Here is a 57671-nt window from a genome sequence, read left to right as displayed (position 1 = left end):
GGTTCCTGCAGCTCCAATACCTGTCCATACAGCATAAGCCGTTCCCATGGGAATGGTCTTGATAGCTGCATTGAGGAGGTAAAAGCTGCTACAAATGCTTATAAAAAATAGAATAGACCATTTCAGGTTTGTGAAATTATTGGACAATTTTAAAGAGGTAGTGAAAGCTACTTCAAAGATTCCCGCTAGAATTAGTATTAACCAAGCCATAACTTTTTGTTTTCGCAAAAGTAGACTTTAAGTACCAGGGTTCTTTTTACATAGGTTAAATAAGGGAATTTAATATTGGCTTCTAATTCTACTTAGAGATACTTGGCTTATCCCGAGATAGGAAGCAATATTTCCAAGTGAAATGCGGTGTAATATTTCAGGGTGCCTTTGTAGGAGTTCTTCATACCTACTTGTAGCAGACTTTGTTTGGAAATCGAGCAGTCGTTTTTCGGTTTTGATCAGTTCAATTTCAGTTAGTTTCCTGGACCAATTGGCTATCTCCAAATTGGTTTTATATAGGATTTCAAGGTCATCGTTGGAAATTTTCCAAAGTAGGGATTTTTCCAAGGTGCTGATATTTTCATACCCTGGCTGTTTGGATATTTTACTATTATAAGAGAAGAGAAAATCACCTTCGAATCCAAACCAAAAATTAATATCCTTTCCATCATGGTTGAGATGGGCCTTGGCACAGCCCTCAAGTATGAAATAGCTGAAATTCTCTATTTTTCCCTGATGGATTATGGTTTCATTTTTGGTTTTTTCCACCATTGTTCCTTTGGACAATAGCAGCTCAATGGACTCATTAGAAAGTTGTTGATTCAGTTGGAGTATTTTTTCTATCCCAATCATTAAAAATTCTTTAGACTTAAGCTATGAACGGCTGCTAATCCAGCTGTTTCTGTTCTCAATCTACTATGCCCGAGGCTACAAGCTTGGAAGTGGTTTTCAAAGGCCTGATTAATTTCTTCCTCAGAGAAGTCTCCTTCAGGACCTATGAGAACTATATAAGACCGCTTGCGTTCTGCTAAATTGAATAAATGGTTTTGGTTATTTTCATCTACATAGGCGATGAATTTTTGACCATCAAAATTTTGTGTTGCTTTTATAAATTCAGAATAAGTCCTTAGGGGGTTGATTATAGGTAATCTGGTGTTAAGGCTTTGCTTACAGGCAGAGATCATTTTTTTCTCCAGTCTATCAGCTTTAAGGAAACTTCTTTCAGAATGGGCAGTCTTCAAAAGGCTGAGCTCATGGAAGCCAATTTCAGTTATCTTTTCAAGCATCCATTCAATGCGATCTGCATTTTTGGTTGGAGCAATGGCCAAATGAATATGATATGGGGAAAGGGGAGTGCACTCCTTTTCAATAATGCTTAGGCTTGTTTTCTTGGGGCTGATTTCGGTGATTTTACAAGTATATAAATTGCCCAGACCATCTGTGATGTGTATTTCATCACCGACAGATTTTCTCAATACCTTGGTCAGGTGTTTTGATTCTTCGGGTGCTAAAATAATGGGGCTATCTGGCTGAATATCCTTTTGGAAAAATAACTGCATGCTTCGGCTCTTTATATGCAAAAATAGAAACTTGGGTGGATTTTATATGGACAATAACCAAAAAAGCACAAATCATACGATCTGTGCTTTTTTAAACCTTAATTAACCTTTATATAATTACTTAACCTTTTGAAAGTTCCATGTTTACAGGCTTTCCTTTGATGGTGTTGCTCTTCATTACGTTGATTACGTGAGCAGCATCCTTAGAAGGAACATCTACGAATGAGAAGCTATCAAAGATATCGATCCCTCCGATTTGTCTACCTGGTATACCAGTTTCTCCGGCGATAGCACCAACGATATCATTTGGTCTGATCCTGTCTTTCTTGCCTAGGTTTAGGAAAAGTCTTGACATATTGGCTTCTCTTTTTCCTTTTTCACGAGTACCGCCTCTTCTAGCACCTCTTTCAGAACGCTCAAAACGGTCTCTTCCGCCTCTTCTTCCGCCTTTGTCAAAACGATCCCTTCCTCTTCCTCTTTCGCCTCTTTCTCGATCTCTGCTTAGGTTTAGATCGAAGTTCATGTCAGAAAGCTCTTCAATTGACTTACCGAACTTCAATTTCACTAATGCAAGTGCAATTTCATCCATGGTAAGACCTTCAGCTAATAATTGACCTAAAGTAGCTTCAAAGACTTGATTGTCCTCTTCCTTAGAAATGGCTTCAGACACCTCTTTTACCAATTGATCCTTTTTCTGATCGATCATTTCAGATACAGAAGGAGGAGTCATTTTGGTCAGACTTGTTTTGATATATCTTTCAAGATCTTTCAATCTGAAAATGTCTTTCCTTCCTGTGATGAAAGAAATGGCCATTCCAGAACGACCTGCTCTACCAGTTCTACCGATTCTGTGTACGTAATATTCTTCGTCCAATGGAAGGTCATAGTTGAAAACAACTTCCACATTGTCTACATCAATACCTCTGGCAGCAACATCAGTAGCTACAAGCACTGAGCAATGTCCCTTACGGAACTTGTTCATTACTTTGTCCCTTTGAGCTTGGGAAAGGTCACCGTGAAGTGCCTCAGCCATAATGCCATTAGCGATCAAGCCTTCAGTTACTTCGTCAGTTACCCTTTTGGTGTTACAGAATACTACACCTAAGTTAAACTGGTGGATATTGATCAATCTAGTGATCAATTCCATTTTAAGGTTAGGTTTAACCTCGTAGTATACCTGAGAAATATTTTCTACAGTAAGTTCCTTTTTAAGGATCTTAACGATTTCAGGATTGGTTTGGAATTTTTTGGTCAAGTCCATAATTGGCTTGGCCATAGTCGCTGAGAAGAAGATAGTCTGACGATCTTCAGGCATTTGACTCAATACCATTTCGATATCTTCTCTAAAGCCCATGTCAAGCATTTCATCCGCCTCATCCAAAACGATGGTTTTTACTGTTTCCAGTTTGATATTACCACGTTTCATATGGTCCATCACTCTACCTGGAGTACCCACGATGATTTGTACACCTTTTTTCAAGGTTCTGATCTGACGATCAATGGACTCTCCACCATAGATAGCAGTGCTATAAATTCCTTTTTTGTGTTTGGCAAGTTTGCTGATTTCTCCTTCTACCTGAACGGCTAGTTCTCTGGTAGGGCATAGGATCAATGCTTGTGGCTTATTGCTTGATGCATCAATCATATCTACGATAGGAATACCAAATGAGGCAGTCTTACCGGTACCTGTCTGTGCTTGGCCGATTACATCACGACCTTCCAGCATAAGTGGAATTGATTGAGCTTGAATTTCGGAAGGTTGGGTATAGCCCATATCTTCCACTGCCTGAAGAATTTCTGCTGAAATTCCCAGGTTCGAAAATAATAATTCGTTTTCCATGAAATTTACCTTACTCCTGTGCCCTGATTTCCTTTAATACATCCCAAAAGCGACCGAGTAAGGAAACTCACGACTCAGAAAAGTTCTGATTAATTGAGCTGCAAAAGTAGGAGGAATATTTCGATAAAGCAAATATATTATGAATATTTGTAAAATAAATCTAAAAATAATCCCCTTTTACTAAAGATATATTTGGTGTGGAGGCCTAATATTGGGTTAAATTTTGAATAAATTTTAATCAATATGTTTTGACAAAAGAAAAGCGGAACACTTTCGTATTCCGCTTTCCTCAACAATAAGTATGATCAAATATTATTATCTGTCATTCATAGACACATAAGGTCTTTCATTGGCTCCGGTGTAAACCTGTCTTGGTCTTCCGATTGGCTCGCCATTTTCTCTCATTTCTTTCCATTGTGCTATCCAACCTGGAAGTCTACCTAGTGCAAACATTACTGTAAACATATCAGTAGGGATGCCTAAGGCTCTATAGATGATACCAGAATAGAAATCTACATTTGGATAAAGCTTTCTGTCTACAAAGTATTGGTCTTTAAGTGCAGCAGCTTCTAGTTCTTTGGCAATTTCTAGTACAGGATCATTAACTCCTAGTTTAGACAATACATCATCAGCAGCTTTTTTGATGATTTTTGCTCTTGGGTCGAAGTTCTTATAAACCCTATGTCCAAAGCCCATCAACCTGAATGGATCATTCTTGTCTTTAGCTTTTTCCAAGTATTTCTTAGAATCACCACCATCAGCCTTGATAGCTTCTAACATTTCAATCACTGATTGGTTAGCTCCACCATGTAGTGGTCCCCAAAGGGCGTTGATACCTGCAGAGATTGAAGCGTAGATACTTGCTTGAGAAGATCCAACAATTCTTACAGTTGAAGTAGAACAGTTTTGCTCGTGGTCAGCATGTAGAATAAGTAGTTTGTCCAATGCGTTGGCGATGACAGGATCTACCTCAAACTTTTCAGATGGGAGCGAAAACATCATTTTCATAAAGTTCGCACAGTAATCCAGGCTATTATCTGGGTAATTTACTGGGTGTCCCATTTTGTTTTTATAAGACCATGCCGCGAAAGTTGGCATTTTTGCCATCAAACGGATGATGCTTAAATTGATTTCTTCTTTGGTTCTGTTCGGATCCAATGAAGTAGGGTAGAAGGCTGTCAATGAGCAGATCAAAGATGATAAAACCCCCATAGGGTGAGCTACAGATGGAAAGCCATCCAGCATCTTCTTGATATCCTCATGTACTAAGGTGTGGGTAGTGATTTCTTTTGAGAATTGTTCGTATTCAGTCTGTGTCGGTAGCTCGCCGTAAATTAAAAGATAAGAAACTTCTAAAAAGTTGGAGTTTTCGGCCAAATCTTCAATATTATAACCTCTGTACCTTAAGATACCTTTTTCTCCGTCCAAGAAGGTGATGGCACTTTTGGTAGATCCTGTATTTTTGAAACCAGGATCTAGGGTGATCAATCCTGACTGGCCCCTTAACTTGGCAATCTCTATTGCCTTTTCATTTTCAGTACCTTCTGTAACGGGTAATTCATACTCTTTACCGTCGAAGGATAACTTAGCTATTTCAGACATAAATTTTACGTTTATCTATTTATGGTTTTGTTCTTATGACAAATCGCTTTTGGCGGCCTTAAGTTAATAAAAACAAGGCTTATTATCATAATGAACGGTATTATTTACATTATTTATAATTAAGTATAATTACTTAATTATTTACTACGTGTTTATATTGCGCTGATTTTGCGCAATATAAAATTAAACTCCAGAATAAATCCGAATGTTTCAGTTGAAAAAAAAACAAATGTTAAAATAAAATCCCAGTTATAGGGATTTGAAATTAATTGAAATAAAAATAGTCCGCTTCGGCGGACTATTTAATTATTTGCAAAAGTGCTCAAATACTTCAACAAGGTGCTCACCTATAATTTGGGCATTTCTCCCTTCAATATGGTGTCTTTCTATAAAGTGAACCAATTCACCGTCTTTAAACAAAGCCATAGCTGGTGAAGAAGGAGGATAAGGCAGACACATTTCTCTCACCTTATTAACTGCTTCTGTATCATTTCCAGCAAATACGGTAGCCAAGTTACTTGGTTTGGCGGTAGATTTGTCCAGGGCATATACCACACCAGGTCTGGCGGCGCCTGCAGCACATCCACACACGGAATTAACAACAATGAATGTTGTGCCTTTGTGGTCCTTAAGGTGATTTTCTACGTCTTCTGCAGTTTTGAATTCTTGAAAACCTACTTCAGTTAACTCAGCACGCATAGGTGCTACTAATTCTTCTGGGTACATATATTAAGTATTTAAATTATTCTTATAAAAAGCCAAGCTCCAATTTGGCCGCTTCCGACATCATGTCTTGGGAGTAGGGTGGATCAAAGGTCAGTTCCACCTCAACATCGTTGATGCCTTGGATCTGCTGTATTCTGTCCTTGATTTCAGAAGGAATGGATTCTGCAGAAGGACAATTTGGCGAGGTTAAGGTCATCAATACATAGACATTGTTTACAGGATATACGCTGATTTCATAGATCAATCCCAATTCGTATACATCCACAGGTATTTCTGGGTCGTAAACCAATTTAATGGCTTGTACAACCTTGTCTCTTAAATCAGGAACATTTACCTTTTCTTGGTCCGTTTTAGTTTCTTCAGCCATAGAGCTAAACGTTTAATTTTGATTGATATGCCAATGCATAAAGTTTCATCTGCTTGATCATGGCCGCTAAGCCATTGGATCTTTGTGACCCAAGGATATTGCCCATGCCTATTTTTTCAATGAAATACAGATCAGCATCGATAATTTCTTTTGGGCTTCTTTCCGAAAGGACCCTAATCAAAAGACTGATCAAGCCCTTCGTGATATCTGTATTGGAGTCAGCCTTGAAAATTACTTTTCCGCTTTTTTCCTCAGTGGTAAGCCATACTTTTGATTGACAGCCTTTGATTAGATTTTCATCCAATCTCGCCTCTTCTGGGTAATTTGACAATTTATTTCCCAATTCCATAATATAAAATATAGTGGATTCCCTGTCTCCCTCAAGTATAGTGAATTCGTCTATTATTTCTTCCTGAACTTGCTTTATATCAGTCATTTATTCTTTAGTTTGGCGATTTTGCTTACGCTTTCTACCAGTCTGTCTACCTCTTCTTTGGTGTTATAAACAGAAAATGAAGCCCTAACAGTTCCCTCAAGATTAAATCGGTTCATCAATGGCTGTGTGCAGTGATGTCCTGTCCTTACGGCTATGCCTGAAGCATCCAGCATCATGCCTACATCAAAGGGATGCATACCATTAATTAAAAAGGATAAAACACTCACTTTTTTTGTTGCAGTGCCTACGGGGATGAATCCTTTTATGCTTGCAAGTTTTTCTGCAGCATAGGCAAGTAGGCTTTCTTCGTGTGCTCTAATATTAGCTTTGCCAAGCTCATTGACAAATTCAATGGCCTTTTGGAATGCTATCACATCTGCAATATTAGGCGTTCCTGCTTCAAATTTAAAAGGGATCTCGTTATAGGTAGTTTTCTCAAAAGTAACCTCCTTGATCATTTCCCCACCTCCTTGGTAAGGTGGCATGGCTTCCAGCATCTCCCTTTTGCCATATAATACCCCCAAGCCCGTAGGACCATAAATCTTATGGGCAGACATAACAAAGAAATCACAGTCCAAGGTCTGTACATCGATGTCAAGGTGGGCAGATGATTGAGCTCCGTCTATCAGTACCTTGGCTCCAACCTGATGGGCTTTAGAAATTATTTCCTCAATAGGGTTGATCGTCCCCAAAGCATTGGAGGCATGAACTATAGAAACCAGTTTTGTCTTTTCGGTGAGCAGTTTGTAAAACTCATCCATTAGGATTTCTCCTTTGTCATTGATTGGGATGATTTTTAAAATTGCTCCTTTTTCCTCACAGAGCATTTGCCACGGTACTATATTGGAGTGGTGTTCCAAGTTGGAAATGATGATTTCATCTCCCTCTTTAATGAATTTTCTGCCAAATGTTGAGGCCACTAGGTTAATGCCCTCAGTGGTACCTTTGGTAAAAATAATTTCCTCTTCTTCCTTTGCATTCAAGAAGGCGCGTACTGCTGCACGGGTTTTTTCATAGGTCCTGGTGGCCCTATCCGCTAAGGTATGCGCTCCTCTATGGATATTGGAGTTGTCATGGGTATAATAAGAAGACAATGCCTCCAGTACCACCTTTGGTTTTTGGGTAGTGGCGGCATTGTCTAAATAAATAAGGGGCTTTCCATTGACCTCTTGGTCGAGTACCGGAAATTGCCCCCGGATATTTTGGATGTCCAAAGTCATGAAAGGTATTTTATAAATTCCCTAATCGTTCTTGAACAAGAGAAATACAATATTCCTTGAAAGCTTCGATTTTAATATGGTCTAAAATTTCTCCAGCGAAGGCATAAAGCAAAAGGCCTCTGGCTTCTTCTTTTCCAATCCCTCTGGCCTGAAGGTAGAAAAGTGCTTCATCGTCCAGTTGGCCGGTAGTACAGCCATGTGAGCATTTTACATCATCAGCCCAGATTTCCAACTGTGGTTTGGTGTTGATGATAGCATCATCTGAAAGTAAGATATTGTTGTTTTGCTGGAAGGCATTGGTTTTTTGAGCATCCTGCCTTACAAAAATCTTACCGTTGAATACTCCACGAGATTTGTCTCCAAGAATGCCTTTATAAAGCTCATTGGAATCCGAGTGTGGCATGGTGTGGTCCACATTGGTATGGTTATCTACATGGCTATTGCCATCCAATAGATAAAGTCCATACATATTTCCTTCACATCCACTGTCCAGCAAGTTTAAGCTCAGGTTGTTCCTGATCATATCTCCCTGAAGTGAAAGGGTGAAAGCTGAGAAGGTAGCATCTCTATGGATGTCTGTCACAAAGTTATTTACTTCAATGGCAGCCTTGCTTTCATTTTGGATCTTATAGTAGTGCAAGTGGCTATTGTCACTTACTTTTACTTCCGTTACAGAATTCAAGAAGTAAGCAGCTTCATCCAGGCTGATGATCTTTTCAATAAAAGTAGCCTCAGTGTTTGCCTCAGCATCAATAAAGACTCTTGGGCTGATCACCTGACCTTCATTGGCCTGGTTGAAGTAAAGTACTTGGAAAGGCTTTTCAACAACTTTTCCTTTGGCAATATGAATATAAGTGCCTTGCTCAAAAGAGGCAGTGTTCAAAGCTGCAAAAGGGTCTTTTTCAACCTTGGCAATCGTGCCAATTTTTTGTACCTCCTCAGAACTTAGATCTGAAAAGCTCTTGAGGGTAAAATTCTCTTCAGAAAATGAAGAAAGCTCTAGGTCCAATTGCCCGTTATTGAATACCAACAAATGGGCATCCAAGTCCGCGATCAATTCAGCTTTTACTTGCTCAGCATTTAAGTTTGCTTTTGAAGCAGCTCCGAAGTTGGAGATGTTTGATTCCAGCTTTTTGCTTAAATGGGTAAATTTATATTCCTCTGCTTTTTGAGCTGGAAGTCCTTCATTCTTTAAGAAATCGATTCCTTTTTGCTGTAAGTCCACCAAGTTTTCAGCCTTAGTTGATTGGGCAGCTTCCAGGAAAGATTCCGTGATTTTATTTTTGGTTAGTGTAGTCATCAATTAAGAAATAAGAGGTTTGGCGATGGGACAATGAGATTAGACAGAAGCTCCGTCTACATCTTCTTTGATCCAGTCATATCCTTTTTCTTCTAGATCCAATGCCAATTCTTTGGAGCCGGATTTTACTATTCTTCCCTTGTACAATACGTGTACAAAATCAGGAACAATATAATCCAATAAACGCTGGTAGTGCGTCACTACGATGGTAGCATTGTCTGGTGACTTCAGTTGGTTTACACCATTAGAAACAATCCTCAATGCATCGATGTCCAAACCTGAATCCGTTTCATCTAAGATAGAAAGGGTAGGCTCAAGCATGGCCATTTGGAAAATTTCGTTTCTTTTCTTTTCACCACCAGAGAAACCTTCATTGAGCGCTCTGCTCATCAACTTTTGGTCGATCTCCACCAATTTCATTTTTTCCTTCATCAAAGAAAGAAACTTAACTGCATCGAGTTGTTCTTGGCCTCGGTATTCCCTTACTTGGTTTACAGCGGTTCTAAGGAAATTAGTTGTGCTCACACCCGGAATTTCCACTGGGTACTGGAATGCCAAGAATACACCTTCTCTGGCCCTGTCTTCTGGACTTAGATCCAACAGGTCCTTGCCATTGAAAGTAACTTCTCCTTCAGTCACCTCATATTCTTCTCTTCCCGCCAAAACAGAAGCCAAAGTAGATTTACCAGATCCGTTAGGGCCCATGATGGCATGTACCTCTCCTGGTTTGATTTCTAAATTGATTCCTTTAAGAATGGGAGTACCTTCAATTGATGCGTGTAAATTTTTTATCGATAACATGATATGAACTATTTCTTATTTCAGTATTCGGTAATAATTGGGTAGGGGAGATCGTTACAAAATCCATTACCTTAATTATTAAAGATTTATTAATGAGGATTATCCTACACTGCCTTCTAATGTAAGGGCAAGTAGTTTTTGGGCTTCTACCGCAAATTCCATCGGAAGTTGGTTCAATACTTCTTTTGCATAACCATTGACGATCAAAGCTACTGCATCTTCAGTATCTATACCCCTTTGGTTACAATAGAAGATTTGGTCTTCTCCAATCTTGGAGGTAGTTGCCTCATGTTCTACTTTGGCAGAAGGATTTTGGATATCTATATAGGGGAAAGTATGTGCACCACATCTATCGCCCATTAACAAGGAATCACACTGAGAGAAATTTCTTGCATTTTGTGCTCTTTTCATCACTTGCACCTGACCTCTGTAGGAGTTTTGTGATTTTCCTGCAGAGATTCCTTTGGATACAATTCTTGATTTGGTGTTCTTACCGATGTGGATCATCTTGGTACCTGTATCGGCTTGCTGATAGTTATTGGTTACCGCGACAGAATAGAATTCTCCTACGGAATTGTCTCCTTTTAAGATACAAGAAGGGTATTTCCATGTCACTGCAGAGCCGGTTTCTACTTGAGTCCATGATATCTTGGAATTGTCTCCGGCACATATGCCTCTTTTAGTCACGAAGTTGTAAATACCGCCCTTTCCTTCTTTATCACCTGGGAACCAGTTTTGTACAGTAGAGTACTTCACTTCGGCATCTTTGGCAGCATAGATTTCTACTACTGCAGCGTGAAGCTGGTTTTCATCCCTTTGAGGAGCCGTACATCCTTCCAAATAAGAGACGTATGATTCGTCTTCAGCGACGATTAGTGTTCTTTCAAACTGCCCAGTGTTCGCTGCATTGATACGGAAATAGGTACTTAATTCCATTGGACATCTTACTCCTTTGGGGATATAACAGAAAGAGCCATCCGAGAATACTGCGGAGTTCAGTGCCGCATAATAATTATCAGTCATTGGGACTACAGATCCCAAATATTTTTTAACCAATTCAGGGTGTTCTTTAACGGCTTCACTGAATGAACAGAAAATAATGCCCAATTTACTTAAGGTATCTTTAAAAGTTGTTCCCACAGAAACAGAGTCCAATACTGCGTCTACTGCAATGCCTTGTAGTTTCTTTTGCTCATTTAAGCTGATACCTAATCTTTCATAAATCTGAAGTAATTCAGGGTCTACCTCATCAAGACTTTTAGGTTTGGATTTTTGCTTAGGAGCAGAGTAGTATATCAAAGATTGAAAATCAACCTTTGGGTAATGTACATTGGCCCACTCTGGTTCTACCATAGACTGCCATGTCCTGAAAGCTTTAAGCCTCCATTCCAACAGCCATTTAGGTTCTTCCTTTTTAGCGGAAATCCAATGGATAATTTCTTCATTTAAACCTGCTGGTGCTTCATCAGCTTCAAAATCAACCGACCAGCCATGTTCATATTCTTTTGAGGTGAATTCCTCTAAAATTTGATTGTCTTTGCTCATAAATCGAGTTATTTAGACTAATTACATTTTGTAGCGCAAAGATATAACATTAATCTAAATTTTTATGTTCAGACTGGAGTAAAATTCTAGAAATTATATAAAAAAATGCCTTTTAAAATATTGTTTTACAGTTGTTTAATGAACCAAAAGTGCTTTGGTGACACTTTTGGTTTTGTTGGTATAGTAATAATTATTTTTGGAATATTAATATTAGTTATTTATTTGGATTTAATCCAAATAACTAGTGTTCCGATGAGATTATTTGACATCCTGCTCAAATAATTGGATTGGCCTGTTAATGCTTTCTTCCAGTACGATGAGGGTTTCGGTTCTGTCTATGCCGTCCACTTTTTGAATTTTGTTCAGTACGTCTCTTAGGTGGTTGGTGTCTTTACAGATGATTTTTGCAAAAATGCTATAATTCCCTGTGGTATAATAAGCATTGATAACCTCCGAAATTTCCTTGAGCTTTTCGATTACATTGTCGTATAAAGAGCTCTTTTCCAAATAAATCCCCAAATAAGCAGAGATATCATAACCCAATTTCGAAAAATCAATGTTGAGGGTAGCGCTTTTGACGATGCCCATGTCTTCCAGCTTCCGCATTCTCACATGGACAGTGCCTGAAGATACATATACCTTCTTTGCGATCTCAGTATATGGAGTTTTAGCATCTTCATTGAGTAATGAGATGATCTTCAAATCAACATTGTCAATATCTAAATTTTTATCCATTATTTATTTATTTGGTTATTGTTATTTAAATAAAGATGCATTTTAATTGTTGAATTGTCAAAATTTCAGCTAACATTTTTTTTGATTTGCAAAATAATGAAAAATGTATTTACTTTGGGATTACATTGTGAATGGAAAGGAAAATTTGGTGTTTAATCCTTTGATTTAAAATAATTTTTGGTTTAAAACAGAATTTTATTCTTTTGCAATGGTTTTGAAATTGAAACTTTTAATCTCTAAAGTTATATTTGGGTTTATATTCTGAAAAGGGTCTTGCCATTGGCAGGGCTTTTTTGTTTTATTTCCTTTCGAATCTTAAGTTATTATTGAATAGGGATCAGTCCTAAAAGTTGGGTGCAAGCAATAATTCTGGGGGTGAATAATTTCAAACTTATTTTTGTCTACCCTTGCCAGATTAAGTGTAGTTTAAGTCACAGACCTGCCTAAACGGTCAATTTCGTAAAAGGAACCACAGTATTATAAATAAATATCCGCGTTCATCTTTATCCATCTATGCTTAATAAATAGCGCATATCAAAGCTAAAATAGACTGTTTTCTCCAGCTTTTCGGCTTGGTCCAACCTTGCCCCAAACTAATACCAAAGTAATACCAAAGCTGGGGCAAAGCTATATCAAAGCTGGGGTAAAGCTGGGTTTAGCCCTCTTTTTTGTTCATAAACTTGCTTTCTGGCCCAGCTTTGCAAGCTGGATCCATAAATAAACGGCATTTAATAAATAGCACATATCAAAACTAAAATAGACTGTTTTTCTCCGGATTTTCGGCTTGGTCCTTGAATAGCCCATACTGAGGTTTAAATTTTTTTAAAAAATTATTTTTAGACTGTTTATAATTTAATCTAACCACTTGACCAGGTTTTTTTGTTGAAAATGGGAGGATATTTATAATTTGACAGCTAGCATTTAATTTATAATGAATATTAACCCATCCAGCCATATGACGAAAAGGATTACAATTGTTTTTTTATTATTTGTTCTGGCTATTTCGGCCCTTGCGCAACAAAAAAGACCGCTTACCCATGATGATTATGATCAATGGGAGGCAATATCTTCAACCAAAATCACCACCAATGGCCTTTGGGTTGGATATGAAGTCAATCCCCAAGAAGGGGATGGTAGGATTGAAGTTGTATCCCATGATGATCCCAGCCTGGTAATAAAGGTGCCAAGGGGGACAGACTTTAATTTTTCAAATGATGGTAATTGGGCAATAGGGAAGATTAAGGCTGAAAGTGATACTGTCAGGTTTTTAAAATTAAGGGGAAAGGGTTCCAAGGAGTTTCCCAAAGACAGCCTTTTTATATTGCATCTAGAGACATCAGCTTTGGAAAAATTTCCTGAAATAAAGTCTTATCAGCTTCCAAGAAAGAAAGCAGGCTGGATGGCCATACATTTTTATCCAGAGAAGGATATAAAGGATAGTATAGCAAGTGATTCAACTGAGCAGGTTAAAAAACAAAAAAAGCTCAAAACGGATGGAACCAAGTTAGTGGTGAGGAATTTTGATGGGAGTATTGTGTATGAATTTGACCGGGTGGACAGATATGGTTTTTCTGAAGAAGGAAATTTGCTGTATATGGTAAATGCAAAGCAGGACACACTTAATAATGCAGGAATTTCCCTTCTTAATCTAGAAAGTGGAAGAGAAATAGTGGTCGACTCTGGTAAAACAAAATATGCAAATGTGGCCTTTTCCAAAGATTTGAAAAAATTTGCTTTTATAGCCTCAAGTGATTCAGCCAAGGCTGAGAAACCTTATTTTCAGCTATTCCTTTTTGATATAAAAAAAGGAACTAAACAAGAGATTGTAAATAAGGATACGAAGGGGATATTGTCCGAGAGTAGGATTGCGGAAAACGGTCGGCTTCAATTTTCGGATAATAGCGAAAGACTTTTTTTCAGCTTAAGAGAGGATTACAAAGCGTATGCCTATGAGGAAGATACCACCATCTTGGATGAAGAAAGGGTTGCTTTGGATATTTGGTCTTGGGGGGATAAAGATATTCAACCAATGCAGTTAAAAAATAAGTCAAAGGAGGAGAGTAAGGCCTACTTAGCAGTTTATGAACTGAAATCTGCCAAAATGCTACAGTTGGCGGATAGAAGGTTGGATAACATTAATTTAGATAGTAAAGCAAAACAGGACAAGGCTATTATAACTGATGACCATCCATATCGAATCAATTACAGTTGGGATATACAGATAGGGAGGGATATTTATCTTGTGGATATTAAAACGGGCACAAGAAAATTAATTGTTGAAAATGCTAGTGGCTATCCTTCTTTGTCACCAGAGGGTAAATATGTTAACTGGTATAGTTACAGGGATAGCGCTTGGTTGGCTTATGATATTGCCGAAAACAAACTGATTAACCTTACAGATGGGGTTCAAGGAGAATTTTATGATCAATTACACGATAGTCCAAGTATGCCCGGCAGTTATGGTACTGCAGGATGGTTGGAGAATGATGAAGCGGTAATTGTTTATGATCAGTATGATATTTGGAAAATAGATCCAAAATCAAAGCAATCTCCAGTATGTTTGACAAAGGGACTGGGGAAAAGAAACAATATTGTTTTCAGAAGAGAAGCATTGGATCATGAAAAGGAATACATTGATCCTAAAGCTCCATTTGTGTTATCTGCCTTTAATGATATCAACAAAAGAAGTGGCTACTTTTTGGGAGACATTAAGGGAAATGAAGAGCCTGAGGAGTTGATTTATTCCGATCACAGTTATTTTGGTCTGGACAAAGCAAAAAATACTGATGATATAATTCTGAGAAGGTCTACATTTCAGGAATATCCAGATGTCTATGCCAGCAATTTGGACAGGTTTGATTTAGTGCAACTTTCAGATGCCAATCCCCAGCAGGAAAATATCAAATGGGGTACAGTTGAATTGACGGAGTATATGACCTTAAAAGGAGATTCTTTGCAAGGCTTGATTTATAAACCGGAAAATTTTGATACTAATAAGCAGTACCCGATGATGGTTTATTTCTATGAAAGGAGGTCAAATAGCTTACACAATTATATTGCGCCTGCTCCAAGTGCCTCGATTATCAATATATCCTATTTTGTTAGTAATGGATATGTGGTTTTTGTTCCAGATATTAAATACGAAATTGGTTTGCCTGGTCCAAGCGCTTATGATTGTGTGGTGCCAGGGGTGCAGTCGGTCATCGCCAAGGGGTACGTGGATCCAGAAAATATAGCCATTCAAGGCCAAAGTTGGGGCGGATATCAAGTAGCTTATTTGATTACACAAACAGATATGTTTAAGGCGGCCGGGGCTGGAGCACCGGTAGCCAATATGACTTCTGCCTATGGTGGGATTCGCTGGGGATCAGGAATGAGCCGGATGTTCCAGTATGAGCAGACCCAGTCCAGGATAGGAGGGACCCTTTGGGAAAAGCCCATGCATTATGTAGAGAATTCCCCATTATTCTACGCAGATAGGGTTAAAACTCCTGTGTTGATCATGCACAATGATGCAGATGGTGCGGTTCCCTGGTACCAGGGGATTGAGTTTTTTATGTCTTTAAAGCGAAATAGAACTCCTGCTTGGCTATTGGTATATAATGGTGAGGACCATAATCTCAGGAAGAGGAAAAATAGAAAGGACCTATCTATAAGGCTGTCTCAATTTTTTGATCATTATCTAAAAGGCGCTCCAGCTCCGCTATGGATGACGGAAGGAATTCCAGCGGTAGAAAAGGGGAAAACTTTAAAATATGAACTGTCAGAATCAGAATAACAAAAGGGAGGTTCAAACCTCCCTTTTGTTATTAGTAAGTATTGTCTTATGAAAGGATTACTTTACTTTTTCCAAGTCGCTTAATACATTCATTTGATTGATCACAGCAGCTTCAAGACCATCAATTGTACTTAAGTCTCTATCCCAAAGGTCAATATTGCTAAGGGCTTGGTGAGCAACATGCTCGGTGTCATCAGATTGCCAGATCTGCTCAAAGAAACTTATTATTTCTTCATTGTCATTTACTGGGGTGCTTTCTGCATTAAATGTCCCCTTATAAAATAAGAGCAAGGCGGAAAGAGAATGTATCAAGTTTTGGGGAAGCTCCCCTTTACGATGGATATATTCCAAAAGGGAAGGGAGGACCCTAACCTTAAATTTAGAAATAGAATTTAATGCAATTGAACTTAGTAGGTGTTTTACATATGGATTTTTGAAACGATCCATTACATCTTGTGCAAACTGTTTGAGTTCTGCTTCCGGAAGGTCTAAGGTAGGAATGATCTCATTCTGGATGGTGTCAATAAGGAATTTCCCAACTTTAGGGTCTTCCACGGATTCTCTCACCGTTCTAAGGCCGTGTAAATAAGCCACAGGAACTAAAGAGGTATGGGCACCATTTAGTATTCGCACTTTTCTGGTTCTGTAGGGGCTTTGGTCTTTTACAAAAAGTACCTCTAAACCTGCCTGGTCTGCGGGGAAATCTCTTTTTACGGCATCAGGACCTTGTATGACCCATAGATGGAAAGGTTCTGTTTTTACGACCAAGTTGTCTTCAAATCCGATAGCATTTTGAATGTCTTTAATGGTTTCTTTTGGGAATCCAGGGACAATTCTATCCACTAAGGTATTGGAGAAAGTATTGCTTTCATTTAGCCAATCAATAAAGCCATTGGGAAGTTGCCAAAGTGAAGCATATTGGAGTATGATTTCCTTAAGTTTTTCCCCGTTTTTATCAATCAATTCACATGGAATAATATGCAGTCCCCTTTCTTTGTTCCCATGAAATACTTCAAATCTATGATATAATAGCGCTGTCAATTTTCCTGGAAAGGAATCTGAAATTTGATCTTTTTGATCATCATTCGGATTGAATGAAATTCCTGCCTCGGTGGTATTGGAGATGATGAATTTCAGGTCGGGATTTTCCGCCAATTTCAAATAGCTTTGGTAATCTTCATATGGATTCAATACTCCCCTTACGCAATCGATCAGACGAGTCACTTCTTGGGCAGTTCCGTTTTGGATACCACTTAATTGCACATGATAAAGGCCATCCTGTTTGTTGATCAGCTCACCCATACCATTTGGGATTGGCTGGATAATTTGAACATCTCCATTGAAATCGGTTTTTTCATTCATGATGTCTATTATCCAGTCCACAAAGCCTCTTAAAAAGTTACCTTCACCAAATTGTAGGACTTTAATGGGCCTTTCGGAAATATTAGGGGAATTTTGTCTATTGAGTGTTTTCATGGTTGATGAGCGTTTCTATTGTTCGAATTGAAAGTAATTTTTGGCATTGTAGTAACAGATATCGCTTACTATCTTACCTAGCCATTTTTCGTCTGCTGGAAGTTCTCCATTAGCTACATCATTTCCTATAAGGTTACACAATGTACGTCGGAAATACTCATGACGTGGGAAGGATAGAAAACTTCTGGAATCGGTTAGCATTCCTACAAAACAACTTAAGAGCCCCATATTGGATAAAGCATTCATTTGTTTTTCCATGCCATCTTTCTGATCCAAGAACCACCATCCGGATCCAAATTGGACTTTTCCTTTGACAGAGCCATCATTGAAATTGCCAATCATGGTAGCCATGACTTCATTGTCAGCAGGGTTAAGGTTATAGAGTATGGTCTTGGCCAATTGGTCGGTGCTGTCCAAAAGGTTTAAGAAACTGGCAATGGCTTCAGCTTGGGAGAAATCCCCAATGGAGTCAAACCCGGTATCTGGACCAAGTATGCTCATCATTCTATCATTTGTATTCCTTAACGCCCCTAAATGAAATTGCTGGGTCCATCCTTTAGCATGATACATTTTGCTCAGGTGCAGTAGGGTTTCAAATTTGAAGTAATTGACTTCTTCTTGAGTTAATGATTGTCCAGATTGAAGCTTTTTAAATAGTTTACCCGTATCATGTTGTCCTAATTTGAAGAAATATAATTGTTCCAATCCATGATCTGAAAGACGGCCTCCATGCTGATGGAAATAGGCAATTCTGTTTTCCAAAGCATCTAGTAGGTCGCTGTAATTTATTATTTCAATATTACTTGCATCGGCTAATTTTTGGATGTAGGCTAAATATTCGTTATGATTTTCAACAGCATAGGCTTTATCTGGCCTAAATGCAGGGAAAAGTTGGGGTTTTACACCTTCTTTTTTGGCTTTAACGTGAAATTCAAGACTGTCAATAGGGTCATCTGTAGAGCAGACTGTTTCTACATTCATTTTTTCTAGAAGCCCCTGAACTTTGTAAGAAGGACTCTGAAGTAGGGCAGAGGCCTTGTCATAGATGCTGTTAGCAGAGTCTAAAGTCAATAGCGTGTCGATATCAAAGTACCTTTTGAGTTCAAGGTGTGTCCAATGATAAAGCGGGTTTCTAAGTGTATATGGGACAGTTTCTGCCCATTTCTGGAATTTTTCCCGGTCAGTGGTTGCTTTCCCCGTAATAAAATTCTCATTTACCCCTAAAGTTCTCATAGCTCTCCATTTATAATGGTCTCCAGCCAGCCAGATTTCTGTTAAATTTTTGAACTGTCTATTTTCAGCAATGTCTTTAGGGGAAAGATGACAATGGTAATCGATGATAGGTAAACCCTTTGCGTGATCATGGTAAAGAATTCGTGCAAAGTCACTTTGCAGCAAAAAATCCTCATCAAGGAATTTCTTATTGCTATCGCGCAATCGATTGCTCACTTCGTCCAACATTTTTTATTCGTTTATTTAACTATAATGATTTTACTTATAATGGCTTATTTTATTTTCCTGGTGGAGGAACCTCGTACGATCAGCTCTGGTTTGAGTACCGTTTTTTGGGGGACAAATTTTTTGGGGTCAGCTTTAAGTAGCTCAAAGAATAACTCTGCAGCTACATTTCCCATCGGAATACTCACTTGATCGACTGTAGTCAATGAAGGGGTGGTAAATGATGTAAACGGTTCATTACCAAAACCAGCAATGCCCACTTCTTCTGGCACACTTATGCCCTTGTCTTTGAGGATTTGTAAAGCGCCCATGGCGGCATAGTCACTGGAGGAAAAAATGGCATCAAATTCTATTCCCTCATCCAACATCTTTAATGTGCTTTGTTGCCCATCTTCAAGCTGCATATTACTTTCAATGATCAAGTTTTGATCAAAGGGGAGTCCATTGTCTTTAAGGGCATCTGTATATCCCCTGAGCCTTTCACTATAAATGTTTATTTTCCTGGGATTGGTGAAGTGGGCAATTTTTGTATAACCGTTATCAATCAAATGCTCGACAGATTTATAAGCGCCTATATAGTCATCAATTACTACTTGGTTTACCTCTACCTCTTCGGTTATCCTGTCAAACAAAACAAGGGGAATGCCTTTTTCTACCACCCTTTCCAAGTGCTCAAAATTATCTGTGTTTTTTCCTATTGACATGATGATGCCATCTACGCGTGCACTTAGCAATGCATCTACCGTTTGTGTTTCCTTTTCGAAATTTTCGTAGGATTGGCTAATGATTACTTTATAATTGAGCTGGTTGGCTATTTCTTCTATCCCTCTGACCACGGATGAAAAGAAATTTCTATTGGCCGTAGGGACTATGATTCCAATTAATTTGCTTTTACCGTTTCTTAAGGCAGCTGCTATATTATTGGGCTGGTAATTTACTTCCCTGGCGGCTTTTTGAACAAGCTTTTTGGTGGAATCGCTGATTCTAGGGTGATTGTTTAAAGCCCTAGAGACTGTGCTTGCAGTTATCCCCAATTTTGAAGCTATATCATGGATGGTCGCTTTTTTTCTTTTGTTCATCGCTTTAGTCAGGTTGCCAAAAACTCAAATGTACTACTTAACTTTAACTTAAGTCATATAAATTTTATTGACTGTCCACTCAAAGCTTTTTGGCATTATATAATAATGGGTAATGGTATTATCTTACATCAATACCAATTTATAGATGTAATCGTTTGCGCAATATAGTTTATTTATTTCTCCTAAGTCAAGAAAAATAAATAATATTTTTTTATTGTTATTGGATAGATTTTAAGTATAAAGGCTTTGTATTAGTCCTTAAATCGACTTATTTATGATTATTTTATCGATTTTTTAGGATAAAATTTTAAAGTGTCATAAAAAATAATTAACTATGCAATCGATTGCTCATTGTAATGTACAAATGGAGTAATCATCCTTTTGATAGGTGAGTGTTTTCACTTTCAGAGGGATAATTAAGAATATTATATAATTAGTTTAGGGTTAATGATACGAAATGTCTCCTTCGCTTGAAGGAGATATTTCTGTTTGATTTGAAACCTGGGCTTCTTATAAATAGTCAATTAAAATCCCAAATAACATGAATACATCCAATGATATTAAAAAGGTTCTTGCAGCATTTTTTGGACAAATTCATTTGAATTTCATTTTTTCAGAGGTCGTTTTGTTTCCCATAACAATTAGAAACGACTAAGGTGTTGGATTTAAGTAATTTTCGTATAAGACCTTGTAGTTAATAATTTTAGAAAAATAACCTTTGCGCTATGTGTATGACCCAAAAACCAGTTGTTACGAAAAAAATATTTCTTGCACTATCGCTTATAGTGGGATTATTTTCTTGTCAATCAAAAACCGTAGAAGAAAATAGTGGTGAGGCCAAGAGTACAGGAAATGAAGAGAATACACAAGTGTATTCTACTTGGATGGCTGATTCAGAAATTAAAAGAAACCCCAAGGGGTGGACATTGGACTTCAACGAAAAACCAAAGTGGGAATACACTCATGGTCTTATCATGACAGCTATGGAGCAGGTTTATGAAAAGACTGGTGAGGAAAGATTTTTGGATTATATCATGAACTTTGCAGATTTCATGATCAATGATCAAGGTGAAATCAAAACCTATAAAAAGTCAGATTTTAATATTGACAGGGTAAACGGAGGGAAATTTTTGATTGGACTCTACGAAGAAACAGGTAAAGAGAAGTATCAACTAGCAGTAGAGGAATTAAGGGATCAGATGAGAAATCACCCTAGAAATTCTGAGGGAGGTTTTTGGCACAAAAAAGTATACCCCCATCAAATGTGGTTGGATGGGTTATATATGGGATCTCCATTTTTGGCAAGATATGCTGCGGAATTTGATGAACCTGAGCTTTTTGATGATGTCGCCAATCAAATTTACGTTATGGATAAATATGGTTACAGTGAAGAAACTGGCCTTTACCATCATGCATGGGATGAGAGCAAGCAGCAGAAGTGGGCTGATCCAGAAACAGGCCTTTCCAAAAACTATTGGGGTAGAAGTATTGGTTGGTTTAGCATGGCCGTGGTGGATGTTTTGGACTATTTGCCTGAAAATCATCCTAAGCGAAATATGATTATTGATGTAGCTAAGAAAATAGCTGCAGGAATTGTGAAATACCAAGATGAAACGGGTGTTTGGTACCAAGTTGTGGACCAAGGTGGTCGTGAAGGAAACTATTTGGAATCTTCATGTTCAAGTATGTTTGCTTATTTCCTACTTAAGGGATCTTCCAAGGGGTATTTGGATAAAAAATATAAAGATGCTGGAATAAATGCCTATAATGGTTTGATAAAAGAATTTATTCGCGAAGATGAGGATGGAGGGATAAGCATCACCAATGTTTGCGGTGTTGCCGGATTGGGGGGGAACCCTTATAGAGATGGTTCTTATGAATATTATATTAATGAACCGATAAGGATTAATGACCCCAAGGGAGTAGGCCCATTCATCCTTGCTTCTTTGCAGTATGAACTGATCAAATAACCCGACTTATGAAGATTTTATTTAATGTATGTTTCCTGATTTCCATGATATTCAGTCATAGGGTAAGTGCTCAGGATTTTGACATTGTGGTAGCCAAAGATGGTTCTGGTGATTTTAAAACCATTCAAGAAGCATTTAACAGTATTCCGGATTTTAGAAAAAATATTACAAGGATTCATTTAAAACCAGGCGTTTATAAGGAGAAGTTGACATTGGCAGCAACTAAAACCAATGTACATCTTATAGGGGATAATGTTGAAGAAACAGTGGTTACCTATGATGATTTTGCCTCAAAGAAAAACAGTTTCGGAGAAGAATTGGGGACTACAGGTTCATCCAGTTTTTTTGTTTTTGGAGATAATTTTTATGCCAAGAACATCACTTTTGAAAATTCTTCAGGTCCTGTAGGGCAGGCTGTGGCAGTAAGGGTGGATGGTGATAAAGTTTTTTTTGAAAATTGCAGGTTTCTAGGTTTTCAGGACACCTTGTACGCTCATGGAGAAGATAGCCGCCAATACTATAAGAATTGTTATATAGAAGGTACGACGGATTTCATTTTTGGATGGTCCACAGCGGTGTTTGAAGACTGCGAAATATATTCCAAAGAGGGAGGGCACTATATAACAGCAGCATCAACAGATAAAAAGAGCTTACATGGTTTTGTGTTTATTAACTGCAAACTTACAGGTGATGCTCCAGCGCAAAGTGTTTACCTAGGCAGGCCTTGGCGAGAGTATGCCCAAACTGTATTTATCAACTGCGAACTAGGAGCTCATATCAAAGCAGAAGGTTGGCATAATTGGGACAAACCAGCGGCGGAAGAAAACTGCTTCTATGCTGAATACAAGTCGGTCGGGCCAGGAGCGGCACCTGATGAAAGGGTGTTATGGTCATGGCAGCTCACGCCTGATATAGGAGAGGCTTACACTGTGCTTAATATTCTCAGTGGAGACGATAAATGGAATCCTTTGGATGTCATTGAGTAAAACCAAGAATATATCATCCAATAATAACCTTAACCCCAAAATAATGAACTTCAGTAAATTCTTCTTAAACATTCTATTGTTGACTTTTTGGTTTTCTTTTTCGGCTAAATCCCAAGATGTTAAAATATCAGATGTTTGGGTAGCCGATCAAGGTGATGGTACTTTTATTAATCCAGTTTTACATGCTGACTATTCCGATCCAGACCTTTGTAAGGTAGGAGATGATTTTTATATGACAGCTTCCAGCTTTAATGCAAGTCCTGGCTTGCCAATATTACACTCAAAGGATTTGGTAAACTGGAATTTAGTAGGCTATGCTTTGGATAGATTGCCACCATTTGATCACTTCAGTATGCCGCAGCATGGTAATGGCGTTTGGGCGCCTGCCATAAGGTTTCATGATGGCGAGTATTATATCTATTGGGGAGATCCGGATTTTGGGATTTATATGGTGAAAACCAAAGACCCAGCAGGAGATTGGGAAGAACCAGTTTTGGTAGAAGCAGGAAAAGGATTGATAGACCCTTGTCCTTTATGGGATGAAGATGGGAAAGCTTATTTGTCCCATGCTTTTGCTGGAAGTAGAGCAGGTATAAAAAGTGTGCTTGTCGTAAAACCACTTAGTCCAGATGGGACCAAAACAATAGGACCAGGGAAATTGGTTTTTGATGGTCATGAAAACCATCCAACCGTGGAAGGGACAAAATTCTATAAGCGAAACGGATACTATTATATTTTTGCCCCTGCCGGTGGTGTTTCTACGGGTTGGCAATTGATCCTACGCTCCAAAAATCCTTATGGCCCCTATGAGGAGCATATTGCCTTGGCCCAGGGAAATACGGAAATCAATGGGCCTCATCAAGGAGGTTGGGTTGAATTGGAGAATGGGGAAAATTGGTTCTTGCATTTCCAAGATAAAGAGGCTTATGGTCGAATCGTACATATGCAACCTATGTTTTGGGAAAATGATTGGCCTACAATGGGTGAAGACCTTGATGGAGATGGTACTGGCCAACCCGTAATGCAATATAAAAAACCAGATATAGGGAGGTCATATCCATTGGCGACACCAGCAGATACTGATGAATTTGATGGCAATGATTTAGGATTGCAATGGCAATGGCATGCTAATCCCAAAGCTACTTGGGCATATGTCAATCCTTCAAAAGGATATTTAAGATTGTACACAGATCAGGTTCCAGAAGACGCCAAGAACCTATGGGATGTGCCCAATCTTTTGCTTCAGAAATTCCCGGCAGAAAGTTTTACGACTACAACAAAATTGACTTTTTACCCTAACGAAAAGCTGATAAATGAAAAAACCGGATTACTGGTGATGGGGATGAGTTATGCTTATCTCGCATTGGAAAGTCAAGAAGATGGTCTTTACCTAAAGTATGTGGAATGTGAAGACGCCGAACATGGTAAACCAGAAAAGGAAACAGTGATTAAGAAGCTTTCAGGCAAGTCCATTCAACTTAGAGTTGAAGTAAAGGAAGGGGCCATTTGCCAATTCAGCTATAGTGAAAACGGAAAGAGGTTTGTTGAAATCAATGAGGAGTTTACAGCAGTTCCCGGCAAATGGATTGGGGCCAAAGTAGGCTTGTTTGCAGTGAGAGATACCAAAATCAATGATTCAGGTTATGCCGATGTTGACTGGTTTAGATTTACAAAATAATATACCCAATGAAAAACACCTATTATATAGCCTTAATGGTAATTACCTGTTTAGTTAGCACTTTACAGGTTAAAGCACAAAAAATCGCAGGTATCGACCCGAGTATATATGAGGGAGTTGAGTTTGATATGCCAAAAGTCAAATTGCCTTCTTTTCCAGACAAGACAGTGAATATAGTAGACTTTGGGGCAAAAGGTGATGGCATGTTTAAAAACACAGCAGCTTTTAGGCAAGCCATTCAAGCGCTTAGTCAAGAAGGCGGTGGGAAATTGCTTGTACCCAGAGGAATTTGGTTAACTGGTCCGATCACCTTAAAAAGCCATATTAACCTTCACTTGGAAGAAGGGGCTTTGCTTTTGTTTAGCAGTGATTTTGATGATTATGACTTGATCGAAACAAGTTTTGAGGGCTTAAATACAGTGAGGTGTGAGTCCCCAATTAATGCCTTAGGAGCCGAAAATATAGCGATTACCGGTGCTGGAGTAATTGATGGAAACGGAGATGCTTGGCGTCCAGTCAAGAAAGGAAAAATGACGGATAGACAATGGAAAGCCCTGAACAAATCTGGTGGGGTGCTATCGGAAGATGGTAAAATCTGGTTTCCAAGTGAATCTTCCAAAAAGGGGTATATGAGCAGCACCAACTTCAATGTCCCAGATTTAATATCACAGGATGAATTGAAATCGGTAAAAGATTTCCTTAGACCAGTAATGGTGAGTTTGGTCAAGTGTAAGCAGGTGCTGTTGGATGGTCCTACCTTCCAGAATTCGCCTGCTTGGAATATACATCCTTTAATGTGTGAAGATTTGGTGATAAGAAACCTCAGCGTTAGGAATCCTTGGTATAGTCAAAACGGTGATGGGCTTGATTTGGAGAGTTGTAAAAACACCTTGATCTATAATAATACTTTTGATGTAGGTGATGATGCCATTTGTTTCAAATCTGGGAAAGACAAAGATGGTAGGGATAGAGGTATCCCAACCGAGAATGCTATTGTAAAAAACAATACAGTTTATCATGCGCATGGCGGTTTTGTGGTAGGAAGTGAGATGTCAGGTGGGGTCAGAAATGTTCATGTTTCCAAATGTACTTTTATCGGTACAGATGTGGGGTTGAGGTTTAAAAGCACCCGAGGTAGGGGCGGAGTAGTTGAAAATATTTTTATATCAGACATTGATATGATCAATATTCCTACAGAAGCCATAAGGTTTAATATGTTTTATGGTGGGAATTCTCCGATTCTGGAAGAAGATCAAGATGCCTCAGACGAAGCTCGGGACGAGACTTTGGTGTCCGTGACAGAAGAGACGCCTGCTTTCAGAAATATATTTATGAAGAATATCACGGCAACTGGTACAGGTAAGGCGGGCTTTTTTATGGGGCTGCCAGAAAAAAGTTTAGAGAATGTCCATCTAGCGCATGCTTTGCTAGAAGCTAAGCAGGGGATCACAGTGATCGATACGAATGGTTTGACATTGACTGATGTCAAAGTAATCGCTGAAAAAACCGCCGCCCTGACAATCTATAACAGCCAAAATGTGAAGGTAAAAGGTTTTGCTTTTAATGAAAATGGTAAAAAGCCTGTTCGGGTTTTGGGCGTGCTGAGCCGTGATATTCATTTTGACCTTACTGATTTTAAATCTTACCAGGATCAATTGACACTAGGAAAGGAGTTGCCAAAAGATGCCGTAAAAGTCCAATGATTATGAAGAGAATATTATTTGTAATTGGTTTATTGTTAGTAGTCGCCGGTATAAGTTCCTATAAGGAGACAGACAAAGAGATTACTATTTTTTTGATTGGCGATTCCACATTGGCCAATAAGCCTTATTCCGGAAGCAATCCTGAAAAGGGCTGGGGGCAGGTATTTGGTCTTTATTTTAAGGATGGTGTAATAGTAGAAAATCATGCATTGAATGGACGTAGCACTAAGAGTTTCAGGGATGAAGGACACTGGGAAAAGGTGTATCAAAGTATTCGGCCTGGGGACTACGTTTTGATAGAGTTTGGCCATAATGATCAAAAAGAGAAATCTCCTGATCGGTATGCTGCTCCCGATACAGATTATAGAAATAATTTGATCAGGTATATCAAAGAGACCTATGAAAAAGGAGGAAAACCAATCTTGGCCACTCCCATTTCCAGAAGGAGTTTTGATGAAAATGGGGTGCTCCTGGATACCCATGGACGGTATTCGGAGGTAGTGAGAGAGGTTGCAGAGGAATTTAGCCTTCCTCTTTTCGATATGCACAAAAAGACCATTGAAGTATTGGAGCAATTTGGTGTAGAGAAATCCAAGGAGTTGTTTTTGCACTATAGGCCGGGGGATTATGCTCAATTTCCAAATGGAAGATCAGATAATACCCACCTTTCTCCTACAGGTGCATTTAAATTTTGTGACCTTGCTGTGGAAGAGCTCAGACGGGAAATACCAGAGCTGGTGATTTTCTTGAAAGATTAGGATTGAAATGTAGAACTATGAAATACATTAGCTTTTTGCTCATTATTGTGTTTTCGGCCGTTTTAGGGTTTCGACCAAAGGAAAAGGTTGTCAAGGTTTATCTGATTGGAGATTCAACCGTAGCAGATTATAGTGGTGATTATGATCCAGGAAGGGATTATATGAAAACCAGGTATCCGGTAATGGGTTGGGGGCAGACTTTTCAAGCATATATGAGCAAGAGAAACCTGACTAATTTGAATAATCTGATTCAAGGAGACTCGGTGCTGGTGGATGATCGAGCAAGAGGAGGAAGAAGTACAAGGACTTTTTTTGAAGAGGGACGTTGGCGAAAAGTTTATGAAGAACTTGAAGCGGGAGATTTGGTCCTTATGCAATTTGGGCATAATGATGCTGCAGAAAATAAACCAGAGCGGTATGTGAATATTGAAGGATATAAGGAGTACATCAGACTTTATGTGAGTCAAACCAGACAAAAGAATGCAATTCCGATTGTTTTGACCCCTGTAAATAGAAATTATCCTTGGAAAGAAGGAAGGCTTCAAAATGTACATGGTCCTTATTATGAAGCCGCAATAGAAGTAGCAGCAGAACTGGATGCGTTATTGATTGACCTTACACAATTGTCCATGGATCATTTTACCCAGAAAGGCAAGGCGTATGTCACTGAGCATTATTTTATGAATTTTGGTCCGGGTATTTATGAGGCTTATCCTGAGGGGAGTAATGATAATACTCATTTTCAACCTGAAGGAGCCAAAGCAGTGGCAGGACTTGTCTACCAGGCGATGACTCAATTGGAAAGAGACTATTAAAGCAATCACCACATATTTAAAGTAAAATAAGATGAGGTTAAAACTTGTGAATAGTATCAGGCTGAATTTTTTGATTTTACTTATCGGAGGCCTTGCCCAAGTTGGTTTTTCCCAACATGTCAATTCTTATCCTAAAGATGGCAAAATCAAAGATCTAAAAGGAAAAGTACAGGAAGATATCGTAGTAGCTAAAGATGGTTCTGGGGATTTTTTGTACATAGCGGATGCCTTGGAGGCCATCAGGGTTTATCTGCCAAAACCTATAACGGTTTATATCAAAGAAGGAGTTTATAAAGAGAAATTAGAGATACCGGGTACCATAACCAATGTTACTTTTAAAGGGGATGGTCCAGATAAGACGATCATCACATACGATGATCATACCGGAAAAAATTATATGGATACTTTTGACTCCTATACACTTTTGGTGTGGGGCAATAGTTTGATTTTTAAAGACCTGACTATACAAAATACCGCTGGTAGCGTGGGGCAAGCAGTGGCTTTGCATGCTGAGGGAGATCGATTGGTGTTCGAGAATTGTCATTTTAAGGGAAACCAGGATACCATGTTTGCTTCTGGAGAAAATAGCAGACAATATTACAAGAACTGCTATATAGAAGGTACTACCGATTTTATTTTCGGGTCTGCTACGGCTTTGTTTGAGGATTGTGAAATACATTCCAAGGCCAATTCTTATATCACTGCAGCATCAACACCAGATTGGGTGGATTATGGTTATGTATTTAAAAACTGTAAGCTCACGGCCGCAGACGGAGTAGACAAGGTTTATTTGGGTCGGCCATGGAGGGATTATGCCCAAACTGTTTTTATTTCTTGTGAAATGGGTAAACACATCGTTCCAGAAGGTTGGCATAATTGGGGCAGTCCAGAAAAGGAAAAGACTACTTTTTATGCAGAATATAATTCTACTGGTGAAGGAGCCAATATGCAGGCAAGGGTGGATTGGGCCCATATACTCACTGAAGAAGGGCTGGAGGATTTTACCAAAGAAAAAATTTTTAGTGGGAAGGGTAAATCTGTGAATGCGTATGGTTTTTCATGGTATGGTTATGAAAAAGACACCTCTTATACATTATATAGTTCTTATAAGAAGTATCTAAAGGACCTACCTCATATTGTACCGGTCCATGCTGAAAATATAGGTGGAGTAGAAGAAACAATGAGTATTCCATATAAAAGTCTGGGCTATCGGGAACTTCTAATGGATGTTTTTCAACCTAAAAAGCAAGGGGATCAAGCTCTTCCTGGTATTTTGTTTGTACATGGCGGGGGCTGGAGATCAGGAGATCGTTCATTGCAGATTCCACTAGCCAAGGCGCTGGCGGCAAAGGGCTATATCACGGCTGTGATGGATTATAGATTGTCCTTGGAAGCCCCTTATCCTGCAGGAGTATATGATGTAAAGGATGCCATAAAATGGATTAAGGATCATGCCAATCAATTTAATTTAGACACATCAAAAATAGCTATATCCGGAGGTTCTGCGGGTGGACAGTTGGCAGCTTTGGTGGGGACGACCAATGGTGTCGAGAAATATGAATCGGATCTAAGCGTGTATCAATCAAGTTCGGATGTACAAGCGATCATAGATATGGATGGTGTATTGGCTTTCCATCACCCGGAATCTGAAGAGGGAACTGTCGCTTCGGAATGGCTGGGAGGGACTTATGATGAGGTGCCAGAAACCTGGGATGAAGCATCAGCCTTATATCAGGTAGGCACTAGGGCTGTCCCAGTATTATATCTCAATAGCCAATATCCAAGGTTCCATGCTGGCCAGGATGATATGATCAATAAGCTAACAGAATTAGGGTTGTATACTGAAGTGCAAGGTTTTCCTAATTCACCACATCCGTTTTGGCTTTTTGAGCCTTGGTTCACGCCAACAGTTAATTTTGTCGATCAATTTCTAAGAAAAGTTTGGTAAGAAAAAGGCTTTGTTTGGGCTGATTTACGGAATCGTTTCCGTAAAAGGTAATCGATTGCACATAATTTAATCGATTTAGTGTATTTCTTCTTATTATATTAATTGTAATTGATTCTTTATTCGGCAATTAATCATTCTATTAATTTTATATATTGAAATTATCAATAAGTGTAGAATTTACTTGTATTTAAGGTTTTAATTAATTAATATGCAATCGATTGCGCAATATTAAACGGTTTGCACAAAATAGAAAGTTACTTAATAAATAAACCCTTAATAAATTAATATGGAATCCCACCGCATTACACCCCCTCCCTAGGTATAGATGATTCTTGTTTTACTATGGTTTATGTAAAAGAAGATCTATCGAACCCAATGATTACAAATATTTAATTAACAAAACCCAATTAATATCGAAATGAAGCTTACCAAAAACTTATGGGGATTTTCCCGATACCTCTCGCTGTTTTTGCTGCTCATGATATTCTCTTTGGCTGAGCTACATGCACAGTCGTTGACGATAACAGGAGTGGTGAAGAGCTCAGATGGTGAAACTATTCCAGGAGTCACCGTTTTGTTAAAAGGAACAGGCACAGGTACAAGCACTGATATGGATGGTGCGTATACGCTTGCTGTAGACGATCCTAATGGAACTTTAATTTTTTCTTCCATCGGGATGATAAAACAAGAAATTTCAATTGAAGGACGGAGTAGCATTGATGTGGCCATGGAAATGGATGTGGCGCAATTGGATATGGTAGAAGTTGTAGATTTTGGTTATGGAACCGTGAAACGTACAGATATGACGGGTTCTGTTGCTTCAATGTCCGGAAAAGAATTGGCTAAAATACCTGTTGCCAGTGCAGCACAAGCCATTACTGGGCGTCTTCCAGGTGTCAATGTTTTGACCACTGATGGATCGCCGGATGCAGAGGTTGTCATCAGGGTTCGTGGAGGTGGATCCGTGACACAGGATAACTCGCCTTTATATGTAGTGGATGGTTTTATTGTAGGTAGTATCCGAGATATTCCTCCTACTGATATTGAGACCATTACGGTGTTGAAAGATGCTGCTGCTACTGCCATATATGGAGCCCAAGCAGCCAACGGGGTGATTGTGATTACCACCAAGACACCTAAAGCAGGAAAAACAACAATTTCTTATAATAATTTCTTCCAATGGAAAAGCCTTCCTAAAGACAGGAAATATGAGGTGCTGGATCCTTATGAATATGTTTTGGCTAATTATGAATATGCCAAACTCCAATCTGATGCTGCCGTGAGGAATTTTGAGAAGTTCTATGGTGTATATGATGATTTGGAGCTTTATCAGCAAAAGCCAGGAACGGATTGGCAAGAAGAGCTTTTTGGAGATCCAAAACTCAGCCAATACCATAACTTGACCTTAACTGGAGGTACAGAAAAAACCAAGCTGATGCTGAGTTTGAGCAATAATACAGACGAGGGCTTGATGCTTAACTCCGGATACCAAAGGAATGTGATCAACTTTAAATTGAACCAGGCCATTTCTGATAGGCTTCAGTTTGATGCGGGAGCTAGGATTACCCATACTGTAGTGGATGGAGCAGGAACTTCCGGTAATGCCCAAATCAATATCAAAGAGGCTGTTCAGACTAGACCTGTAAATGGTATAGCAGATGAATTGGATATTGATTTGACACAGGTTAATTCTGAAGATGACTTCCAATCGTTCTTGTTGAGTTTAGTAAGTCCTGTGGAATTGGCCAAGCAGGACTGGAGAAAAAGAACTGATTTTAATTATATCTTCAATGCAGGGCTGACTTGGGAGATAATTGATAACCTTGAGTTCAAATCCACATTTAATGGATCCAGGGCCTTTAGAGAAAACCTAAGATTTTATGGCCCCTTGACAGGAGAGTCATTTAATAATGGTGGAAGTCTTCCCCTTGGTGTAAAAGAGGAGAATACTACCCATTCTTATCGATGGTTAAATAGTGTTTCCTATAAATTTGATAACCTTGGTGATCATGATCTTGACTTTTTGGTAGGACAAGAGATTTATTCTACCGGCGGAAAGAGTGATATGGTCAGGGTAGAGGATTTTCGCCTGTCCATCACGCCTGAGGAATTATTTGCCAATATGACTTTTGGACGTGTGGATCGTCACGAAACCAGTGAGTCAATCGCTGCTAATAGGTTCTCCTTATTTGGAAGAGCTAATTACCAATACTTGAAGAAGTACCTGTTTACTGCCACCGTCCGTTCTGACGCATCCAGTAAGTTTGCCAAAGAAAATAGGGTGGGAATATTCCCAGCTGTGGCTGTGGGATGGAAAATTTCAGAGGAAGACTTTTTGAAAGCCTCTTCTTGGGTGGATGAGTTGAAGTTGAGATTAAGTATCGGTGAAACAGGTAATGACCGAATCAGGACCGATGCTACCAAGTTTCTGTTTGAGGGATCTACCAACAGAGGTCCTGGTTTTGGCAATGTGGACAATGTGTACTATACCCCAAGCAGTAACACACTTTATAACCCAAACTTGGTCTGGGAAACAACTGTGACCAAAAACGCCGGTTTGGACTTTAGCCTGTTTAGAGCAAAAGTAGAAGGTAGTTTGGACTTTTATGAGAACACCACCAGGGACTTGCTGTTGACTTCTGATATCCCTTCAAATACTGGTTTTGACACCCAATGGAACAATGTGGGCAGCACCTCCAATAAAGGAGTGGAATTGGGCATCAATGCATTTGTCATAGACAAACCAGACTTTTCATTATCGATAAACTTTAATACGGGTATCAATAGGGCAAAAGTGGTAGAGTTGGATGGTACAGATGAACGGTTTTTCAGGTCCAACTGGGCAAGTACTGATCTTAACAATATCAATGATTTCTACTTGAGAGTAGGAGGACGAGTGGGAGATATGTATGGTTACGTTACAGATGGTTATTATACTACTGATGACTTTGAAGGATATGATGCGGCAGCAGATGAGTATATCCTGAAGGAAGGTGTTCCTAATTCTACTTCAGTGGTGGGTAATACCAATATTAGACCGGGGTTCTTAAAACTAAAAGACCTTAATGGTGATGGGGAAATCAACGCTGATGACCGCCAGGTAATAGGCAATGCACTTCCAAAAAACCAAGGAGGTTTAGGCATAAACGCAAGATGGAAGGGGTTTGATGCTGCTATTTTCTTTAATTATCAATATGGAAATGATGTCTATAATACCGGCAAAATTCAATACAATCAGTTCAGAAGGGTGAGCTATGGTAATATGCTGACCACGATGTCATCAGCAAATCGCTTTACTTATTTGGATGTAGATGGTAGTTATACAGGTACTCCTGGTGAGATCGTCACGGATCTGGCACAACTGGAAGAAATGAATGCCAACAAGAATATTTGGTCTCATAACAGTTATGGCATAGCGGGGGCGGTGATCCACTCTTGGGCTGTTGAAGATGGATCATTTATACGATTGAATAACCTTACAGTGGGATATTCCTTACCAAGTGAATTGATTTCAAGAATAGGTATATCTCAATTCCGTGTGTATGCAACAGGAAATAATTTGAAACTATGGTCAAATTATTCAGGATATGATCCGGAGGTAAGTACTTCCAGAAGTAGTAGTTACACAGCACTGACACCTGGAGTGGATTACTCTTCATTCCCCCGAAGTAGGTCTTATACAGTAGGTATCAATGTGACATTCTAAAAGAGCTTATAGAATCATGAAATTAAAATATATAATAATAGCAGCAGCGGTTTCCTTTATGACTTCATGTGATAACTTCTTGGAGCCGGAATCGCTTTCGACCTTCGATACCAATTATGTGTTTTCGAATGTTGATGATGCAAGAAAAGGGGTAAATGCGGTTTATTCGCATTTTGGTCAGGATGCTTTTAGGTCCAGACTCTCTAATAATATGACCGGCAATACAGATATAGAGCGTCAAAGTGGCTGGAACAGCAATGGAGATCGCTACCAGATTTGGAATTTGGATGCTTTGGAAAGTAACCGTGATCTGGAAATCGTGTGGACTTATGCATATCGGGCGATCAGGGATGCGAATATTGCCATAGAAGGCTTATTGGCCAGCGGAAAACTGGAATCATCCGATGTGACCGAAGCCAATACCATGAATCAATTGTTGGGAGAGGCCTATACTTTGAGAGCATATTGGTACAGCATGTTGATCTATTATTTTGGGGATGTTCCTTACATCGTAGAGGCTCCTAAGGCCGGTAATGAGTTTAACCAACCGAAGGAAGACCGAAATGTGATATTGTCCGCTGAAATTCAGCATTTGATAGACGTGGAGGCGAAGATGCTTTGGGCGGATCAAGTGCCTTTTGGGATAGAGCAGGTCAACAGAGAGTATACTTTGGGTATGATCGCCAGATTATCCCTGCAAAGGGGAGGATATTATCTACAGCCAGACCTGAACATGGCCAGGGAGTCTGATTATTTGGATTACTATCAGATTGCCAAGGATTATGCAGCCAAGTTAATTTCTCTCAAGGACCGTGAATTGCCAGAAGACTTTAGACAAATCTTCATGAACCAGTGTACTTTCCAGGCTCCTGTAAATCAGGACGTCTTATTTGAGGTGCCGTTTGCGGTAGGCAACGGTGATGTGGCATGGAATATTGGTGTAAGAGTGGAAGGTGGACCTACTGCAGCACACAGTTTTGGATCTGGAAATAATTATATGTCCATGCCGCCAACCTACTATTTGTCATTTGATACCTTGGATGTAAGAAGGGATGTAACTTGTTCTTTGTATAAAATAAATACCAGTTTCGAATATGAATTTGTAAACGGAGGCTTGGATATCGGCCAGGGAAAATGGAGCCGTCATTTCTTGCCTAACCCTCCCGGGCCATCATCTGCCAAAGGGACGGGGATCAACTGGCCAATGATGAGGTACTCTGATGTATTATTAATGTATGCTGAGGCTGAAAATGAATTGAACGGCCCAACTGCTGAAGCCCAGGAAGCATTGAAGAGGGTGAGAAGAAGGGCATTTGATCCGCAATATTGGTCTAGTAGGGTGGACACTTACGTTGCTCAGGTATCTGCGGGTAAGGACAGCTTCTTTGAAGCCATTGTAGATGAGCGTGCTTGGGAGTTTGGAGGAGAAATGATCAGAAAATATGAATTGATCCGCTGGGGAATTTATTCTGAAAAGATGGCTGAAACAGTCGAAGGACTTAAGGAACTGGCCGATGCAGCATTTAATGGCACTACTCAATACCCTGATTATATGTATTGGAAAGTAGATGAATCTGGAAACTTTACCATTCTCAATCCTAATCGACGTGTAGTGGCTCCACCGGATGATACTTGGACGCAACAGTCATTCTTACTTGCGCTACATAGTGACCAGTATACTTATCAGGAATGGATTACTAAGGATTGGGAAAACCACATTAATGGTCCGAAGCCAGGTGTTGCTAGATATATCTTCCCCATTCCTGCGTCTGCTATAGCGAGTAGTCAAGGTACTTTGACAAATGATGGGTATGGATTTTAAGAATTAATCATCAATTCAAAAAATGAGAAGCAATGAATAATAAAATCAAAAATATATACCTGAGCATCTTAATGTTTTCGGTGGCTATGCTGGCTTTTAGCAGCTGCGAAGAAGATGATGAGATGTTCGAAAGGACAAGGCTCTTTAGGCCTGTACTGACAGAAGATTTATTTTCTGAAGCAAACACCATCATCGTCAATATGGGCAAGATGAAGGAAGCAATATCCTATACCCTTGAGGTGAGCAGGGATACGTTTAAAACTACTGATTATGTCATCGAGACGGATACCAGTTATGTGGTGATTAATGAAGAATTGGTGGGAGAGACCTTATTTTGGAATACGCTTTATCAAGTGAGGGCAATTGCCCATGCGGATGATCCTGTGTATGATAGTAAAATTTCTGATTTAGGAAATGTCCGAACACAGCGGTTTCCTACTATCCTGAATTTACCCGAAAGCTATGATGTGATAGATGTGGCGGCAAGGGTGACTTGGACAACAGCCGGAGCGCCTGTTACAGGAATAAAGCTGTTTGCTTCAGATGATCCCCGATTATTAGAGCCATTGAGAGAAGAAAGGGTGATCACAGAAGAAGAACGGACCAATGAAGAGTTAATAATATTAGGTCTTGAACCAGAGACGGAATATCAAGTGGCTTTGTACAGTGAAGATCAGTTAAGAGGTTGGGTGAGCTATACTACTTTACCTCAGGATATATCACCTACAGCACCTGGAGTGATAGATATCCGCGATAATGAGAGTCCATCAGCTGTGTCAGATGCTGTGGCAGCAGCGCCGGATGGGGCCATCATTTTGGTGAAACGAGGAGTTACTTATGATTTTCCAAGTCAGAACCTTAACAAGTCAATTACCATCAGGGCTGCTTATGGTTTTGGTGAGCAAAAAGCCAAACTGTATACTACAGGTAACTGGGATATTGATGATGGATCACAAATCGACCATATACGATTCATAGACCTGGAACTTAGGGGGGCTGATTACTCAGGAGATTATGTGTTCAATCCAAATAGAGATAATGTGCATGTGGGAGAGTTGAGTTTTGAAAATTGCGAGATCGGAACTTTTAGAGGAATACTAAGGGTAAGGTCTTCTACTGTAATAGATAATTATATCATCAAAAACAGTGTAGTGGATAGCATCGGAGGTTATGGTTTGTTTACAGTAGATACTGAAGCTACGGCAATGATCAAGAATATTAGTTTTGAAAACTCTACTTTTAACAAAATCCAAGCAGGGATTACAAGTAAAAGTAATTCGGAATCCATTGTGTTTGAAAGCTGTACCTTTGCCAATTTTGTAAAAAGTGGCAACCGTATTTTCAGGTATCGAGGAGGTGATGGTAATAATAACGTGGCCAATGGCATTGTAATTCACAACAGTATCTTCGGCCATGGTTGGGATGAGGCACAAGATGAAAGTTATGATATTCGTGGTATAGAAGGCCTAGAGAATACCAATTTCGATTTAATAAACAACTACAGTACTAGTGACTTTGGTTTTTCGGACAGTCCGATTCCAGGTTTTGCTATAGGAAATTATTCTGGCAGTCAGAGTGACCTTTGGGTAAATCCTGGTCAGAATGATTTCAACTTTAAGGATAGGGGCTTTGCCGGCAGATTTGATGCTGGAGATCCTAGATGGAGAATTGTCCTGTAGTGCTTCATTCCTTAGAACTAATTTTAAAAAAGGTGTGGCCTGCTTGGTTGCACCTTTTCAATAAACCTCAAATACCATGAAATTAAAGTGTCTTATTTTTCAAATAGTCATTGTTTTTGGGCTTGCTGGCCTTAGTATGGCGTGTGAAAATTCGGATTCACAAACTGAGCCTAAAGAGGAAGAAAAGGAGGAGGCTTATGATGGTCCTGTTTATGCATTTCCTGGGGCAGAAGGATACGGACAATATACCACTGGCGGAAGGGGAGGAAAGGTTTATTATGTCTCTAAACTAACAGATGACAATAGCCAGGGAACCTTGCGCTATGCTTTAAATCAAAGTGGTACTCGGACTATAGTGTTTAATATAGGCGGGACAATTGAATTGAATTCAACTTTGACCATTTCCCGTGGTAATGTAACAATAGCTGGACAGACAGCCCCCGGAGGAGGGATTACATTGAGGAATTATCCTGTCACCATCAATGCGGATAATGTGATCATTCGCTACTTGCGTTTTAGAATGGGAGATACAGCCCAGCAGGAAGGAGATGCATTGGGAGGAAGGTTTCATAAGGATATTATCATAGACCACTGCTCCATGAGCTGGAGTACAGATGAGTGTGTCTCTTTCTATGCCAATGAAAACTTTACCTTACAGTGGTGCATTATAGCTGAAAGCCTTCGGAACTCGGTGCATGGGAAAGGAGCTCATGGATATGGTGGGATTTGGGGAGGTAGGTATGCTTCTTTTCTCCATAATCTATTAGCCCACCATGATAGCCGCAATCCAAGGTTGGGTGAAGAAGCTGGAAAAGCCTTTGCACTGACGGACTTGGTGGACCTAAGGAACAATGTACTTTATAACTGGGGAAATAATGCGGCTTATGGAGGGGAAGCTATGAATGTAAATATCGTCAATTGCTATTATAAACCAGGGCCTGCCAGTCCTTCTGGAAGTAAGCGAAATAGAATTATGTCGATCGATAAAAATAAGGTAGTAGGCACCGAGGTCTATGATATTTGGGGCAAGTTTTATATAGATGGAAATGTGGTCCATGGTAGCAATCAAACCTCTGAAGATAATTGGACCTATGGGGTGTTTAATCAATTTCACGGTAGCTATGGGACAGTAAGTGAAGTTGATAAAAATAGTATGAAAATGGATGTTCCTCATGAGCAGGAAGGATATACCGTGACCACTCATTCTGCGGCAGAAGCTTATGAATTGGTGCTTCATTTTGCTGGTGCCAATTTGAAACGGGATGCAGTGGATGCAAGAATCATTGCCAATGTTAAAAATGGAGATTATGATCATGAAGGATCCATGGGAAGTACCTATGGGATTATCGATACTCAAAGTGATGTAGGGGGATGGCCGGACTTGGAAGCAGGAGAGCCTGTTACTGATACAGATGGAGATGGTATGCCTGATGAGTGGGAAACAGCCAATGAACTTGACCCTATTAATGCAGAAGATGGTAAAAAGATAAAGACTGGAACACCTTATACCTATTTGGAAGTCTATCTCAATAGCCTGATTAATGATTTTCCACTTCAGTAATTTCTTTGATGATTAATTCATGATATAATATTGGTTTGTCGCGAGTCACCAAACCTTTGCAGACAGTCAGAGAAAAGATGATTGACTTGCCTCGGTCATTGAGGAAAATAGAAATAAATTGATGTTTTAAGATGATCGGTTCATAGGGAGAAAGAATACCACATATTGAAACAGGAAGCATGTGGCGGAAAAAATATTACCTTAGAGCCACTGTAAATTTATTGGAAATTTTACCTGAACTGTAAGCATAAATTTAAAATTATGAAGTTTGAGCATTTTGCAATTAATGTCACCCAACCAAGAGCAATGTCAAATTGGTATGAAAAGCATATTGGCTTAAAAGTAGTCATGAAAAAAGACCAAAGTCCGTATATGACTTTTTTAGCAGATGACAGTGGGACCATTATGATTGAAATATACAATAATCCCAAAGCACCAATTTTGGACTTTGAACATCAGCACCCTTTGGTGGTACATTTGGCCTTGGTGTCCGAAAATCCTGCAGATGACAGGGACAGATTGATAAAGGCGGGAGCAGAATTGGTCAGTGATGATATTTTAGAGGATGGCTCTCATTTGGTGATGCTTAAGGATCCATGGGGACTGGCCTTACAGTTGTGCAAAAGGGCCAAACCAATGCTCACATAGAAAACTTAAATCTTAGCAATGAAAGGACTAATCTCTTTAATTTTAATAATAAGTTATGCCGTATTGGGACATGCCCAAGGAGGAAAAAGTAAAGATGTTTTGGCATTTCCAGGTGCCGATGGTTTTGGGAAATACACTTCTGGGGGAAGGGGAGGAAAAGTATTGGTCGTAAATAACCTGAATGATGATGGCCCTGGAAGCCTAAGGGAAGCCCTGAGAAAGAAATACCCAAGAATCATTGTCTTTGCGGTTTCTGGAAATATCGAGCTGGCATCAGACCTGGATATTAACTATGGAGATTTGACCATAGCTGGGCAGTCAGCTCCTGGAGATGGGATTACCATTCAAAATTACCCGATCAAAATCAAGGGGGACAATGTCATCATTAGGTATATCAGGAGCCGTTTGGGAGACTTGAAAAGGGTGCAGGATGATGCGATGAGCTGTATTAGGAACAAAAATATCATTATTGATCATTGCTCGCTAAGCTGGGCAACGGATGAATGTGGCTCATTTTATGATAATGAAAATTTCACATTGCAATGGTGTATTGTTTCAGAAAGCCTAAATGAATCCGTACATGCCAAAGGAGACCATGGTTATGGAGGGATATGGGGAGGTATGAACGCTACTTTTCACCATAATTTATTGGCAAGCCATAAGAGTAGATTGCCCAGATTTAATGGAGCAAGATACCATAAGGAGCCAGAAAGGGAAGTGGTGGATTTTAGGAACAATGTGATCTATAACTGGATGAGCAACAGTTCTTATGCAGGAGAGGAAGGGCATCATAATATCGTTGGGAATTATTATAAAGCGGGGCCTGCCACCCAATCAAACCGGGATAGAATAGTGGAGCCATATGCCCCTTATGGACAATTTTATTTGAAAGGAAATATTGTGTCTGCTTCAAATGAAGTTAGTGAGGACAATAGCAAGGGGATCGATGGTGTTGATAATTTATCAAATGTGTTAGTGACCGCACCGTTTCCTTTTGTCATCGCTAATGAACAGGTCAGTGCAGAAGTAGCCTATAAGGATGTCTTGGCCAAAGCTGGAGCTAGCTTACGTAGGGATCAAGTTGATAAAAGACTGGCGAAAGAAGTAAGGTTAGGGAAAAGCACCTCTGGGAGAGGTGGTAATGGGATTATTGATAGCCAATCGGATGTTGGAGGCTGGCCATTGTTAAAGTCAGAAAAGGCACCTTTAGATACAGATCAGGATGGTATGCCAGATGCTTGGGAGAGAAAACATCAACTGGACCCTAAATCAGATGGGGATGCTGCAGGTTTTGATTTGGATAAGGAGTATACCAATATTGAAATTTACCTAAATGGATTGATTGGCGATTGAAATTTTACGCTTTGACGGAAATTGGCATGTTGAGTGTACTCTTCTTCTATTTATTATATTTTTTCCCTTGGTCGGTGAATGGATAATCAATAAATTGAATCTGATATTTTCACTATGAGCGACCAACGTATACCTTTTTCTCGTTTGCAGGAAGTGCTTTGCAGCATTCTAATTCAAAACCAATTTAGTCAGGAAAGAGCTACACTTAGTGCTCGATTATTTGCTCAATCGAGTTTGGACGGAGTGCCTTCGCATGGGTTGAATCGTTTTTTGCACTACCTGAGCTATATTAAAAAGGGATTGATTCAGCCCAATGCAATTCCAAAAGTGATTGATCGCTTTGGTTCTTTGGAACGGTGGGATGGGGGGCTAGGACCTGGTAATATCAATGCTCATTTGGCCATGGATAAGGCAATCCATTTGGCCAAAAATACTGGAATAGGCGCAGTGGCCCTGCAAAATACCAATCATTGGATGCGTGCTGGCAATTATGGCTGGCAGGCTGTTGATCAAGGTTGTATAGGTATTTGTTTTACCAATACCAAACCCAATATGCCAGCTTGGGGAGGTAGTGAACCTAAATTGGGCAATAATCCATTGGTAGTAGCCATTCCAAGGAAGAATGGTCCGATTGTGCTTGATATGGCGATGTCCCAGTTTGCCTATGGAAAGATGGCTATTTATGAAAAAGAAGGGGAGAATATGCCCTATGATGCAGGTTTCGACCAGCAGGGGAATTTGACCAAATCACCTAATGAGATTATAGAAAATGAGCTCGCTATGCCGATTGGTTTGTGGAAGGGAGCGGGACTTTCACTAATGTTAGATATGCTGGCTGCCATACTTTCAGGCGGACAGGCTACACATGAAATAGGAAAAAGTGGGGAAGAGTATGGGCTTTCACAGGTGTTTGTGGCCTTGGAACCTTCAATACTGGGTCTAGGAGAGTGGATGGATACTAAGACAGAGCGTATTATTGAAGATCTTAAGCAATCAAAAACTTTTGATAAGGAAAAAAAGGTAAGGCATCCTGGAGAACAAACATTGAGGGTACGGCAGGAGAATCTGGTCCATGGTATCCCAGTAGATATAGACATTTGGAATCAAATTGTAAAAATATTGGAATGAGAAAAATAAAAGATAAAGAAGTAAGATGGGGTGTTTTGGGTGTTGGGGATGTTTGTGAGAAGAAAAGTGCCCCTGCGATGAATTTAGTGGAAAACAGCCGGCTCGTAGCGGTGATGAGGAGGGATGAGGAAAAGGTGCAGGACTATGCAAAAAGACATGGCGTGCCCAAGTGGTATACGGATGCTGATGAATTGATCAATGACCCCGAAGTCAATGCCATTTATATCGCTACGCCTCCGCATGTTCATAAAGCCCTTACTTTGAAGGCAGCAGCTGCCGGAAAGCCTGTTTATGTAGAAAAACCCATGGCCAGGACTTATGAGGAATGCAAATCAATGATAGCAGCATGTGAAGCTGCAAATGTACCCTTATTTGTGGCTTATTATAGAAGGGCTCTGCCCCATTTTGTTAAGATTAAGGAATTGATACAGGAAGGAGCGATTGGTGATGTCAGGTATGTTAATATACAGATGAATCAGGTATTGGTGCCTGAAGTGGTTAGCAATTTGGATAATAATTGGCGGGTAAATCCCGAAATGGCCGGGGGAGGGTATTTTTATGATTTGGCTTCCCACCAGCTGGACTTTTTGGATTTTGCCTTAGGGCCAATAAAATCTGCCAAAGGATTTAAGACCAATCAAGCGGGGATTTATGAGGCCGAGGATATGGTCACTGCTGCTTTTGAGTTTGAATCAGGGGTGATGGGATCGGGAAGTTGGTGTTTCTCTAGCAGTAAAGTTTCAGAAATGGATCTGACGACTATTATAGGAAATAAAGGACAAATTAGCTATGAGACCTTTGGGGCTGGTAAGTTGCATTTGGAGACAGAAAATGGCCAAAAGGAATGCTTTGAATTTGAGTTGCCCCATCATATTCAATATTTTCTCATTCAGGCCATTGTTGGTGAATTATTGGGAGAAGGATCGAGTCCCTCAACTGGTGAATCAGCTGCTCGCACGAATTGGGTTATGGAGGAAATTGGCTGATGTTAAGGATGTCATTAAGTAGTTGGTTGATTTATAAGTTGTAGATGCTGTAAAGTCTATTTATATGCTTTTAAGGATATAAATTGTGTTTATAGGTTTTTGAACTTATATTTATGGACTAATAATGAAAAAATGAAGAAGGTAGCGGTGATTTCAGGAGACATTGTTTCTTCTACCAGTTTAGTGGTGGAAGATAGGACAATGTTGGAAGAAAAGTTAAAAGATCTATTAAAAATCCTTGATGAAAAATGGGGCGTTTATGGTAGGCTGGTTAAGGGAGATTACTTAGAATGTGTCTGTCCAGTACCTGGTGATGCTTTGCGGGTGGCCATGTTGGTAAAGAGTTTTGTGAAATCCTTTGATCCTCAGCAGGCAGATAACAGAGAAGACAATAACAGAATCAACCTTTTTAAGACACATGGAATCAGGTTGGCCATTGCTATCGGAGAGCTGTCGAGATTTGATCGGGAAAAAGGAATCATAGATGGAGAAGCGGTGTATTTGGCGGGGAGACTGATCAATCAATCCACATCCAGTCATGGAAAGGAAAGGGTGGTCATCAAGCATACTTTGTTTTTTATCTCTCATGATGAAAAATTAGATGAACAAATGAACCCAGTGATGGGGCTATTGGATGTGCTTATGGGTAAAGCTACTGCGCGCCAATCGGAAGTATTATATTGGAAGTTATTGGGACATACTGAGTCAGAAATAGCCCAACAACTGCAAATCAGTCAATCTGTGGTTAATCAGCACAGTACCAGCGTAGGTTGGAACAGCATAGAAAGAACTGTATTATATTTTAATAAAATCATTAAGTAGCCTTATTTATGAACCCAGTTCAGGTTTTTATCTTACAGCTTATAGCCCATGTACTGGCAGACTTTTTTTTCCAATCGGACCGGCTAGCCATTCAAAAGAATGCATTAGGCTTTAGTAGCCCTTTTTTGAAGTGGCATGTCTTAATCATTTTTTTATTGTCTTGGCTACTGTCATTTCAAGTACAATTTGTTTATGGTGCTTTGATCATTGCCTTGACCCATTATATAATAGATGGCATTAAGCCTTGGGTCAATAGCAGCAAGACCTTTGGTAAGTATGCATTTTTTATCGATCAAGCATTACATATTTTGGTTTTGTCCATGGTTTGCTATGCTTATGTTTGCTACGCCCCAATTCATCCTTGGCTCAATATTCCTGTTTCAAAATCCATTCTGTTAATTGTTCTTTGTTATATGTTATGTCTAAAGCCCGCTAATATATTTATAAAAGAAGTATTTAGGGCCTATGAAATTAAAGTACCTGGTTCAGATGATCTGCCCAATGCAGGTAAATTGATAGGAGTATTGGAAAGGGTATTGGTTTTGACTTTTATTTTGATGGCAGAGTTCCAAGCTGTTGGTTTTTTGATTGCGGCTAAGTCCATATTGCGGTTTAAAAATGATGATTCTTTGAAAGCAGAATATGTTTTAATAGGGACCTTGCTAAGCTTTGGTATTGCGGTTATTCTAGGACTTTTGGTAGGGACAATTACTTAATACTTGTTTTTGGTCTTATGAGCTGATTTTCAGCAGATAATTGCTATCTTCAGGTAGTGAAAGTCACTGCTTATTTTTATTCATAAAGCCAATATTTCAGCCATGAAAGCAATTTGTTTATTAATGATTCTTGGGCTACTTTATTCATGCCAGGATAAAGAGCTGCATATTCAGCAAGGGAATAATATTACTAAAACAGGGGATAAGAAGGGTGAGATCATCGACTTGACCCATGCATTTTCGGATGAAACGGTTTATTGGGTCACCGCCAAGGAATTTGAGATGGAAGAAGTAGCAAAAGGCCAAACGGAAAAAGGATATTTCTATGCCGCCAATAATTTTGAGACTTCTGAGCATGGAGGGACGCATATAGATGCTCCTGTCCATTTTGCGGAAAAGGGCATTTCTGTGGATGAAATACCATTGGAGCAATTGATTGGAGAGGGAGTAAAAATAGATGTGAGCGAGAGAGGACTTTCGGATCCGGATTATCAAATAGGTATTGAAGATCTTAAAAAGTGGGAAGCTCAAAATGGGCAGATTCCTGAAGGAAGTATTGTTTTATTGCAGTCTGGACATGGAAAGTATTATCCAGATAAAGTTAAGTATTTGGGCACTGACGAAAGGGGACCTGAGGCGGTCAAGGACCTCCATTTTCCTGGCTTGGCTCCGGACGCTGCCAAGTGGCTGATGGACCAAAGAAAGATTAAGTCTGTTGGAATAGACACTCCAAGTATTGACTATGGCCAATCCCAATATTTTGAAAGCCATGTGGCCTTGATGACTAGCAACATCCCGGCATTTGAGAATGTGGCGCATCTGGAAAAGCTGCCTGCAAAAGGCTTCCGTGTCATTGCCTTGCCTATAAAAATCAAAGGTGGCAGTGGAGGCCCCTTGAGAATAATCGCTATGCTGGATTAGCAGCATTTTTCATTGATGGGAATCGATAATGGCAGTAAAAGGACCATATTTATGTTGGGATTCAGGAAAGCTGTCAGTATATGGCCCAAAAGGGTGGTCAAAAGGTTTTTTGGAGATATCTGGCCAGTCACCTGATAAATCCTTGTCCGGTCTGGGCATGGAGTTAACATACGCAGCTACATCCCAAGCCTCTTCATCGGATAAGAAAGGGTTCTCATGACTGATGCCTAAGGGCATATTGGATTTGACAAAAGCAGCAAACCTAGAAAGTCTATAAAGGCCAGCACCTATATTATAACTGTTTTTACCATAAAGGGGAGGATAGATCCACTCTACACCATCATCAGCTAATTGGCCCTGTCCATTATCTCCATGACATCGGGCACAATAATTTTTATATACTATTGCACCCTTTATGGGATCCGCAGCCCTATCCAGAGGGCTAAGGGATTTAAGCCCCAAGCCAGGCATCAATTGTCCTTTGGGGACATCTTTGCCCACCCATTTCATATAAGCTACCATGGCTTGCATTTCTTTACTTTCAACTGGCAGGGCTTCCCCATTCAAGCTCCTTTCAATACAGTCATTGATGCGTTTTTCAAATCCTTCTACCGAACCAGACCTATTTCTTAGTTTGGGATATGTAGCCGCTACTTTGCCATAATTATTGCCGAAGGGAACGGTTCCTGCCTTAAGGTGGCAGTTTTGACAGTTCATGCCATTACTGATCTGATAGGACTTTCCTTTTGGGCCAAGGTAGACTGCTGTATGGGCAATTAAATTCCTGCCATATCGAATCAAATCCCCATCAGATCCCAATGGGATGGCGCTTGTGTCGGGGGCTTGCCAATACTTCAGGTCTGAAGAGAGGCTGACCATATTTTCACTAGGCTCATTTTTAGGGTCGAGCAAGGGTTTAATCTCAAATAACCCGAGTTCCTTACTGATAAAAAAAGCACTTGCACCTAATACACAAATGATCAATAGCTGAACCGATTTGATCAGTTTTCTAAGTAAAGGGACGAATTTATCCACCTTAGGCATTATTGGCTAAGTTTAAATATTCAGTTGAAAGGATGGACCTCAGTTTATGGGATTTCTTTGATATAGCCCCAGCCTTCTTTTTGTTTTTGGACTAGCTCAAGTATGCCATCAGGAACAGTGGACACGCCAGGTAATAACTGCGATTTATCAATATTATACCTTTTCATCGTGCCTTCACAGACCTTGAAACTTACGTTTTTATTGCCATCAAAAGCCTTGATCTGATCAGCTACAGTTGATTTTTCGTTTAAAACCATGGAAATAGCACCTCCATAAACCACCACTTCAAACTGGGAATCAGGGTAAGCCTCAGACATCATTTTTACATGTCTCATCGTTTTTTCATGTGCTTCCTCCTCTTTGCTGGTCAAGTCAAAAGCTATTTTTACCGGAGTTGTTTGTGCCCATACACCAATGGCTAATAGCATTAGGGGAATCAGAAGTAATTTTTTCATGACTTTATTTTTATGATTAACCTCCTGCGTAGATATAGCCGCATTTGTGTTCTTGCGCTCTTCCCAAGGCCCAAACTCCAGAAGGAACCACTTGAATATGTGGTAATACACCTGCTACCCACTCTTCTTTTACCTTTTCGGGATCCATTTCCATTTTTTGAGCCATCATGCTACTATAAACGGTGATGGCCAGGTCGCACACGCATACCATCACACCTCTTTCAATTTGACGCTCCACCCCATCAATGCCCGGCATGGGATAATCTCCATCTGTAGGTTGATAATAGGGGTTCCTAATCGCTGCAGCTCCTGTGGTATTATCTGTGATGCCAAAGGTTTCGCCAAATTTATATTTCTCCCAAAGTTCATTTTTCATAGCAAAGGGGATAGCATTATGTCTTAGGACAATCACCGCTGTCATATCCTCATCAGGGGTGCCTGTTTGGTTGTTGGTAAGATAAAATGCCCAAGACCAAATAAAGGGGAAGCCTTTATGAGGTTCAGGTGCATCGTAGACGACTCTGTGCTTCCCTTTGACTTCCTTAAACCATTCGTCGGCATCTTTGAATAGTAGGGGATTGTTGGGGGTAGGAATGGGCTGTCCCATCAGTGGGACTGCTACTGAGGAAAGTGTGGCTGTAGTCGCCAAAGTCCCAAGAAATTTTCTTCTAGATTTAAGTTGTGTTAAATTCATGGTATTTGTAGTTTGGGCAATTAGAATAATTTATGTGTGAGGGCACTGATAGATCTTTGTACTTATTTTTAGTGCCCCAATTAAAAGCTCGATTTTACTCGGCTATACCGATGACGTTTTAAAATTTCATTGAAAAAGTATATTTAAAATTACAGCCTTACAATTAGTTTATCTATCTCTAATGATTCAAATAATAGTGTTATTTGTTCATTATCAGTTGATTGGATTGTTTTTGTGTAGGTTTTCTTTGTAAACTAAAAGGATAAATCAATTCCACAGTTGAAGTTGTTTTAGGTGTTTTCTGAATAGGGAATAGGAGCTGAAGGACGCTCTTGGTTACGGTCTTTTTTTGTCCCCATATGATTTTTATTAATGTTGGAGTTGTTCTTTCTTTTTGGCTATTTTTAAAGATTATTAACTTAAAAAATGGATGAATAAATGGCTGTTAAAATAATTTTTGAGGTGAAACTAATGAGGGATTTATTGCTTAGCCTAATTTTATTGGGGGCTTTGGTGTCATGCAAAGGCCAAGAAGAAGATTCTGAAAGTACGAAAAGACCAAATATTATTTTTATCATGTCGGATGATCATGCATATCAAGCGATAAGTGCCTATGGTTCTGACTTGATCAATACACCTAATATTGACAGAATTGCCAATGAGGGGATGCTTTTTGAAAATGCATTTGTAAGTAATTCCATTTGTGCGCCCAGCAGGGCAGTTATCCTGACAGGCAAACATAGTCATATCAATGGCTTGGTGGATAACGCTGTGAAGTTTGACAGTACCCAGCTTACCTATCCTAAAATTCTTAGGGAAAACGGCTACCAAACAGCAATGATTGGTAAATGGCATTTGAAAACCCAGCCTACGGGCTTTGATTATTGGAAGGTACTACCAGGACAGGGCCATTATTATAATCCTGAATTCAGGACTAAAGATGGGATGGTGCTGGATTCAGGCTATGTGACTGATCTGATCACGGATTTTGCCATAGACTGGCTGGATAAAGCTAAGGAAAAAGATGCCCCATTTATGTTGATGTACCAGCATAAAGCGCCGCATCGGGAGTGGTTGCCGACTGAAGAGAATTTTAGGGAGTATACCAAAAAGGAATTTCCTGAGCCAGCAAGTTTATTTGATGATTATGAGGGAAGGGGACGCGCTGCCAAGGAAGCGGAAATGAGGATTTCCACACACATGGGATTGACCAATGACAGCAAAATACAGCCTGAAATTGCGAAAAGAATGGGACATGAAGATTTTCTTAAATGGTATTCAAATGCATATCATGGAAATCTGGATAGGATGAGCAAATCTGAAAGGGCTGCTTGGGAGGAAGTATATGGGCCTATCAATGAGACTTTTGAAAAAGCGGATCTCAAAGGGGATGAATTGACAAAATGGAAATATCAGCGATATATGCAGGATTATTTGGCCAGTATAGAATCAGTGGATGAAAATGTAGGCAGGCTTTTGGATTATTTGGAAAAGAATGGCTTGGCTGAAAATACGATCATTATATATACCTCCGATCAAGGTTTTTATTTAGGAGAGCATGGCTGGTTTGATAAAAGGTTTATGTATGAGGAATCTTTTAGAACGCCATTGATGATAAAGTGGCCAGGAGTGATCAAGGCAGGAAGTAGGAATCGTGATTTGGTTCAAAACCTTGATTTTGCTGAGACTATGCTAGATGCGGCTGGGGTAGAGATCCCTGACGAAATGCAAGGGTTGAGTATGCTACCTTTATTAAAGGGTGAAAAGGTAGCATGGAGAGATGCTATTTATTACCACTATTATGAATATCCCGGAATACATGCTGTAAAAAGACATAATGGTGTAAGAACTGATCGCTACAAACTGATTCACTTCTATTATGATATTGATGAGTGGGAGTTATATGATTTGCAGGAGGATCCTCATGAAATGAATAATGTTTATGATGATCCCGCCTATTCGGAAGTAAAGGAAAATATGCATAAAAAGTTAGAGGAATTAATGAAACAATATAAGGATGAAGTAAAAGTCCCCAATAGTTAAACTCATTGAACCAAGTATATATCCCCAATTTTCCTCTATAGAATTGGGGATTTTTTTTGCACAGTTGTTATTGTTGATGAAATTGAGCAAAATAGATTTGTATCAATGAGAATGCCTATGAACTATTGTTTTACGGTATTTTTTTGGAAAAAATTATAAATATTGAACTAAAAAAGGATTAAACAGGTAGATTTTGAGGTTGAATTTTGTATATAGTACATAGCAAATGGATTTGTTTACTAAACCATATATACAATTATGAAAAGGGCACTTGTAGTAGTTATCTTCTTCCTTCTTTTTTCAAATTTAACTTTTGCTCAAGAAGAAGGCCTCCGTTTGAATTTATATGGGAATTTTGTTTTTGCAGATAAATTTGATTCCTATTATGACAGAGGGAATGGATATTTTTATTCAGGTAGGATCGAAGAAGGTTTACAATGGGGTGGAGGTTTGGAATATATGGTTAATCCTGCATTTGGAGTTGAGTTGATGTATTTGAGGCAGGATACCAATAGTCCTACGCGATATCGTTTTGTGGCAGGCCCTGATCAGTTTACCAACTTTGATTTAGCCATCAATTATGTGTTAATTAATCCGACAAAGTATTTTAGAGTGCCAGGAAGTCCCTTTGAGGCCTATGGAGGTTTTCAGGTAGGTGGAGTATTTGCTAATCTTAGAAATCCCGATAATGGAAGAGACGATACGGCGACCAAATTGGCAGTAGGCATAAGAGGAGGAGGAATATATTGGGCCAGTGATTATGTTGGAATAAAAGCCCAGGCTCAGTTTATTTCCGTTGTACAATCAGTTGGGGGAGGCTTTTACTTTGGAACTGGTGGGTCAGGTGTTGGTGTGAGCAGCTATTCCAGTATTTACCAATTTGGTCTCGGACTGGGCCTTACCTTGAAACTTAATTAGTGACTCAAATGTGCTTTTCGAGTTGTTTTTTAAGCATATTGTTATGTGTTAGACTTCAAAAATCAGTTGCCACTATATACCAGATGTTTGAGTGAAAAATATGGGAGGTTGTTTTAAGTGATGATTTGAGTATCTATTTTGGGGATTAAGACTTACTGTTTAGTGAAGGCAATAAGCCTTATATGAAGTCAAGTGGTTTAGGGAGTAAATTAATATTTATCACATGGAATATTTTTAACTCATATAAACCACAAAACAACATGAAAAACTTTGTTGCAGAATTTATTGGAACCTTCTGGTTGGTATTGGGAGGTTGCGGAAGTGCTGTATTGGCAGCTGGTATTCCTGAATTGGGAATTGGTTATGCGGGAGTTTCCTTGGCATTTGGTCTGACGGTTTTGACAATGGTCTATGGGATTGGCCACATTTCTGGTTGCCACCTTAATCCTGCAGTATCTTTGGGACTTTGGGCAGGAGGTCGGTTCCCTTCCAAAAATCTATTGCCCTATATCATTGCCCAGGTTTTGGGAGGAATCGCTGGGGCAGGTATATTGTATTTGATCGCTTCCGATCAGGCGGGATTCGAGTTAGGTAGTTTTGCTGCCAATGGTTATGGAGAGCATTCCCCACATGGATATGGCATGACAGCTGCATTGATTACTGAAATTGTGATGACTTTTATCTTCCTGATCGTCATCATGGGAGCTACTCATCCCAAGGCACCCAAATACCTCGCTGGTGTAGCCATAGGTTTGTGTTTGACCTTGATCCATTTGATCAGTATCCCCGTGACCAATACCTCTGTAAATCCAGCTAGAAGTACCAGTCAAGCTATTTTTGTACAGGACTGGGCAATCGGACAACTTTGGCTTTTTTGGCTCGCACCTATTATCGGGGCCATTTTGGCTGGATGGGTTTATAAGACCCTGTTACCTGTAGAGGAAGGATAAATATTATTCATTTGAATTGAACCATGGTTTTCTAAACCCTGAATTTTACTTCAGGGTTTTTGTGTTTTATGTACAATTTGCGATAAAAGCTGGGGATCAATCAATATTTCAGGGGGGATGTGATTTCAAACTTAGATTTTGTCTACCCTTGTCAGATCAAGCGTAGTTTAAGTAATCAACCTGCCTAGACAGTCAATTGCCTAAAAGGAGGAACACAGATGTATTATAAATAAGCATATCCGTGTTTATTTTTATCTATCTGTGGTTAATAGATAGCGCATATCAAAGCTAAAATAGACTGTTTTCCCCCAGCTTTTCGGCTTGGTCCTATATTGTGGCACTGATCCTTGAGTTTTTTTGAAAATGTGTAGTCCTACTTTTGACCACTATTCCAGATATTTTTATACAAAAAATGTATTGGGAATGGACTTAGGTAAATCTTCCTTATTAATTTGGTTTGGTCAAGCCATTTACCAACTTTTACAGATCATTTAATATGGGACAAAAAATAAAATTCGGAATTATTGGAACAGGGGCCATTGCTGCACAGCATGCTGCTGCTATTGGGGAATGTGAGGCTGCCGAGTTAGTAGCGGTTTGTAGCTCAAATGAGGAGCGGGCAAGAAGCGCTGAGGATAAATTCAGGGTCAAGGCCTATAGCAATTTGGATGAGTTTCTGGCCCATCCAGCAATGGAGGTAGTTTGTATCTGTACAGCTAGTGGTCGGCATATGGAGGCGGCTGTAGCAGTAGCTAGAGCTGCTAAGCATATTTTGGTAGAAAAGCCCATTGAAATTAATCTCGAAAGAGCGGATCGAATAATCGAGGCTTGTAAAGAAAATGGGGTTGTACTAGGGGTGGTTTTTCAGAACAGATTTAATAAGGGCTATCTCCAATTAAAACAGGCTGTTCTGGAAGGAAAGCTTGGTAAATTACTGATGGGCAATGCTTATATCAAATGGTATAGGGAGGAGGCTTATTATCAAAATAGTGATTGGAAAGGGACCTATGCAGGTGATGGGGGCGGTGCCCTGATCAATCAGGGGATTCATACCATTGATTTATTATTGGATATCATGGGGGAGGTCGAGGAGGTATATGGTCAGGTAAAAACTGTATTGCATAAGATTGAAGGAGAGGATTTGGGAACTGCAGTGGTGAATTTTAAAAATGGAGCAATGGGAAACATTACCGCTGGGACTTCGCTGTTTCCAGGTTATCCAGAGCGCTTGGAGGTGTATGGTACAGCAGGCAGCGTAATTTTGGAAGCAGGAAAGGTGGTGGCCTGGAATATCAAAGGGCAAGAGAATACCAGTCCAGCAATTCTCATTGAAAAATCAAGTGGTGCTGCAGATCCTATGGCTATAGGGCATCAATTGCATCTTCTACAAATTATGGATATGGTAAGGGCTATTAGGGAGAATAGGAAGCCATTGGTTACCGGAGAAATAGCTAAGCAGTCTTTGGCCCTGATCAGGGGGATTTATAGGAGCTCAAGAGAAGGGAGAAGTGTTTTACTTTGAAATGATGGTGATTATAATGTTATTCTGTTTGAACTTATTATTTAGTTTATTATATTGATTTTCTATTAAATTTTGTGTTTTAGGTAAGGACCTTGATTTATTCTAAATACTTAGTTGTTCTTGAACTTATTTTTGAAAGATGAAACATTTAAATTTTGTATTAAGCCTCGTCCTATTGGGTTTTTTATTTTCCTGTGAATCAGAAAGAAAATCGATAGAATATTATGAACAGCCAACTGGTAAACTTGTTTTTGAATTGGACTCCCTGACCCCCAATGCTGCTCACCATATGCAGTTAGCGGAGGTAAACGGGAAGAAACTGCTTTATGTATTGTCCCCATTCGGCAATCGATTTGTGGTTTTTGACTTTTATTCAGGGAAGAAAGTGAAGGAGTTTTCTTTTCCCAATAGTGAGGAAATGCCAATCAGCATTGGTGAATATCACACAGGTTTTTATTTTCATCGTCCTGATTCCATATTTATGGTAGCCAGAGGATCGAATTTATTTTTGGGAAGGGAAAGTGGAGACTTTGATGCGGTGTTTCGTTTTAGAAAGGAATTTCCAAATGATAGGACTTTATAGCCTCGGGTATTTCAGTTTTCCAAACCTTACTTAATCAATGACAGTATTTTGTCTTTCGGGGGCTTTATAGAAAATTACCAAGAGGCATATAAAGAAAATATGCGTACTGATCTCCTGTTCGATTTGAAAACCAAGAAGGTGGAACGGACTACCCTATATCCCAAAGGAGTCTATAAGCCAGGAGTTTACTATTCGGTAGATCGATACAGTCCAGGTAGGGCATATAGTAAGGAAAACCATACGATTTATTATAGCTTTCCCAATGCGGATTCGATTTATGCCAAAGATGTAAACAGCGGCAAAGTCAAAGCTTTCTATGCCAAAGACGAAAACCTTCAGCCCTTTATAGAAATGCAAAGCTACGAGGAAATCTCAGATATGATGAAAAACTCCCAAGCGACTTATATTTCCCAGCAGGGTGCTTATTATTCCATTTTTGCGGTGGATGAAAAGGATATGGTTGTCAGGTCAGCTTATTTGGGCATTCCCAATTATGATCCGCAAATCCATAATGAAAGGGGCTATGCCATCAACAAGGCCTTGATGTTTTTTAGACAGTCAGATCATCAGCATCTGGGCACCATTTACCTGAAAAATATTGATGAACGATTTGTTTTCTTTGATGAAGATCACTTTTATGTTTACTCTTTTGACCACCAAGATAATGAAGATCAAATGGTCCTTGACCAATATGATTATCCAGAGTTTTAGTTTTTACGTACTTGTGGTTGTTTTGACAGGATTGTCCATGAGCTCATGTGATAAAAGGCCGGATTTAAAGGACGTTAAGATCAACTCCCGGTATACCCTTATCATTCCTCAGTATGGATGCCCGGGATGCATTAGTCAAGGGAAACGCTTTGCTAAGGAACACTTGAATTCAAGTTGTTTCACCATCGTATTTACCAAGATTCAAGACCTCAAAAAGCTAAAAATTGATTTTGGATATAAAGAGGTGGAGGCTCCGAATGTGTTCTTGGATACGGAAAATACTTTGGAGGGCTATGTGGAGGGTTACCCTGTAATGATCACTGAAAACGAGAAAATTGCGCTAGACAATTCGGGTTTTCATCATTATAGGGATCTGGAAAAGGACTTAGCGGAGTGTAAATAATGACCTTTCAAGCAAAAAAAAAACAGGGCCTAAACCCTGCTTTTTATTATTCGCTCATGCTATAAATTAATCCTAATTCCAAGCCCCTGAGTTCGGCCAGTCCCTTAAGGCGGCCGATCCCAGTGTAGCCAGGGTTAGTGGTTTTTCTCAAATCATCCAACATCTGATGCCCGTGATCCGGTCGCATGGGCAATGATTTTTGCCTTCTGGCCTGTACCTTGATCAGTTCCTGAATGACCTCAATCATCGGTACATCGCCCTCAAGGTGGTTGGCTTCATGGAAATTGCCTTCTGCATCCCTTTGGGTACTTCTGAGGTGGATAAAGTGGATATGGTTGCCCCAATCTCTAATGATCTGAGGCAGATCATTGTCTGCTCTTACTCCGAAAGAACCTGTACAAAAGGTAATGCCATTATAATCACTGCCATTATCAGTAAGGAGTCTCTCCACATCATTGATGGTACTCATCACCCTTGGCAAGCCAAACATAGGGAATGGAGGGTCATCTGGATGGATGGCCATAAATACCCTGTTTTTTTCTGCCACAGGAATGATTTCCTCTAAGAACAACCTGAGATTTTCTGCCAATACTTTTTCATCAATGCCCTTATAGGTATCCAAAACTTTCTGGAAATCCTCTACAGAATAGCCTTCCTCAGCACCGGGAAGCCCTGCAATGATATTATTGGTCAGCAATTGCTTCGCTTCTTCGGTCAATCCATCGAAATACTTTTGGGCTTTTTGGATAATTTCCGGAGAATAGGCTCCGTCAGCATTTGGTCGCTTTAAGATGAAAAGATCAAAGGCTGCCAAGGCCTGAAGCTCGAATCGTAGCGCTTTGGCACCATTTTCCAATTCATAAGCCAAATCTGTTCTGGTCCAATCCAATACGGGCATGAAATTATAACAAACCGTATGGATACCTTCAGCAGCCAAGTTTTCTATTGATTGCTTGTAATTGTCTATATATTCCTGAAATTGACCGGTTCTGGTCTTGATATTTTCATGTACGGGGATACTTTCAACTACTGACCAAGTTAAGCCTGCAACTTCAATGGTATCTTTTCTCTTTTTGATTTCCTCAGTGCTCCAAACCACTCCGTTTGGAATATGGTGCAAGGCGGATACGATGCCAGTGGCACCGGCCTGTCTGATATCTGATAAGCTTACAGGGTCATTGGGGCCATACCATCTCATGGTTTGCTCCATTTTCTTTATAGGTTTCATTGCTCAGTTTATTGTTTTGAGAATCTTTACCATTCAATTAAACGCCTCCATAGGCACTGAAGCCGCCATCTACAGGGATGATGGTTCCGGTAACGAATTTGGAAGCATCGCTGCATAGAAATCCTACTGCGCCGAATAGATCTTCCGGGTTTCCAAATCGGTCCATAGGAGTGTGACTGATGATTTGGTTGCCACGGTCGGTTAAGCTACCGTCTTCCTTGGTCAGTAGGGCCCTGTTTTGTTCCGTCAGAAAAAAGCCGGGTGCAATGGCGTTGACCCGGTACTGTTTGCCATATTTCTGACAAAATTCTACCGATAACCATTTGGTAAGGTTGTCTATGGCAGCTTTGGCAGAGGCATAGCCCATTACCCTGGTCAAGGGCCTGGAAGCTGCCATGGATGAGATATTGATAATGCTGGCTTCCGGGTTTTTTAGCAACAAAGGAGTAAATACTTGAATAGGCATCAGCGTGCCCAGATAGTTGAGCTCCATGACTTTTTTTACTTCATCAATCTGCAGGTCGGTGATTTTTTGATCTGGAGTAACGATGGCACCAGGCATATTTCCCCCGGCGGCATTGATCAAAACATCAATTTTCCCGAAATCCTTTTCCACTTGTTGTTTGGCGGACTGAAGTGCTGCTTCATTGGTTACATCAGCAAGTAGGGGATAAGCTTTCCCTCCATTGGTATTGATTTGAAGGACGAGTTCGTCCACTTTTTTAGGGCTTCTTCCCAGTACGATTACTTGGGCACCTTCTTTGGCCAGGTATTGGGTGATCTGATTTCCCAAAACACCTGTGGAGCCACTGATTAATATGATTTTGTCTTTTACAGAAAATAGTGCAGACATATTTAGATTTGAATTTTAAGGGATACTAATTGAAAATTATTGGAAATTGAAATAGTCTTTGGCGTTGCGGTAGCAAATGTCCTGTACCATTTTTCCCAACCATTTTTCATCAGCAGGTAATTCACCATTGACCACATCATTGCCTAGTAAATTACAGAGGGTGCGTCGGAAATATTCATGGCGAGGAAAGGAAAGGAAACTTCTGGAATCGGTCAACATGCCTACAAAGCAACTTAAAAGGCCCATATTGGACAGGGCGTTCATTTGTTTTTCCATACCGTCTTTTTGGTCAAGGTACCACCATCCAGAACCAAATTGAACTTTCCCTCGGATGGAGCCATCATTGAAATTGCCTGTCATGGTGGCCATGACTTCATTGTCCCTAGGATTCAAATTATAAAGGATGGTTTTGCTCAACTGATCACTTTTGTCCAATTCATTGAGGAACTGGGCAAGGGCCTTTGACTGGCTGAAGTCGCCAATTGAATCAAAACCGGTATCAGGGCCGAGTGTGTCCAACATTCTTTCGTTGGTGTTTCTCAAGGCCCCTAAGTGGAACTGCTGTGTCCATCCTTTGGCATGGTATAGTCTACATAGCTCCAATAATGTTATAAACTTGAAATAGGTCGTTTCATCTGCATTAATGGACTGGCCGGCGCTTACTTTTTTGAATAAGGATTCAATATCATAAGTTTCCATTGGGAAAAAGTAAAGTTGCTCCAAGCCATGATCAGCCAATCTGCCACCATTTTCATGGAAATAAGCAATCCTGTTTTCCAATGCGGCCATTAATTTTTCATGACTGTCAATCTGAATATTGCTCGCTGCAGATAATTTTTCTAAATAATTGCCATAGCTTTTTGGGTCTTCCACGGCAAAGGACTTATCAGGACGGAAGGTGGGGAAAAGTCCAATGGACATACCGTCTTTGGCAGCCTTCTGGTGATATTCCAAGGAGTCTACAGGGTCATCTGTAGTACAAACCGTTTCCACATTCATTCCAGACAATAGTGCTTGGGTGCAGTGGGAATCCATTTGCAGTTGACGGGTGCTTTCAAGATATATTTCGGAGGCATTGTCCGCAGTAAGTAGTTCGTCTATACCAAAATACCTCAATAGTTCAAGATGAGTCCAATGGTATAGCGGGTTCCTCA

The 57671-nt window shown here is 39.7% G+C and carries 48 protein-coding genes (2 of these 48 cut by a window edge); 26 read left to right on the top strand and 22 right to left on the bottom strand.

What is annotated here, in order from left to right:
- From KZP23_RS19890 to KZP23_RS19830, 13 genes are all read right to left on the bottom strand, one after another.
- Positions 1 to 210: the 5' portion of a DMT family transporter gene (locus KZP23_RS19890; RefSeq protein ID WP_226333515.1), read on the bottom strand. Its footprint begins 105 nt before the window's first position; only the first 210 of its 315 coding nucleotides appear in the window; it begins with the start codon at positions 208 to 210; its stop codon lies off the left edge, out of view.
- Positions 211 to 279: 69 nt separating this feature from the next.
- Positions 280 to 843 carry a Crp/Fnr family transcriptional regulator gene (locus KZP23_RS19885; RefSeq protein WP_226333514.1) on the bottom strand — a complete coding sequence of 188 codons (564 nt, stop codon included), beginning with the start codon at positions 841 to 843 and terminating at the stop codon, positions 280 to 282.
- The gene (locus KZP23_RS19880; protein ID WP_226333513.1) at positions 843 to 1550 is read right to left on the bottom strand and encodes a 16S rRNA (uracil(1498)-N(3))-methyltransferase; all 708 of its coding nucleotides are present in this window, start codon (positions 1548 to 1550) and stop codon (positions 843 to 845) included. Before KZP23_RS19880 ends, KZP23_RS19885 begins: the two co-directional genes overlap by 1 nt.
- Positions 1551 to 1671: 121 nt before the next feature.
- Positions 1672 to 3390, bottom strand: a complete 1719-nt coding sequence (locus KZP23_RS19875) for a DEAD/DEAH box helicase (RefSeq protein ID WP_226333512.1) — start codon at positions 3388 to 3390, stop codon at positions 1672 to 1674.
- Between the two features lie 315 nt (positions 3391 to 3705).
- Positions 3706 to 4992, bottom strand: a complete 1287-nt coding sequence (locus KZP23_RS19870; RefSeq protein ID WP_226333511.1) for a citrate synthase — start codon at positions 4990 to 4992, stop codon at positions 3706 to 3708.
- 306 nt (positions 4993 to 5298) lie between these two features.
- Entirely contained in the window at positions 5299 to 5718 is a 420-nt protein-coding gene (locus KZP23_RS19865) for a BrxA/BrxB family bacilliredoxin (protein WP_226333510.1), read from the bottom strand.
- A gap of 22 nt (positions 5719 to 5740) precedes the next feature.
- The gene (locus KZP23_RS19860; protein WP_226333509.1) at positions 5741 to 6085 is read right to left on the bottom strand and encodes a DUF59 domain-containing protein; all 345 of its coding nucleotides are present in this window, start codon (positions 6083 to 6085) and stop codon (positions 5741 to 5743) included.
- 4 nt (positions 6086 to 6089) lie between these two features.
- The gene (locus KZP23_RS19855; protein WP_226333508.1) at positions 6090 to 6521 is read right to left on the bottom strand and encodes a SufE family protein; all 432 of its coding nucleotides are present in this window, start codon (positions 6519 to 6521) and stop codon (positions 6090 to 6092) included.
- Positions 6518 to 7741 (bottom strand): cysteine desulfurase, encoded by a 1224-nt coding sequence (locus tag KZP23_RS19850; protein WP_317198017.1) that lies wholly within the window; start codon positions 7739 to 7741, stop codon positions 6518 to 6520. The genes KZP23_RS19855 and KZP23_RS19850 overlap by 4 nt, the downstream gene beginning before the upstream one ends.
- Positions 7742 to 7751: 10 nt before the next feature.
- Positions 7752 to 9041: a Fe-S cluster assembly protein SufD gene (gene sufD, locus KZP23_RS19845; protein ID WP_226333507.1), complete on the bottom strand. Its 1290-nt coding sequence runs from the start codon at positions 9039 to 9041 to the stop codon at positions 7752 to 7754.
- 39 nt (positions 9042 to 9080) lie between these two features.
- Positions 9081 to 9842 carry a Fe-S cluster assembly ATPase SufC gene (gene sufC / locus KZP23_RS19840; RefSeq protein WP_226333506.1) on the bottom strand — a complete coding sequence of 254 codons (762 nt, stop codon included), beginning with the start codon at positions 9840 to 9842 and terminating at the stop codon, positions 9081 to 9083.
- A 99-nt stretch (positions 9843 to 9941) separates the two neighbouring features.
- Positions 9942 to 11387: a Fe-S cluster assembly protein SufB gene (gene sufB, locus KZP23_RS19835; protein WP_226333505.1), complete on the bottom strand. Its 1446-nt coding sequence runs from the start codon at positions 11385 to 11387 to the stop codon at positions 9942 to 9944.
- Positions 11388 to 11645: 258 nt separating this feature from the next.
- The gene (locus tag KZP23_RS19830; RefSeq protein WP_226333504.1) at positions 11646 to 12122 is read right to left on the bottom strand and encodes an Lrp/AsnC ligand binding domain-containing protein; all 477 of its coding nucleotides are present in this window, start codon (positions 12120 to 12122) and stop codon (positions 11646 to 11648) included.
- Between the two features lie 955 nt (positions 12123 to 13077).
- Between KZP23_RS19830 and KZP23_RS19825 the strand changes: the two genes are divergently transcribed.
- Positions 13078 to 15900 carry a S9 family peptidase gene (locus KZP23_RS19825; RefSeq protein WP_226333503.1) on the top strand — a complete coding sequence of 941 codons (2823 nt, stop codon included), beginning with the start codon at positions 13078 to 13080 and terminating at the stop codon, positions 15898 to 15900.
- Positions 15901 to 15957: 57 nt separating this feature from the next.
- Here KZP23_RS19825 and KZP23_RS19820 read toward each other — a convergent pair whose 3' ends face one another.
- Genes KZP23_RS19820 through KZP23_RS19810 form a run of 3 tightly spaced genes read right to left on the bottom strand, consistent with a single transcriptional unit; the run spans position 15958 to position 19913 of the window.
- On the bottom strand, positions 15958 to 17376 hold the full coding sequence (locus tag KZP23_RS19820) for a tagaturonate reductase (RefSeq protein ID WP_226333502.1): 1419 nt from the start codon (positions 17374 to 17376) through the stop codon (positions 15958 to 15960).
- 15 nt (positions 17377 to 17391) lie between these two features.
- Entirely contained in the window at positions 17392 to 18837 is a 1446-nt protein-coding gene (uxaC, locus tag KZP23_RS19815; RefSeq protein ID WP_226333501.1) for a glucuronate isomerase, read from the bottom strand.
- 44 nt (positions 18838 to 18881) lie between these two features.
- Positions 18882 to 19913 carry a LacI family DNA-binding transcriptional regulator gene (locus KZP23_RS19810; protein WP_226333500.1) on the bottom strand — a complete coding sequence of 344 codons (1032 nt, stop codon included), beginning with the start codon at positions 19911 to 19913 and terminating at the stop codon, positions 18882 to 18884.
- A 731-nt stretch (positions 19914 to 20644) separates the two neighbouring features.
- Here KZP23_RS19810 and KZP23_RS19805 point away from each other — a divergent pair.
- From KZP23_RS19805 to KZP23_RS19720, 18 genes are all read left to right on the top strand, one after another.
- The gene (locus KZP23_RS19805; protein WP_226333499.1) at positions 20645 to 21883 is read left to right on the top strand and encodes a glycoside hydrolase family 88/105 protein; all 1239 of its coding nucleotides are present in this window, start codon (positions 20645 to 20647) and stop codon (positions 21881 to 21883) included.
- An 8-nt stretch (positions 21884 to 21891) separates the two neighbouring features.
- Positions 21892 to 22869 (top strand): pectinesterase family protein, encoded by a 978-nt coding sequence (locus KZP23_RS19800; protein ID WP_226333498.1) that lies wholly within the window; start codon positions 21892 to 21894, stop codon positions 22867 to 22869.
- Between the two features lie 43 nt (positions 22870 to 22912).
- Positions 22913 to 24547 (top strand): glycoside hydrolase family 43 protein, encoded by a 1635-nt coding sequence (locus KZP23_RS19795; protein ID WP_226333497.1) that lies wholly within the window; start codon positions 22913 to 22915, stop codon positions 24545 to 24547.
- Positions 24548 to 24555: 8 nt separating this feature from the next.
- Positions 24556 to 26250, top strand: coding sequence for a glycoside hydrolase family 28 protein (locus KZP23_RS19790; protein WP_226333496.1), 1695 nt, complete (start codon positions 24556 to 24558; stop codon positions 26248 to 26250).
- 2 nt (positions 26251 to 26252) lie between these two features.
- Positions 26253 to 27008: a rhamnogalacturonan acetylesterase gene (locus KZP23_RS19785; RefSeq protein ID WP_226333495.1), complete on the top strand. Its 756-nt coding sequence runs from the start codon at positions 26253 to 26255 to the stop codon at positions 27006 to 27008.
- Positions 27009 to 27025: 17 nt separating this feature from the next.
- Positions 27026 to 27823: a rhamnogalacturonan acetylesterase gene (locus KZP23_RS19780; RefSeq protein ID WP_226333494.1), complete on the top strand. Its 798-nt coding sequence runs from the start codon at positions 27026 to 27028 to the stop codon at positions 27821 to 27823.
- Positions 27824 to 27854: 31 nt separating this feature from the next.
- A complete protein-coding gene (locus tag KZP23_RS19775) occupies positions 27855 to 29771 on the top strand; it encodes a pectinesterase family protein (protein WP_226333493.1) in 1917 nt (638 codons plus the stop codon).
- A gap of 418 nt (positions 29772 to 30189) precedes the next feature.
- Complete coding sequence (locus KZP23_RS19770) at positions 30190 to 33477, top strand: SusC/RagA family TonB-linked outer membrane protein (protein WP_226333492.1); 3288 nt, start codon at positions 30190 to 30192, stop codon at positions 33475 to 33477.
- A 16-nt stretch (positions 33478 to 33493) separates the two neighbouring features.
- Positions 33494 to 35299: a RagB/SusD family nutrient uptake outer membrane protein gene (locus tag KZP23_RS19765; protein WP_226333491.1), complete on the top strand. Its 1806-nt coding sequence runs from the start codon at positions 33494 to 33496 to the stop codon at positions 35297 to 35299.
- 32 nt (positions 35300 to 35331) lie between these two features.
- A complete protein-coding gene (locus tag KZP23_RS19760) occupies positions 35332 to 36978 on the top strand; it encodes a DUF4957 domain-containing protein (protein WP_226333490.1) in 1647 nt (548 codons plus the stop codon).
- A 76-nt stretch (positions 36979 to 37054) separates the two neighbouring features.
- Positions 37055 to 38539 carry a pectate lyase family protein gene (locus tag KZP23_RS19755; RefSeq protein WP_226333489.1) on the top strand — a complete coding sequence of 495 codons (1485 nt, stop codon included), beginning with the start codon at positions 37055 to 37057 and terminating at the stop codon, positions 38537 to 38539.
- Between the two features lie 261 nt (positions 38540 to 38800).
- Positions 38801 to 39187, top strand: a complete 387-nt coding sequence (locus KZP23_RS19750; RefSeq protein ID WP_226333488.1) for a VOC family protein — start codon at positions 38801 to 38803, stop codon at positions 39185 to 39187.
- An 18-nt stretch (positions 39188 to 39205) separates the two neighbouring features.
- Complete coding sequence (locus tag KZP23_RS19745) at positions 39206 to 40540, top strand: pectate lyase family protein (RefSeq protein ID WP_226333487.1); 1335 nt, start codon at positions 39206 to 39208, stop codon at positions 40538 to 40540.
- 114 nt (positions 40541 to 40654) lie between these two features.
- Complete coding sequence (gene yiaK, locus KZP23_RS19740) at positions 40655 to 41668, top strand: 3-dehydro-L-gulonate 2-dehydrogenase (RefSeq protein ID WP_226333486.1); 1014 nt, start codon at positions 40655 to 40657, stop codon at positions 41666 to 41668.
- Positions 41665 to 42654, top strand: coding sequence for a Gfo/Idh/MocA family protein (locus tag KZP23_RS19735; RefSeq protein WP_226333485.1), 990 nt, complete (start codon positions 41665 to 41667; stop codon positions 42652 to 42654). Before yiaK ends, KZP23_RS19735 begins: the two co-directional genes overlap by 4 nt.
- A 132-nt stretch (positions 42655 to 42786) precedes the next feature.
- On the top strand, positions 42787 to 43476 hold the full coding sequence (locus KZP23_RS19730) for a LuxR C-terminal-related transcriptional regulator (RefSeq protein WP_226333484.1): 690 nt from the start codon (positions 42787 to 42789) through the stop codon (positions 43474 to 43476).
- Positions 43477 to 43484: 8 nt separating this feature from the next.
- Positions 43485 to 44192, top strand: a complete 708-nt coding sequence (locus KZP23_RS19725; RefSeq protein WP_226333483.1) for a DUF3307 domain-containing protein — start codon at positions 43485 to 43487, stop codon at positions 44190 to 44192.
- Positions 44193 to 44294: 102 nt separating this feature from the next.
- Positions 44295 to 45113 (top strand): cyclase family protein, encoded by an 819-nt coding sequence (locus KZP23_RS19720; protein ID WP_226333482.1) that lies wholly within the window; start codon positions 44295 to 44297, stop codon positions 45111 to 45113.
- Positions 45114 to 45122: 9 nt separating this feature from the next.
- Here the strand turns inward: KZP23_RS19720 and KZP23_RS19715 are convergent, their stop codons facing one another.
- The 3 genes from KZP23_RS19715 to KZP23_RS19705 are packed head-to-tail and all read right to left on the bottom strand — an operon-like array spanning position 45123 to position 47306.
- Entirely contained in the window at positions 45123 to 46157 is a 1035-nt protein-coding gene (locus KZP23_RS19715; RefSeq protein WP_226333481.1) for a c-type cytochrome, read from the bottom strand.
- A 44-nt stretch (positions 46158 to 46201) separates the two neighbouring features.
- Positions 46202 to 46612: a DsrE family protein gene (locus KZP23_RS19710; protein ID WP_226333480.1), complete on the bottom strand. Its 411-nt coding sequence runs from the start codon at positions 46610 to 46612 to the stop codon at positions 46202 to 46204.
- A 16-nt stretch (positions 46613 to 46628) separates the two neighbouring features.
- Positions 46629 to 47306 (bottom strand): Tat (twin-arginine translocation) pathway signal sequence containing protein, encoded by a 678-nt coding sequence (locus KZP23_RS19705; RefSeq protein ID WP_226333479.1) that lies wholly within the window; start codon positions 47304 to 47306, stop codon positions 46629 to 46631.
- 438 nt (positions 47307 to 47744) lie between these two features.
- On the opposite strand from KZP23_RS19705, the gene KZP23_RS19700 reads away from it, so the two are divergent.
- The 7 genes from KZP23_RS19700 to KZP23_RS19670 all read left to right on the top strand — a co-directional run bounded on the left by KZP23_RS19700 (position 47745) and on the right by KZP23_RS19670 (position 54436).
- The gene (locus tag KZP23_RS19700) at positions 47745 to 49349 is read left to right on the top strand and encodes a sulfatase family protein (protein ID WP_226333478.1); all 1605 of its coding nucleotides are present in this window, start codon (positions 47745 to 47747) and stop codon (positions 49347 to 49349) included.
- A 258-nt stretch (positions 49350 to 49607) separates the two neighbouring features.
- On the top strand, positions 49608 to 50267 hold the full coding sequence (locus tag KZP23_RS19695; RefSeq protein ID WP_226333477.1) for an outer membrane beta-barrel protein: 660 nt from the start codon (positions 49608 to 49610) through the stop codon (positions 50265 to 50267).
- 260 nt (positions 50268 to 50527) lie between these two features.
- Positions 50528 to 51217, top strand: coding sequence for an aquaporin Z (aqpZ, locus tag KZP23_RS19690; RefSeq protein WP_262904734.1), 690 nt, complete (start codon positions 50528 to 50530; stop codon positions 51215 to 51217).
- A 496-nt stretch (positions 51218 to 51713) separates the two neighbouring features.
- Positions 51714 to 52739, top strand: a complete 1026-nt coding sequence (locus KZP23_RS19685; protein ID WP_226333475.1) for a Gfo/Idh/MocA family protein — start codon at positions 51714 to 51716, stop codon at positions 52737 to 52739.
- 139 nt (positions 52740 to 52878) lie between these two features.
- Complete coding sequence (locus tag KZP23_RS19680) at positions 52879 to 53322, top strand: hypothetical protein (RefSeq protein ID WP_226333474.1); 444 nt, start codon at positions 52879 to 52881, stop codon at positions 53320 to 53322.
- A 99-nt stretch (positions 53323 to 53421) separates the two neighbouring features.
- Positions 53422 to 54033 (top strand): hypothetical protein, encoded by a 612-nt coding sequence (locus KZP23_RS19675; RefSeq protein ID WP_226333473.1) that lies wholly within the window; start codon positions 53422 to 53424, stop codon positions 54031 to 54033.
- On the top strand, positions 53987 to 54436 hold the full coding sequence (locus KZP23_RS19670) for a hypothetical protein (RefSeq protein WP_226333472.1): 450 nt from the start codon (positions 53987 to 53989) through the stop codon (positions 54434 to 54436). The genes KZP23_RS19675 and KZP23_RS19670 overlap by 47 nt, the downstream gene beginning before the upstream one ends.
- 46 nt (positions 54437 to 54482) lie before the next feature.
- Here KZP23_RS19670 and uxuA read toward each other — a convergent pair whose 3' ends face one another.
- The 3 genes in view from uxuA to uxaC (KZP23_RS19655) are tightly spaced (at most 37 nt apart) and all read right to left on the bottom strand, a layout consistent with a single transcriptional unit that may run on beyond the window.
- A complete protein-coding gene (gene uxuA / locus KZP23_RS19665) occupies positions 54483 to 55664 on the bottom strand; it encodes a mannonate dehydratase (RefSeq protein WP_226333471.1) in 1182 nt (393 codons plus the stop codon).
- A gap of 37 nt (positions 55665 to 55701) precedes the next feature.
- Positions 55702 to 56517 (bottom strand): SDR family oxidoreductase, encoded by an 816-nt coding sequence (locus tag KZP23_RS19660; protein WP_226333470.1) that lies wholly within the window; start codon positions 56515 to 56517, stop codon positions 55702 to 55704.
- A gap of 36 nt (positions 56518 to 56553) precedes the next feature.
- On the bottom strand, positions 56554 to 57671 hold the 3' portion of the coding sequence (uxaC, locus tag KZP23_RS19655; protein WP_226333469.1) for a glucuronate isomerase. The gene runs 304 nt beyond the window's last position; the window shows 1118 of its 1422 coding nt (coding positions 305-1422); its start codon lies beyond the right edge, outside the window; its stop codon occupies positions 56554 to 56556.

The organism is Echinicola marina, from assembly GCF_020463795.1.
GTDB classification, from domain to species: Bacteria; Bacteroidota; Bacteroidia; order Cytophagales; family Cyclobacteriaceae; genus Echinicola; species Echinicola marina.
This window is presented reverse-complemented; position numbering and strand designations above follow the sequence as displayed.

Bases quoted from the DNA above. Each gene is read 5' to 3' on its own strand.
- KZP23_RS19825 (WP_226333503.1), top strand. From the start codon at position 13,078: ATGACGAAAAGGATTACAATTGTTTTTTTATTATTTGTTCTGGCTATT.
- KZP23_RS19785 (WP_226333495.1), top strand. From the start codon at position 26,253: ATGAAGAGAATATTATTTGTAATTGGTTTATTGTTAGTAGTCGCCGGT.
- KZP23_RS19710 (WP_226333480.1), bottom strand. From the start codon at position 46,612: ATGAAAAAATTACTTCTGATTCCCCTAATGCTATTAGCCATTGGTGTA.
- KZP23_RS19790 (WP_226333496.1), top strand. From the start codon at position 24,556: ATGAAAAACACCTATTATATAGCCTTAATGGTAATTACCTGTTTAGTT.
- sufB (WP_226333505.1), bottom strand. From the start codon at position 11,387: ATGAGCAAAGACAATCAAATTTTAGAGGAATTCACCTCAAAAGAATAT.
- KZP23_RS19755 (WP_226333489.1), top strand. From the start codon at position 37,055: ATGAAATTAAAGTGTCTTATTTTTCAAATAGTCATTGTTTTTGGGCTT.
- KZP23_RS19750 (WP_226333488.1), top strand. From the start codon at position 38,801: ATGAAGTTTGAGCATTTTGCAATTAATGTCACCCAACCAAGAGCAATG.
- KZP23_RS19720 (WP_226333482.1), top strand. From the start codon at position 44,295: ATGAAAGCAATTTGTTTATTAATGATTCTTGGGCTACTTTATTCATGC.
- aqpZ (WP_262904734.1), top strand. From the start codon at position 50,528: ATGAAAAACTTTGTTGCAGAATTTATTGGAACCTTCTGGTTGGTATTG.
- KZP23_RS19860 (WP_226333509.1), bottom strand. From the start codon at position 6,085: ATGGCTGAAGAAACTAAAACGGACCAAGAAAAGGTAAATGTTCCTGAT.
- KZP23_RS19780 (WP_226333494.1), top strand. From the start codon at position 27,026: ATGAAATACATTAGCTTTTTGCTCATTATTGTGTTTTCGGCCGTTTTA.
- KZP23_RS19705 (WP_226333479.1), bottom strand. From the start codon at position 47,306: ATGAATTTAACACAACTTAAATCTAGAAGAAAATTTCTTGGGACTTTG.
- uxaC (WP_226333501.1), bottom strand. From the start codon at position 18,837: ATGTTGGACGAAGTGAGCAATCGATTGCGCGATAGCAATAAGAAATTC.
- sufC (WP_226333506.1), bottom strand. From the start codon at position 9,842: ATGTTATCGATAAAAAATTTACACGCATCAATTGAAGGTACTCCCATT.
- KZP23_RS19765 (WP_226333491.1), top strand. From the start codon at position 33,494: ATGAAATTAAAATATATAATAATAGCAGCAGCGGTTTCCTTTATGACT.
- KZP23_RS19715 (WP_226333481.1), bottom strand. From the start codon at position 46,157: ATGCCTAAGGTGGATAAATTCGTCCCTTTACTTAGAAAACTGATCAAA.
- KZP23_RS19800 (WP_226333498.1), top strand. From the start codon at position 21,892: ATGAAGATTTTATTTAATGTATGTTTCCTGATTTCCATGATATTCAGT.
- KZP23_RS19700 (WP_226333478.1), top strand. From the start codon at position 47,745: ATGGCTGTTAAAATAATTTTTGAGGTGAAACTAATGAGGGATTTATTG.
- KZP23_RS19660 (WP_226333470.1), bottom strand. From the start codon at position 56,517: ATGTCTGCACTATTTTCTGTAAAAGACAAAATCATATTAATCAGTGGC.
- KZP23_RS19885 (WP_226333514.1), bottom strand. From the start codon at position 843: ATGATTGGGATAGAAAAAATACTCCAACTGAATCAACAACTTTCTAAT.
- KZP23_RS19685 (WP_226333475.1), top strand. From the start codon at position 51,714: ATGGGACAAAAAATAAAATTCGGAATTATTGGAACAGGGGCCATTGCT.
- KZP23_RS19745 (WP_226333487.1), top strand. From the start codon at position 39,206: ATGAAAGGACTAATCTCTTTAATTTTAATAATAAGTTATGCCGTATTG.
- sufD (WP_226333507.1), bottom strand. From the start codon at position 9,041: ATGACTACACTAACCAAAAATAAAATCACGGAATCTTTCCTGGAAGCT.
- KZP23_RS19680 (WP_226333474.1), top strand. From the start codon at position 52,879: ATGAAACATTTAAATTTTGTATTAAGCCTCGTCCTATTGGGTTTTTTA.
- KZP23_RS19735 (WP_226333485.1), top strand. From the start codon at position 41,665: ATGAGAAAAATAAAAGATAAAGAAGTAAGATGGGGTGTTTTGGGTGTT.
- KZP23_RS19695 (WP_226333477.1), top strand. From the start codon at position 49,608: ATGAAAAGGGCACTTGTAGTAGTTATCTTCTTCCTTCTTTTTTCAAAT.
- KZP23_RS19855 (WP_226333508.1), bottom strand. From the start codon at position 6,521: ATGACTGATATAAAGCAAGTTCAGGAAGAAATAATAGACGAATTCACT.
- KZP23_RS19820 (WP_226333502.1), bottom strand. From the start codon at position 17,376: ATGAAAACACTCAATAGACAAAATTCCCCTAATATTTCCGAAAGGCCC.
- uxuA (WP_226333471.1), bottom strand. From the start codon at position 55,664: ATGAAACCTATAAAGAAAATGGAGCAAACCATGAGATGGTATGGCCCC.
- KZP23_RS19725 (WP_226333483.1), top strand. From the start codon at position 43,485: ATGAACCCAGTTCAGGTTTTTATCTTACAGCTTATAGCCCATGTACTG.
- KZP23_RS19770 (WP_226333492.1), top strand. From the start codon at position 30,190: ATGAAGCTTACCAAAAACTTATGGGGATTTTCCCGATACCTCTCGCTG.
- KZP23_RS19850 (WP_317198017.1), bottom strand. From the start codon at position 7,741: ATGACTTTGGACATCCAAAATATCCGGGGGCAATTTCCGGTACTCGAC.
- KZP23_RS19730 (WP_226333484.1), top strand. From the start codon at position 42,787: ATGAAGAAGGTAGCGGTGATTTCAGGAGACATTGTTTCTTCTACCAGT.
- KZP23_RS19880 (WP_226333513.1), bottom strand. From the start codon at position 1,550: ATGCAGTTATTTTTCCAAAAGGATATTCAGCCAGATAGCCCCATTATT.
- KZP23_RS19870 (WP_226333511.1), bottom strand. From the start codon at position 4,992: ATGTCTGAAATAGCTAAGTTATCCTTCGACGGTAAAGAGTATGAATTA.
- KZP23_RS19675 (WP_226333473.1), top strand. From the start codon at position 53,422: ATGCGTACTGATCTCCTGTTCGATTTGAAAACCAAGAAGGTGGAACGG.
- KZP23_RS19865 (WP_226333510.1), bottom strand. From the start codon at position 5,718: ATGTACCCAGAAGAATTAGTAGCACCTATGCGTGCTGAGTTAACTGAA.
- KZP23_RS19805 (WP_226333499.1), top strand. From the start codon at position 20,645: ATGACCCAAAAACCAGTTGTTACGAAAAAAATATTTCTTGCACTATCG.
- KZP23_RS19795 (WP_226333497.1), top strand. From the start codon at position 22,913: ATGAACTTCAGTAAATTCTTCTTAAACATTCTATTGTTGACTTTTTGG.
- KZP23_RS19670 (WP_226333472.1), top strand. From the start codon at position 53,987: ATGAAGATCAAATGGTCCTTGACCAATATGATTATCCAGAGTTTTAGT.
- KZP23_RS19830 (WP_226333504.1), bottom strand. From the start codon at position 12,122: ATGGATAAAAATTTAGATATTGACAATGTTGATTTGAAGATCATCTCA.
- KZP23_RS19760 (WP_226333490.1), top strand. From the start codon at position 35,332: ATGAATAATAAAATCAAAAATATATACCTGAGCATCTTAATGTTTTCG.
- KZP23_RS19810 (WP_226333500.1), bottom strand. From the start codon at position 19,913: ATGAACAAAAGAAAAAAAGCGACCATCCATGATATAGCTTCAAAATTG.
- KZP23_RS19875 (WP_226333512.1), bottom strand. From the start codon at position 3,390: ATGGAAAACGAATTATTATTTTCGAACCTGGGAATTTCAGCAGAAATT.
- yiaK (WP_226333486.1), top strand. From the start codon at position 40,655: ATGAGCGACCAACGTATACCTTTTTCTCGTTTGCAGGAAGTGCTTTGC.
- KZP23_RS19775 (WP_226333493.1), top strand. From the start codon at position 27,855: ATGAGGTTAAAACTTGTGAATAGTATCAGGCTGAATTTTTTGATTTTA.